The organism is Pseudomonas allokribbensis (assembly GCF_014863605.1).
Taxonomy (GTDB): Bacteria; Pseudomonadota; Gammaproteobacteria; order Pseudomonadales; family Pseudomonadaceae; genus Aquipseudomonas; species Aquipseudomonas allokribbensis.
The window spans coordinates 226713-283656 of record NZ_CP062252.1; the positions used below are offsets into that span (position 1 = coordinate 226713).

Annotated in this window: 51 protein-coding genes (1 of these 51 running past the window's edge); 29 read left to right on the forward strand and 22 right to left on the reverse strand. The window is 60.8% G+C overall.

All coding sequences use genetic code 11. From position 1 onward, the window contains the following. The 6 genes from dibA to IF199_RS00985 all read left to right on the forward strand — a co-directional run. Positions 1-927: the 3' end of a phosphodiesterase DibA gene (dibA, locus tag IF199_RS00960; RefSeq protein ID WP_192559464.1), read on the forward strand. 993 nt of this gene lie to the left of the window's left edge; the window shows 927 of its 1920 coding nt (coding positions 994-1920); its start codon lies off the left edge, out of view; its stop codon occupies positions 925-927. Between the two features lie 190 nt (positions 928-1117). Further along, positions 1118-1300, forward strand: a complete 183-nt coding sequence (gene oscA / locus IF199_RS00965) for a sulfur starvation response protein OscA (protein ID WP_085733386.1) — start codon at positions 1118-1120, stop codon at positions 1298-1300. Between the two features lie 132 nt (positions 1301-1432). Then, positions 1433-2446 carry a sulfate ABC transporter substrate-binding protein gene (locus IF199_RS00970; protein WP_096821860.1) on the forward strand — a complete coding sequence of 338 codons (1014 nt, stop codon included), beginning with the start codon at positions 1433-1435 and terminating at the stop codon, positions 2444-2446. Positions 2447-2778: 332 nt separating this feature from the next. Beyond that, a complete protein-coding gene (gene cysT, locus IF199_RS00975; protein WP_007952818.1) occupies positions 2779-3597 on the forward strand; it encodes a sulfate ABC transporter permease subunit CysT in 819 nt (272 codons plus the stop codon). Positions 3598-3610: 13 nt separating this feature from the next. Next, on the forward strand, positions 3611-4483 hold the full coding sequence (cysW, locus tag IF199_RS00980) for a sulfate ABC transporter permease subunit CysW (RefSeq protein ID WP_064361637.1): 873 nt from the start codon (positions 3611-3613) through the stop codon (positions 4481-4483). 3 nt (positions 4484-4486) lie between these two features. Continuing rightward, positions 4487-5476: a sulfate/molybdate ABC transporter ATP-binding protein gene (locus tag IF199_RS00985; RefSeq protein ID WP_102620559.1), complete on the forward strand. Its 990-nt coding sequence runs from the start codon at positions 4487-4489 to the stop codon at positions 5474-5476. Positions 5477-5560: 84 nt separating this feature from the next. Here the strand turns inward: IF199_RS00985 and IF199_RS00990 are convergent, their stop codons facing one another. Next, a complete protein-coding gene (locus IF199_RS00990; RefSeq protein ID WP_192559465.1) occupies positions 5561-6085 on the reverse strand; it encodes an Mpo1 family 2-hydroxy fatty acid dioxygenase in 525 nt (174 codons plus the stop codon). Positions 6086-6170: 85 nt separating this feature from the next. Between IF199_RS00990 and IF199_RS00995 the strand changes: the two genes are divergently transcribed. Beyond that, entirely contained in the window at positions 6171-6854 is a 684-nt protein-coding gene (locus IF199_RS00995; RefSeq protein ID WP_192559466.1) for a Crp/Fnr family transcriptional regulator, read from the forward strand. 3 nt (positions 6855-6857) lie between these two features. On the opposite strand, the gene IF199_RS01000 is transcribed toward IF199_RS00995, so the two are convergent. Next, on the reverse strand, positions 6858-7862 hold the full coding sequence (locus IF199_RS01000) for an AraC family transcriptional regulator (RefSeq protein ID WP_102620567.1): 1005 nt from the start codon (positions 7860-7862) through the stop codon (positions 6858-6860). Positions 7863-7962: 100 nt separating this feature from the next. On the opposite strand from IF199_RS01000, the gene IF199_RS01005 reads away from it, so the two are divergent. Continuing rightward, a complete protein-coding gene (locus tag IF199_RS01005; RefSeq protein WP_192559467.1) occupies positions 7963-9036 on the forward strand; it encodes a fatty acid desaturase in 1074 nt (357 codons plus the stop codon). 53 nt (positions 9037-9089) lie between these two features. Here IF199_RS01005 and IF199_RS01010 read toward each other — a convergent pair whose 3' ends face one another. Genes IF199_RS01010 through IF199_RS01020 form a run of 3 tightly spaced genes read right to left on the reverse strand, consistent with a single transcriptional unit; the run spans position 9090 to position 13125 of the window. Then, the gene (locus IF199_RS01010; RefSeq protein ID WP_192559468.1) at positions 9090-10700 is read right to left on the reverse strand and encodes an arylsulfatase; all 1611 of its coding nucleotides are present in this window, start codon (positions 10698-10700) and stop codon (positions 9090-9092) included. 14 nt (positions 10701-10714) lie between these two features. After that, on the reverse strand, positions 10715-11530 hold the full coding sequence (locus tag IF199_RS01015) for an ABC transporter ATP-binding protein (RefSeq protein ID WP_192559469.1): 816 nt from the start codon (positions 11528-11530) through the stop codon (positions 10715-10717). Next, on the reverse strand, positions 11527-13125 hold the full coding sequence (locus IF199_RS01020; protein WP_192559470.1) for an ABC transporter permease: 1599 nt from the start codon (positions 13123-13125) through the stop codon (positions 11527-11529). The genes IF199_RS01015 and IF199_RS01020 overlap by 4 nt, the downstream gene beginning before the upstream one ends. Positions 13126-13429: 304 nt before the next feature. Here IF199_RS01020 and IF199_RS01025 point away from each other — a divergent pair, with 304 nt between their 5' ends. Next, positions 13430-14443 carry an ABC transporter substrate-binding protein gene (locus IF199_RS01025; RefSeq protein WP_011331920.1) on the forward strand — a complete coding sequence of 338 codons (1014 nt, stop codon included), beginning with the start codon at positions 13430-13432 and terminating at the stop codon, positions 14441-14443. Positions 14444-14482: 39 nt separating this feature from the next. Here IF199_RS01025 and IF199_RS01030 read toward each other — a convergent pair whose 3' ends face one another. Then, positions 14483-15403 (reverse strand): LysR family transcriptional regulator, encoded by a 921-nt coding sequence (locus tag IF199_RS01030; protein ID WP_039764497.1) that lies wholly within the window; start codon positions 15401-15403, stop codon positions 14483-14485. 181 nt (positions 15404-15584) lie between these two features. Between IF199_RS01030 and IF199_RS01035 the strand changes: the two genes are divergently transcribed. After that, complete coding sequence (locus IF199_RS01035) at positions 15585-16505, forward strand: TauD/TfdA dioxygenase family protein (protein WP_192559471.1); 921 nt, start codon at positions 15585-15587, stop codon at positions 16503-16505. A gap of 49 nt (positions 16506-16554) precedes the next feature. Here the strand turns inward: IF199_RS01035 and IF199_RS01040 are convergent, their stop codons facing one another. Together IF199_RS01040 and IF199_RS01045 are read right to left on the reverse strand one after the other, a co-directional pair. Beyond that, positions 16555-18165, reverse strand: a complete 1611-nt coding sequence (locus IF199_RS01040; RefSeq protein ID WP_192559472.1) for an alkaline phosphatase family protein — start codon at positions 18163-18165, stop codon at positions 16555-16557. Positions 18166-18266: 101 nt separating this feature from the next. Next, on the reverse strand, positions 18267-19211 hold the full coding sequence (locus IF199_RS01045; RefSeq protein WP_192559473.1) for a LysR family transcriptional regulator: 945 nt from the start codon (positions 19209-19211) through the stop codon (positions 18267-18269). A gap of 165 nt (positions 19212-19376) precedes the next feature. Here IF199_RS01045 and IF199_RS01050 point away from each other — a divergent pair, with 165 nt between their 5' ends. The 13 genes from IF199_RS01050 (at position 19377) to IF199_RS01110 (ending at position 32115) form a co-directional block, all read left to right on the forward strand. After that, positions 19377-21737, forward strand: coding sequence for a TonB-dependent receptor (locus tag IF199_RS01050; protein WP_192559474.1), 2361 nt, complete (start codon positions 19377-19379; stop codon positions 21735-21737). Positions 21738-21760: 23 nt separating this feature from the next. Further along, positions 21761-23104, forward strand: a complete 1344-nt coding sequence (locus IF199_RS01055) for an aryl-sulfate sulfotransferase (protein ID WP_192559475.1) — start codon at positions 21761-21763, stop codon at positions 23102-23104. Positions 23105-23293: 189 nt separating this feature from the next. After that, positions 23294-23620, forward strand: coding sequence for a hypothetical protein (locus tag IF199_RS01060; RefSeq protein WP_007952780.1), 327 nt, complete (start codon positions 23294-23296; stop codon positions 23618-23620). 379 nt (positions 23621-23999) lie between these two features. Further along, positions 24000-24812, forward strand: a complete 813-nt coding sequence (locus IF199_RS01065; RefSeq protein ID WP_192559476.1) for an energy transducer TonB — start codon at positions 24000-24002, stop codon at positions 24810-24812. Positions 24813-24857: 45 nt separating this feature from the next. Then, the gene (locus IF199_RS01070; protein WP_011331927.1) at positions 24858-25583 is read left to right on the forward strand and encodes a MotA/TolQ/ExbB proton channel family protein; all 726 of its coding nucleotides are present in this window, start codon (positions 24858-24860) and stop codon (positions 25581-25583) included. A gap of 1 nt (position 25584) precedes the next feature. Then, positions 25585-25986 (forward strand): ExbD/TolR family protein, encoded by a 402-nt coding sequence (locus IF199_RS01075; protein WP_003220570.1) that lies wholly within the window; start codon positions 25585-25587, stop codon positions 25984-25986. 169 nt (positions 25987-26155) lie between these two features. Further along, complete coding sequence (locus IF199_RS01080; protein WP_085712674.1) at positions 26156-26737, forward strand: alpha/beta hydrolase; 582 nt, start codon at positions 26156-26158, stop codon at positions 26735-26737. Positions 26738-26793: 56 nt separating this feature from the next. Then, a complete protein-coding gene (locus IF199_RS01085) occupies positions 26794-27726 on the forward strand; it encodes a sigma 54-interacting transcriptional regulator (protein ID WP_192559477.1) in 933 nt (310 codons plus the stop codon). A 164-nt stretch (positions 27727-27890) separates the two neighbouring features. Next, on the forward strand, positions 27891-28688 hold the full coding sequence (locus IF199_RS01090; protein WP_096821875.1) for a MetQ/NlpA family ABC transporter substrate-binding protein: 798 nt from the start codon (positions 27891-27893) through the stop codon (positions 28686-28688). Positions 28689-29155: 467 nt separating this feature from the next. Then, positions 29156-29821, forward strand: a complete 666-nt coding sequence (locus IF199_RS01095; RefSeq protein ID WP_096821876.1) for an amino acid ABC transporter permease — start codon at positions 29156-29158, stop codon at positions 29819-29821. Then, complete coding sequence (locus tag IF199_RS01100; protein ID WP_096821877.1) at positions 29802-30461, forward strand: amino acid ABC transporter permease; 660 nt, start codon at positions 29802-29804, stop codon at positions 30459-30461. The genes IF199_RS01095 and IF199_RS01100 overlap by 20 nt, the downstream gene beginning before the upstream one ends. Continuing rightward, positions 30458-31240 (forward strand): amino acid ABC transporter ATP-binding protein, encoded by a 783-nt coding sequence (locus IF199_RS01105; RefSeq protein WP_192559478.1) that lies wholly within the window; start codon positions 30458-30460, stop codon positions 31238-31240. Before IF199_RS01100 ends, IF199_RS01105 begins: the two co-directional genes overlap by 4 nt. Next, positions 31237-32115 carry a transporter substrate-binding domain-containing protein gene (locus IF199_RS01110; RefSeq protein ID WP_096821879.1) on the forward strand — a complete coding sequence of 293 codons (879 nt, stop codon included), beginning with the start codon at positions 31237-31239 and terminating at the stop codon, positions 32113-32115. Before IF199_RS01105 ends, IF199_RS01110 begins: the two co-directional genes overlap by 4 nt. A 46-nt stretch (positions 32116-32161) precedes the next feature. Here IF199_RS01110 and IF199_RS01115 read toward each other — a convergent pair whose 3' ends face one another. Further along, positions 32162-33358: an AAA family ATPase gene (locus tag IF199_RS01115; protein WP_096821880.1), complete on the reverse strand. Its 1197-nt coding sequence runs from the start codon at positions 33356-33358 to the stop codon at positions 32162-32164. 144 nt (positions 33359-33502) lie between these two features. Here IF199_RS01115 and IF199_RS01120 point away from each other — a divergent pair, with 144 nt between their 5' ends. The 4 genes from IF199_RS01120 to IF199_RS01135 all read left to right on the forward strand — a co-directional run bounded on the left by IF199_RS01120 (position 33503) and on the right by IF199_RS01135 (position 41072). Then, on the forward strand, positions 33503-34606 hold the full coding sequence (locus IF199_RS01120; protein WP_192559479.1) for an efflux RND transporter periplasmic adaptor subunit: 1104 nt from the start codon (positions 33503-33505) through the stop codon (positions 34604-34606). Beyond that, a complete protein-coding gene (locus IF199_RS01125) occupies positions 34603-35667 on the forward strand; it encodes an efflux RND transporter periplasmic adaptor subunit (RefSeq protein ID WP_096821882.1) in 1065 nt (354 codons plus the stop codon). The genes IF199_RS01120 and IF199_RS01125 overlap by 4 nt, the downstream gene beginning before the upstream one ends. Then, entirely contained in the window at positions 35664-38729 is a 3066-nt protein-coding gene (locus tag IF199_RS01130; RefSeq protein WP_102620582.1) for an efflux RND transporter permease subunit, read from the forward strand. Before IF199_RS01125 ends, IF199_RS01130 begins: the two co-directional genes overlap by 4 nt. A 90-nt stretch (positions 38730-38819) precedes the next feature. After that, positions 38820-41072: a glycoside hydrolase gene (locus IF199_RS01135; protein ID WP_192559480.1), complete on the forward strand. Its 2253-nt coding sequence runs from the start codon at positions 38820-38822 to the stop codon at positions 41070-41072. A 3-nt stretch (positions 41073-41075) separates the two neighbouring features. Here IF199_RS01135 and IF199_RS01140 read toward each other — a convergent pair whose 3' ends face one another. The 12 genes from IF199_RS01140 to IF199_RS01195 form a co-directional block, all read right to left on the reverse strand. Then, positions 41076-41702 (reverse strand): class I SAM-dependent methyltransferase, encoded by a 627-nt coding sequence (locus IF199_RS01140; protein ID WP_192559481.1) that lies wholly within the window; start codon positions 41700-41702, stop codon positions 41076-41078. Positions 41703-41750: 48 nt separating this feature from the next. Then, positions 41751-42395, reverse strand: coding sequence for a methionine ABC transporter permease (locus tag IF199_RS01145; protein WP_096821885.1), 645 nt, complete (start codon positions 42393-42395; stop codon positions 41751-41753). Continuing rightward, complete coding sequence (locus IF199_RS01150) at positions 42385-43509, reverse strand: methionine ABC transporter ATP-binding protein (RefSeq protein ID WP_192559482.1); 1125 nt, start codon at positions 43507-43509, stop codon at positions 42385-42387. The genes IF199_RS01145 and IF199_RS01150 overlap by 11 nt, the downstream gene beginning before the upstream one ends. 2 nt (positions 43510-43511) lie before the next feature. Next, entirely contained in the window at positions 43512-44321 is an 810-nt protein-coding gene (locus IF199_RS01155) for a MetQ/NlpA family ABC transporter substrate-binding protein (protein ID WP_102687484.1), read from the reverse strand. 13 nt (positions 44322-44334) lie between these two features. After that, positions 44335-45699, reverse strand: coding sequence for an LLM class flavin-dependent oxidoreductase (locus tag IF199_RS01160; protein WP_192559483.1), 1365 nt, complete (start codon positions 45697-45699; stop codon positions 44335-44337). After that, the gene (locus tag IF199_RS01165; RefSeq protein WP_192559484.1) at positions 45699-46892 is read right to left on the reverse strand and encodes an SfnB family sulfur acquisition oxidoreductase; all 1194 of its coding nucleotides are present in this window, start codon (positions 46890-46892) and stop codon (positions 45699-45701) included. The genes IF199_RS01160 and IF199_RS01165 overlap by 1 nt, the downstream gene beginning before the upstream one ends. A gap of 38 nt (positions 46893-46930) precedes the next feature. Beyond that, entirely contained in the window at positions 46931-48172 is a 1242-nt protein-coding gene (locus IF199_RS01170) for an SfnB family sulfur acquisition oxidoreductase (RefSeq protein ID WP_192559485.1), read from the reverse strand. A 209-nt stretch (positions 48173-48381) separates the two neighbouring features. After that, positions 48382-49146 (reverse strand): hypothetical protein, encoded by a 765-nt coding sequence (locus tag IF199_RS01175; protein WP_192559486.1) that lies wholly within the window; start codon positions 49144-49146, stop codon positions 48382-48384. A gap of 473 nt (positions 49147-49619) precedes the next feature. Beyond that, the gene (gene tcyN, locus IF199_RS01180) at positions 49620-50369 is read right to left on the reverse strand and encodes an L-cystine ABC transporter ATP-binding protein TcyN (RefSeq protein WP_192559487.1); all 750 of its coding nucleotides are present in this window, start codon (positions 50367-50369) and stop codon (positions 49620-49622) included. Positions 50370-50373: 4 nt separating this feature from the next. Next, a complete protein-coding gene (tcyL, locus tag IF199_RS01185; RefSeq protein WP_085733348.1) occupies positions 50374-51039 on the reverse strand; it encodes a cystine ABC transporter permease in 666 nt (221 codons plus the stop codon). Next, the gene (tcyJ, locus tag IF199_RS01190; RefSeq protein WP_096821892.1) at positions 51039-51839 is read right to left on the reverse strand and encodes a cystine ABC transporter substrate-binding protein; all 801 of its coding nucleotides are present in this window, start codon (positions 51837-51839) and stop codon (positions 51039-51041) included. The genes tcyL and tcyJ overlap by 1 nt, the downstream gene beginning before the upstream one ends. A gap of 246 nt (positions 51840-52085) precedes the next feature. Then, on the reverse strand, positions 52086-53078 hold the full coding sequence (locus IF199_RS01195; protein ID WP_096821893.1) for a D-cysteine desulfhydrase: 993 nt from the start codon (positions 53076-53078) through the stop codon (positions 52086-52088). A gap of 190 nt (positions 53079-53268) precedes the next feature. Between IF199_RS01195 and epsC the strand changes: the two genes are divergently transcribed. Then, the gene (gene epsC, locus IF199_RS01200) at positions 53269-54195 is read left to right on the forward strand and encodes a serine O-acetyltransferase EpsC (RefSeq protein ID WP_096821894.1); all 927 of its coding nucleotides are present in this window, start codon (positions 53269-53271) and stop codon (positions 54193-54195) included. 288 nt (positions 54196-54483) lie between these two features. Beyond that, the gene (betT, locus tag IF199_RS01205) at positions 54484-56445 is read left to right on the forward strand and encodes a choline transporter BetT (RefSeq protein ID WP_173861336.1); all 1962 of its coding nucleotides are present in this window, start codon (positions 54484-54486) and stop codon (positions 56443-56445) included. Between the two features lie 24 nt (positions 56446-56469). On the opposite strand, the gene IF199_RS01210 is transcribed toward betT, so the two are convergent. Beyond that, positions 56470-56730: a hypothetical protein gene (locus IF199_RS01210; RefSeq protein ID WP_096821896.1), complete on the reverse strand. Its 261-nt coding sequence runs from the start codon at positions 56728-56730 to the stop codon at positions 56470-56472. Between the last annotated feature and the right edge of the window lie 214 nt (positions 56731-56944).

Here is a 56944-nt window from a genome sequence, read left to right on the forward strand (position 1 = left end):
ATCAACGCCAGCCTCGGCATCAGCCTGTTCCCCAGCGATGCGTTGAGCGCCGAACAGTTGTTGCGCAACGCCGATGCGGCGCTGTTCAAGGCCAAGAGCAGCGGCCGCAACGGCTACGCGCTGTACACCGAAGAACTCACTGCCCATGCCCAGCAACGGGTGGAAATTGCCTTCGAACTGCGCCGTGCGCTGGAGCAGCAGGAGTTGCGGGTCTACTACCAACCGGTGCACGACCTGAAAACCAGCCGCCTGATCGGCGTCGAGGCGCTGGTGCGCTGGGAGCATCCGCAGCGGGGGCTGGTGTCGCCGGCGGAGTTCATCCCGATTGCCGAGCGCACCGGGATGATCTCGGAAATCGACGCCTGGGTCATGCAGCAAGCCTGCCGGCAGATGTGCCAATGGCAGCAGGCCGGGGTCGTGCTGTCGTTTGTCGCGGTGAACGTGTCTTCACGGCTGTTCGCCCGTCGCGAGTTGTATCAACAGGTGGCGCAGGTGCTGCACGACACCGGGCTGGACCCGGCCTATCTGGAACTGGAAGTCACCGAAAGCGCGGTGATGGACGATCCGGAAGTCGCACTGGAACAGATGCATCGTCTGCGCGAACTGGGCATTCGCCTGGCCATCGATGACTTTGGCACCGGTTATTCGTCGCTGCTGCGGCTCAAGCGCCTGCCGGTGCAGAAGCTCAAGATCGATCAGGGTTTCGTCGCCGGCCTGCCGTGGGACGAGGACGACGCAGCGATCGTCCGGGTGATCATCGCCCTGGCCCGCAGCATGGGCATGCAGGTGCATGCCGAGGGCATCGAGCAGGCCGAGCAGGCGGCGTTCCTGCTGGAGCAGGCGTGCGATCTGGGGCAGGGCTACTGGTTCGGGCGGCCGGTGCCCGAAGCTCAAATCGACTGGACCCGAGCGCCGGCAATCGGCTGACGGATGTGCACAGCGGGTTTGTAATCGGGCAAATCCGCCGCAAACCCTTGCTGCATCACATAATGTTTTCCAGTTATATAAACATTCTTAAATAGTCTTTTTAAGAATATCCGCGCCTCTCTTATATTGCTCCCACGCCGAACGCAGTGCCGCCCACTGCCAGGCATATCCCATACAAAGGAGCAGCACCATGAGCGCATCCCTGCGTAGCGTTGACGGTCAGGACGAAACCACCATCTTGCGCGAAATCCAGAGCGCCTTGCGCGACCTGCGTTTCGGCGCGGTGGAAATCACTGTGCACAACGCCCAAGTGGTCCAGATCGAACGCAAAGAGAAATTCCGTCTGCAGCAACCGGGTAACAAACCGGCCTGATTCGTAGTCTGCGGCAGCTCCTGCGGGGAGCTGTTGGCAGAAGCTGCCACAGGCTGCGGTCGTTGAATGAGCAACCCGATTCCAGCAATACATAAGAAAAAGCCACCACCAAGAATTCCAGGAGCTTTCACCATGTCGTCGATTCGCCGTTACGCTTTGGCCGCCCTGGCCAGCGCTGTGTTTGCCGGTTCCGCGGTTGCCAAGGATTACGAACTGCTCAACGTTTCGTATGACCCGACGCGCGAGCTGTATCAGGATTACAACGCCGAATTCGTGAAGTACTGGCAGGCAGAGCATGCCGGCGACACCGTGAAAATCCAGCAATCCCATGGCGGTTCGGGCAAGCAGGGCCGTGCGGTGATCGACGGTCTGCGCGCCGACGTCGTGACCCTGGCCCTGGCCGGCGACATCGACGAAATCGCCAAGCTCGGCAAGACCCTGCCGGCCGACTGGCAGAAGCGTCTGCCGGACGCCAGCACCCCGTATACCTCGACCATTGTGTTCCTGGTGCGCAAGGGCAACCCGAAAGGCATCAAGGACTGGGGTGACCTGGTCAAGAACGACGTCTCGGTGATCACCCCGAACCCGAAAACCTCCGGCGGTGCACGCTGGAACTTCCTCGCGGCGTGGGCCTACGGCCTGAAAGCCAACGGCGGCAACGAAGCCAAAGCCAAGGAATACGTACAGACCCTGTTCAAGCACGTTCCGGTTCTGGACACCGGCGCCCGTGGCTCGACCATCACCTTCGTCAACAACGGTCAGGGTGACGTGTTGCTGGCCTGGGAAAACGAAGCCTTCCTGGCGCTGAAAGAAGACGGCGGCAAGGACAAGTTCGACATCGTCGTGCCTTCGCTGTCGATCCTCGCCGAACCACCGGTGGCGGTGGTCGACAAGAACGCCGAGAAAAAGGGCAACGAGCAGATCGCCGAAGCCTACCTCAAGCACCTGTACAGCCCGGCCGGCCAGGAAATCGCGGCGAAGAACTTCTACCGTCCGCGTGACAAGGACGTGGCAGCCAAGTACGCCCAGCAGTTCCCGAAACTGGAACTGGTGACCATCGACAAGGACTTCGGCGGCTGGAAAACCGCACAGCCGAAATTCTTCAACGACGGTGGCGTGTTCGACCAGATCTATCAGGCGCAGTAAGTTTCAATAGCCTAAAACGAGCCCCGGATTTATGTTCGGGGCTTTGCGCCAAAGGGCGTGATCACATTAAATGACGGTCGCGCCGTCGCCCCGCAAAGCGCAAGACTAGGCATGAGGAGTGCGGTTTGGCATTTCAAATAAACGACGAATAACGACGGATTGCGCTTTGCGGGGCACGGCCCTGCGGGTTGAAGCTGTGAGCGAGCCAGGCTGCGTTGCGGGATTTGATAAGGAAACGACCCTTATCGGCATCCCGCGCCTTGCCTGGCTCGCTCACAGCTTCAACGCGATCCGTCATTTAATGTGATCACGCCCTTCAACCAAGGACTTTTATGTCGCGTCGTATCTCCCCCGTCATACCCGGCTTCGGGCTGACGCTGGGCTACACCTTGGTGTACCTCAGCCTGATTGTGCTTATCCCGCTGGCGGCGATGTTCGTCCACGCCGCCCAACTCACCTGGGATCAGTTCTGGACGATCATCTCCGCGCCCCGCGTTCTCGCCGCACTGAAGCTGAGCTTCGGCACTGCGCTGTGCGCCGCGATCATCAACGGCATCATCGGCACGTTGCTGGCCTGGGTGCTGGTGCGCTACACGTTCCCGGGGCGCAAGGTGATCGACGCGATGATCGATCTGCCGTTCGCCCTGCCGACCGCAGTGGCCGGTATCGCGCTCACTGCGTTGTACACGCCGACCGGGCTGGTCGGGCAGTTCGCCGCCGACCTCGGTTTCAAGATCGCCTACACCCCGCTCGGGATCACTCTGGCGCTGACCTTCGTGACCCTGCCGTTCGTGGTGCGCACGGTGCAGCCGGTGCTGGCCGACATTCCGCGTGAAGTCGAAGAAGCGGCCGCGTGCCTTGGTGCGAAACCATTGCAGGTGTTCCGCCACATTCTGCTGCCGGCGCTGTTACCAGCCTGGCTGACCGGTTTTGCCCTGGCGTTCGCCCGGGGCGTTGGTGAGTACGGCTCGGTGATTTTCATCGCCGGCAACATGCCGATGAAAACCGAGATCCTGCCGCTGCTGATCATGGTCAAGCTCGACCAGTACGACTACACCGGCGCTACCTCCATCGGCGTGTTGATGCTGGTGGTTTCCTTCGTCCTGTTGCTGCTGATCAACTTGCTGCAGCGGCGCATCGAAACCCCATAAGGAGGCGCGAACCATGTCCCAATCGTCTATTGCGGCCGCTTCCTCGGCCAACGCCGCCCGCCGTGGCAGCGCCACTTCACGCAGAATCCTGATCGGCCTCGGCTGGCTGATTTTCTTCCTGTTTCTGCTGTTGCCGCTGTTCATCGTGGTGTCGCAGGGTTTGAAGAACGGCCTGGGCGCCTTCTTCACTGCGATCTTTGAGCCGGATGCCTTGTCGGCCCTGAAACTCACGGTGATCGCCGTGCTGATTTCGGTGCCGCTGAACCTGGTGTTCGGTGTCAGCGCCGCGTGGTGCGTGAGCAAATACTCGTTCCGTGGCAAGAGTATGCTGGTGACGCTGATCGACCTGCCGTTCTCGGTGTCGCCGGTGATCGCAGGTCTGGTCTATGTGTTGATGTTCGGCGCCCAGGGCCTGTTCGGGCCGTGGCTGCAGGATCACGACATCCAGATCGTCTTCGCCCTGCCGGGCATCGTGCTGGCGACGATCTTCGTCACCGTGCCGTTCGTGGCCCGTGAGCTGATCCCGCTGATGCAGGAACAAGGCACTCAGGAAGAGGAAGCCGCGCGTCTGCTCGGCGCCAATGGCTGGCAGATGTTCTGGCACGTGACCGTCCCCAACATCAAATGGGGCCTGATCTATGGCGTGGTGCTGTGTACCGCGCGGGCCATGGGTGAGTTCGGTGCGGTGTCGGTGGTTTCCGGGCACATTCGCGGGGTGACCAACACCTTGCCGCTGCACGTCGAGATCCTCTACAACGAATACAACCACGTGGCCGCGTTCGCCGTGGCGAGCCTGTTGCTGATCCTGGCGCTCTTCATCCTGCTGCTCAAGCAGTGGAGCGAAAACCGTATCAACCGCCTGCGCGCCAGCGCCGCGGAGGAATAATTCATGTCGATCGAAGTGCGTAACGTCAGCAAGAATTTCAACGCGTTCAAGGCGCTGGACAACATCAGCCTGGATATCCACAGCGGCGAGCTGGTGGCGCTGCTCGGCCCGTCCGGCTGCGGCAAGACCACTTTGCTGCGCATTATTGCCGGTCTGGAAACCCCGGATAACGGCAACATCGTGTTCCACGGCGAAGACGTTTCCGGCCACGACGTGCGAGATCGCAACGTCGGTTTCGTGTTCCAGCACTACGCTTTGTTCCGCCACATGACCGTGTTCGACAACGTCGCATTCGGCCTGCGCATGAAGCCGAAAAACCAGCGCCCGAGCGAAAGCCAGATCGCGACCAAGGTTCACGAGCTGCTGAACATGGTGCAACTGGACTGGTTGTCGGATCGTTATCCGGAGCAACTGTCTGGCGGCCAGCGTCAGCGTATCGCTTTGGCTCGCGCCCTGGCGGTAGAACCGAAAGTGCTGCTGCTCGACGAGCCGTTCGGTGCCCTCGACGCCAAGGTGCGTAAAGAGCTGCGCCGCTGGCTGGCGCGTCTGCACGAAGACATCAACCTGACCTCGGTGTTCGTGACCCATGACCAGGAAGAAGCGATGGAAGTGGCTGACCGCATCGTGGTGATGAACAAGGGCGTGATCGAACAGATCGGCTCACCGGGTGACGTCTACGAAAACCCGGCCAGCGATTTCGTCTATCACTTCCTCGGCGATTCGAACCGTCTGCATCTGGGCGATGACAACCACGTGCTGTTCCGCCCGCACGAAGTGTCGCTGTCGCGGCATGAGCTGGAGGATCACCACGCCGCTGAAGTCCGCGATATCCGTCCGTTGGGCGCGACCACGCGGGTGACGTTGAAGGTTGAGGGTCAGACGGATCTGATCGAGGCGGAAGTGGTGAAAGACCACGACAGCCTGACCGGGTTGGCGAAGGGGGAGACGTTGTTCTTCAAGCCGAAGGTATGGCAGAAAGTCGCCAACGTTTGATCTTGCGCGTTCCCACGCTCTGCGTGGGAACGCCGCGGGATGCATTCCCACGCAGGGCGTGGGAACGAGCGAATCAGCCTGTATTCAGACAGCCGCACGATTCGGATTGACCCGCACCACACCTGCCCGCGCTTCAATCTGCTCTTTCAGCTCATGACGCATCCCGAGCATGAAAGCCAACTCGGCCACCACAAACAGCGGCCCGACAATCAACCCGCTCAAGTCATCGACGAACGCCGGTTTGCGCCCTTCATAGTGGTGCCCGACAAACTGGATCACCCAGCCAATCACAAACATCGCCAGGCCGCTGCTCAGCCAGACCATGGTGCTTTGCTGTGCCAAAGCATGCCCGGCCCAGACGGAAATCCCCATCAGCACCGTCATCAACACACCGAGTTTCACTTCCAGTCGCAGGTAAAACCACGCCGAGGCCAGCGCCAAGATAACGGCAGGCGAAATCCACAATCCGCCCACCGACCATTCCGGCCGCGACAACAGCACGGCCACCGCCACCACAATCAGCGGAATCCCGATAAAGTGGCTGGCGATGTTGCGCGGGTCACGGTGGTAAGCGGCGTATTGACTCAAATGATCGACGAGGCTTTTCATTGTTGTTCCTCCTGTAGGGTGATCGAATCATGCCCCGGGTAAACGGTTCGCTCTGTCAGGCAGGCGACAATCTTTAGGAGAACGCATGGATAAGGTCTGGCGCGAGCGCCTGTTGACCGGGCAATGGTTCAGTCATCTGCCTTCGTCCTTTCAGGATAGTCTGCTGGCGGCGGCCAAGGAGCGGCGGCTGTCTGCGGGGCAGCGGCTGTTCCAGCGCGGCGATGCGCCGTGCGGGCTGTATGCGGTACTCGACGGCGCAGTGCGCATCGGTGCGGTCAGCGAGCAGGGCAAGGAGGCATTGCTGAGCCTGGTGGAGGCGCCGCACTGGTTCGGCGAAATTTGCTTGTTCGACGGTCAGCCACGCACCCACGATGCTTATGCGGTCGGTCCTTGTACCCTGCTGAACATTCCTCAGGCCACGCTACTGAAGCTGCTCGACGAACACCCCGTTTACTGGCGGCATCTGGCCTTGCTGATGAGCCACAAACTGCGTCTGACCTTCATCAACCTTGAACAGCTGAGCCTGCTACCGGCCCCGGCGCGTCTGGCTCATCGCTTGCTGATGATCGCCGAAGGCTACGGCGAACTCGATCCGCCACGCCGGGTGCTGCAACTGCCTCAGGAGCAACTGGCGTCGATGCTGTCGCTGTCGCGGCAGACCACCAACCAGATCCTCAAGGAGCTGCAGGGGCAGGGGATTATCGGCTTGAGTTATGGCGAAATCGAAATCCTCGACGCCGCGCGATTGCGCGCGCTGGCTACCGTTTGAAACTCAGCGCAACTGATCCCGAAACTGCCCCGGCGTCATCCCCGTCCAGCGTTTGAACGCGCGGCTGAAGCTGCTCGTATCAGCAAACCCCAACAGATAACTGACCTCGCTCAACGAACAGTGCGGATCCCGCAGGTGCAGCAGCGCCAGGTTCTCGCGGCTCTCATTCAGCAGCGTATCGAAGCGACAACCCTCGTCCGCCAGATGCCGTTGCAGGCTGCGCAGGCTCAGGTGCAAGGCCTGGGCGATGCGTTCGGCACTGGGTTCGCCTTCGGGCAGTTGTTCTTCGATGGCGTCGCGCACCTTGCGCTCCCAGGTCAGCGGCTTGAGCTGGGCGAGGGTGCGTTTGAGCACTGCTTCGTTGTGCTCGGCCAGTTCCGGGTTGGCGTCGTCGAGGTGGCTGTCGAAGTCGGTGAGGGCAAATTCGATGCGGTCTTCTTCGGCGGCGAAATGCACGGGTGAGCGGAACACTTTGTGCCACTGGTGCTCATCGGCCGGTGCAGGCCGACGCAGATACACCGCCAGTGGCGCGTAGTCTCGGCCCAGGCGATTGCGGCAGGTGCGCACGTAGATTGCGGCGAAGGCGTCGATGGCTTCGAACGCCGGGGCCGGGTTGTCGGCCGGGATCTTGAGGCGAAACCGATAGCGGTCTTCGGTGCGGGTCAGCTCCAGCTCCAGTGCGTCGCTGACCACCTGGTGATAACGCACGATCCGCTCGAACACTTCCCGCAGGCTGCCGCTGGCCACCAACGCGTATCCCAGCGCGTGAAATGTCGTGGGGCTGACGAATCGCGACACGCGCAAACCGATCGCCGGATCACCGCTGACCTGCACCGCGATTTCCCACAGGCGCGTGGTGGCGGACAACGGATAGCGGGCGTTCGGGTCGTCCATCAATTGTGGATCGAGCCCGGCCTGCTGGCACAGGGCAGTGCTGTCCAGCCCCAGCGCGTCGAGTTGCTTGCGCAGGGCACGGGTCCAGCTGGCGAGAGAAGTCGGTTCCTTCATGCTGATTGGCGCTTCCGGTCAACAGGTTGGCGTTCTCGGCTACCGCGTTCGGAATCCGCGCGGGGCAGGATACGAACATCAATAACCAGAGGATGGAAGCATGGACCGTACTTCTGCAAGTCCCCAGCGACACAATGCTGCCCAGCGATCAGCGCATATTCGCGAAGTGGTGCTGGCCAAAGGCGTCGAGCTGCGCGAGCGCTACCCGATTCTCAACCATCAGGACGCCCTCGGCGCGGGGATTCTGGCCTTCGCGCTGGCCGGGATGATCGGTTCGGCGGCGCTCTACATCAGCGGGCACATGGCTTGGTGGGTATGCCTGTTGCTGAACGCGTTTTTTGCCTCGCTGACCCATGAGCTCGAACACGACCTGATTCACAGCATGTATTTCCGCAAACAGCGCGTGCCGCACAACCTGATGATGGGGCTGGTGTGGCTGGCGCGGCCGAGCACGATCAACCCGTGGATACGTCGTCATCTGCACCTCAATCACCACAAGGTGTCCGGCACCGAAACCGACATGGAAGAGCGGGCGATCACCAACGGTGAACCCTGGGGTTTTGCACGGTTGCTGATGGTCGGCGACAACGTGATGTCGGCGTTCATCCGCATGCTGCGGGCCAGGACATGGACACACAAGTTCAGCATCATCAAACGCTCGCTGAAGGTCTACGCGCCGCTGGCGCTGGTGCATTGGGGCGCGTGGTATGTGTTTCTCGGCTTCCATGCGGCCAATGGCATCGCCTACTTGATGGGCTCGCCGATTGAATGGTCAGCGACCACGTTGTCGGTGATGCAAGTGATCGACATCGCCGCTGTGGTCATCATCGGGCCGAACGTGTTGCGCACCTTCTGCCTGCACTTCATCAGTTCGAACATGCATTACTACGGGGATGTGGAGCCGGGCAATGTGCTTCAGCAGTGCCAGGTGTTGAATCCGTGGTGGCTCTGGCCGTTGCAGGCGTTCTGCTTCAACTTCGGCAGCAGTCACGGGATTCATCATTTTGTGGTGAAGGAGCCGTTCTACATTCGCCAGCTGACGGTGCCGGTGGCGCACAAGGTGATGCGGGAGATGGGGGTTCGGTTCAACGATTTCGGGACGTTCGGGCGAGCGAACCGGTTTGTTCGCAAAGAAGAGTTGGTGCAGAAAGAAGTGCAGACGGCTCAGGCTTGAAGGTATTCGAAGCTATCGCCGGCCAACCGGCGATAGCGTTGTATCCGTCACCGTCAATCCGGCTGAAACGGCGACTCACTCAAAATCACCCCGGTCTCCTCCACATACCGCTGCCAATGCTCGATCAGCGCTTCAAGCCTCTGCGGCTGACTCGACGCCAAATCATGAATCTCCCCCGGATCACTGCCCAGATCATAAAGCTGCCAGGTCGCCGGCCCCACTGGCCCGGGGATCCACACCGCCTTCCATTGCCCCTGCCGAATCGCCCGGCGCCCGAACAGTTCCCAGCCGGTAACGGTGTGTTCGTCATGCACCTGCGCCGTCTCGCCGGACAGGAAACCCAGCCACGATTTCCCGCGCAACGACGCCACCGGTTTGCCGTGCCACTGCTTGCCCGGATGGCGCACGCCGGCCAGATCGAGGATGGTCGGCGTGATGTCCATCACCGTGCCGAAACCATGGCTGATCTGCCCCTTCAGCGGCAGCTGCGGATAGTGCAACAGTGCCGGAACGCGAATCCCGCCCTCGGTGGTGAACGCCTTGAACAGGCGTGACGGCGCGGTCGCCACCTGCGCCCAGTTCGGCCCGTACCAGACGTAGGAGTTGGCGCGGCCGATGTTGTCGAGGCTGTTGTCGTAATGCTGGCTCAGGTAAGTCACCAGCTCCGGGCCGAATTTCGGGAAAGCCTCCAGCAGCGCGCCTTCGGCACCGTTGTCGGACATGAACAGGATGAAGGTGTTGTCGAGTTGGCCTTGCTGGCGCAGGTAGTCGACGACGCGGCCGATGTTCCAGTCCATGCGCTCGACCATCGCGGCGTAGACCTCCATCGCCCGCGCGGAAATCTGCTTCTGCTCATCACTCAACGCAGCCCATTGCGCGGTCAGCTGGATCAGCGGATGCGGCTCGACATCCGGCTCGATCAGCCCCAGCGATTTGAGTTTTTCCAGACGCTCGAGGCGCAAGACTTCGGGGCCCGCGTCGTAGTGGCCACGGTATTTTTCGACGATGTCGGCGGGTGCCTGCAACGGCCAGTGCGGCGCGGAAAACGGCAGGTACGCGAAGAACGGCCGGCTCTGATCGCGCTCTTTGAGGTACTGCAACAGCTTGTCGCCGAAAGCGTCGGAGGAATAGAAATCCTTGGGCAACTCGTCGATGAAAGTGTCGTCTTCGATGTACAGCGCAGGGGTGGATTTCAGCAGTCCCGGCGTGTGTTCATCGTAGGTTGGTTCGAATCCGTAGTGGTTCGCGGCGCCGGGCAGCAGCGAGAACGAACGCTCGAAGCCACGGGCGTGGGGCGCCAGTTCGGCGGTCAGGCCCAGGTGCCATTTGCCGCTCATCAAAGTCTGGTAACCCGCTTCGCGCAGCAACTCCGGCAGCGCGACGACACGATCATTGAGGTAACCCTCGTAACCCGGTTTGCCGATCAGTTCCGGTGTCAGCGTTTCGGCCATGGTGCCGATGCCGGCGATGTGGTGATCGGTGCCGGTGAGCAGCATCGAGCGGGTCGGCGAGCAGGTCGGTGCAGTGTGAAAGTCGGTAAGGCGCAGGCCGTTGTTGGCCAGGGCATCGAGGTTCGGCGTGGCGATTTCGCCACCGAAGGCACCGATGTCGGAGAAGCCGAGGTCATCGGCCAGAATCACCAGAAAGTTGGGACGTTGCGGCATCTACAGGCTCCTGTTCAGCAGGCAATGAACGACAGCGGCAGATCACGGATCTGTACCGGCACGCTCGGTTGGTAATGGTCATCACTGGTCAGTTCGTGCAGCAGTTCTTCGCGCAACTGATGGAAGTCAAAACTGCTGCGCTGGCGCGGATGGGGCAGGGCGATGTCCACCACTTGTTTGATCCGGCCGGGGCGCGGTTCCATCACCACCACGCGATCAGCGAGGAAAATCGCTTCCTCGACATCGTGAGTGACCAGAATCGTGGTGATTTTTGCCCGTTCACGAATCGCCAGCAGCTCGTCCTGCATTTGCTGGCGGGTCAGCGCGTCGAGGGCGCCGAAGGGTTCGTCGAGCAGCAGGATCCGTGGGCTCGCCACCAGCCCGCGAGCAATCGCCACGCGCTGCGCCATGCCACCGGAGAGTTGATGCGGGTAGGCGCGGGTGAAGTCGCGCAGGCCCACCAGCTCGATGAAGTCGTTAACGCGTTGCTGCTTTTCGGAGGCAGCCAGCGGCTCGTTGACCAGGCCCAGGCCGATGTTGTCGGCCACCGTCAGCCACGGGAACAAACGGTGTTCCTGAAACACGATGCCGCGCTCGCCGCCGATCCCGCTGACGGCTTTGCCATCGACCGTGATCTGCCCGCGAAACTGTGTGTCGAGGCCCACCAGCAAGCGCAGTAGAGTGGATTTGCCGCAGCCGCTGGAGCCGACGATGGCGACGAATTCGCCCTCGGCAATGTCGAGGTTGAATTCGCGAATCGCCTCCAGTTCGAAGCCGTCGACGTCGAAGGATTTGCCTACGTGGGTGAAGCTGACAATCGGTGCGTTCATGCGTGTCTCCAGCGGGTGGCGCGGATTTCCAGGCGTTGGCCAATGAGGTTGAGCAGGGCGCCGGTGAGGCCGACCAGCAGCATCCCGGCCATGATCAGGTCCATGCGCAGCAGTTGTTGGGCGCCGATCATCTGGCTGCCGATGCCGCCGTTGGACGGCATGAAATATTCGGCGCCGATGGTGCCGAGCCAGGCGTAGATCAGGCTCAATCTGAGCCCGGCGAAAATCCCCGGCGCAGCGCCCGGCAGCACCAGTCGGCGCAGGCGTTGGGCGAGGCTCAGGCGCAGCACCTGCGCGGCTTCGTTGAGTTGTGGCGAAAGGTTGGCGACGCTGCGTTGAGTCGCGATGAACAGCGGGAAAAACGCGGCAAGGGCGACGAACACCCACTTGGCCAACTCACCCAGACCGAACCATGCGGTCAACAGCGGCACCCAGGCGAAAATCGCGATCTGCCGCAGCGCGGCGAGCGTCGGGCCGAGCACGCGTTCGCTGGTGCGCGAAAGACCCAGCAGCAAACCCAGAACGAGGCCGAGGCCGCCGCCAATCAACAGGCCGCCGAGTGTGCGACCCAGGCTCAGGGCCATGCCCGAGATCAACGTGCCATCGAGCAATCCGTTTTTCGTCGCCTCAAGCACCGCCAACGGGCTGACCAGAATGTTGGCGTCGACCCATTGCTGATCGACCGCCAGTTGCCACAGCGCAAACAACCCCAGCGGCAACAGCCACGGCTGCACGCGCTGCCAGCCTTCATAGCGCGGCCCTCGACGAATTTCAGCCGTGGCCGGGTGCGGCCAGTGCACCAGTTTTCTGTCCAGCAGGCCGATGCCGCGATCCATCGCCACGCCGATCAGGCCGATCACCACGATGCACACGAACACGATGTCGAGCATGAACAGCTGCCGCGCCCAGACCATCAGGTAACCGATGCCTTCGCTGGAGGCCAGCAGTTCCACCGCGAGCAATGAAGTCCAGCCAGCGGCCAGCGCCAGACGCACGCCGGCCATGAACGCCGGGAGAGCGGCGGGTAGCACCAGTCGGCGGATCAGCAGGCGTGGCGGCAGGCGCAACACGGCGGCGGCTTCGCGCAGTTTCGGTTGTGCGTCACGCACGCCGACCAGTGTGTGCAGGGTCACCGGCACCACGATGGCCTTGACCAGCACCACCAGTTTCAGTGTTTCGCCGATACCGAAAAACACCATGAACAGCGGAATCCACGCCAGCGTCGGCACCTGGGCCAGACCGGCGAAGGTCGGAAAGATGAGGCGTTCGAGGCGACGGCTGAACCCCAGCGCCGCACCGAGCACGGCGCCGGCCAAGATCCCGGCGAGCAGGCCCCAGAACAGCCGTTGCAAGCTGATCCACAAGTGGCTCCACAACTCGCCTTGGGACAGCTCGATCGCGCTGTTCCAAACCAGTGACGGCGCCGGCAGGATCTGTTCGCTCATCCATTGATTGCGCGCAGCCAGCCACCACAGGGCGAACAGTCCAAGCGGCAGTAGCCAGGGTAAAACGCGGTGGCTCAGGCTTGGCCAAGTGCGCCGGTTTTTCAACGGCGGTGCGGCCAGTGGCAGGCTGAGCAGGGATTCACGGGCCATGGGTGACCTCCGTTGTCGGGTTGGATCGAGTCAGCGGAATTAGCTAAAAACAAATTGTTATAAGTAAATTAAAAAATAATCATTTTGGAGATAAGCAGCGCCATTTAAGGCCTCCAGCCCTGCACGCATCCAATGCATTCGAAGAATATTTTCGATGCTCTCCATGCATACCGGCCTGTATGTCCCGACTTTGCTGGCTTAGCTTTAAAAGCTATAAAAATGTGCTTTTTAAGTATTTAAGCGCTGGTACGGATTGCGCCTACTTTCGGCTCCTCAATGCCCGCCGTGATCAGGAGCCGCACCCATGAACCTTCCCTTCAAACGTGTCATCAGCCTGTTTGCCGCGCCGGCACTGGCGGGTCTGCTGGCGTTCTCTGCCCAGGCCGACGAACTCAAGGAAATCAGGATCGCCGTGCCTGATCTGAGCGCCGGCACCCAGCACAGCGGCGGGGGCATCGTGGACGTGCTGCGCGATCAGCAGATCTTCGAAAAGGCCTTCGCCGATCAGGGCATCAAGATTCAGTGGAGTTTCTTCAAGGGCGCCGGGCCGGTGATCAACGAGGCGTTCGCCAACGGTCAGGTGGACCTGGCGTATCTGGGTGATCTGGCGGCCATCATCGGCAAGTCCAACGGGCTGGATACGCGTCTGCTCAGCGCCAGCGCCCGGGGTGTGAAGCAATACCTGGGCGTGGTGCCGGGTTCGGGGATCAAAACGTTGCAGGATCTCAAGGGCAAGCGCGTGGCGATCTTCCGGGGCACCGCGACCCAGTTGTCGTTCGATGCGGCATTGGCCAGCGTGGGCCTGAGCGAGAAGGACGTGAAGGTGATCAACCTCGATTTCAACGCAGCGGTTGCCGCGCTGGCGGCGAAGCAGATCGATGCGTCGTGGGGCAGCTCCGGGCTCACCGCCTTGCAGGCCAAGGGCCTGGCCGAGTTGCCACTGAACACCAAGGACCTCGGTGGTGCCGGCAGTGTGCAGTCGGTGCTGGTGGGTACCGGCAAGTTTGTCGACGGGCACCCGGAAGCCGTGGCGAAGCTGCTCAAGGCGCAGCAGCAGGCGGTGGAGTGGCTGACGCAGGACAGCAACAAGGACGCCTACGTGCAACTGGTTTCGGGGCTGGCGAGCTATCCGCCGGTCATCCTGACCCAGGATCTGAAGGATCAGAACCTGAGCGAAGTATTCCCGTCGACACTGGATCCGCTGTTCCTCGAAAACCTGCAGGGCAAGGTGGATCTGGCGGCGCAGCAGAAGCTGATCCGCAAGCCGTTCAAGGTGAACGAGTGGGTAGCGCCTGAACTCGCGGCTGCGAAGCTCTGAGTCATGCGGTCATTCCCGCGCAATGCGCGGGAATGACCCTCAAACCGCGACGCTGATCTCCTGTTTATCTACCGCCACCAACGTCTCGATCATCGCCCGCGCTGCCGGTGACAGGCGGAATCCCGTGCGGCTCACAATCCCGCACCGCGCATTCATGCTTTCCAGATTCTGCGGCAGGTTGCGCCAGTGCAGCAGCGCCAGTGAGCCCTGGGCGATGTCCTCGACAAACGCCTCTTCAGTGCCCACGCCAATCGCGTTGGATTGCAGCACCACTTTCACCAGCGCCGGAAAATGCTCGGTCTCGATGGTGGGGGAAAAGTCGATCCGGCCGCTGAGGTTTGCCAGCAGTTTGCGAATGCCCGGCGGGATCAGCGTGGTCGCCAGCGGGTAGTCGAACATGTCGTTGGTCGACAGGCTTTCCTTGGCCAGCAGCGGATGCCCCGGCCGGCAGAAAAACACCCCGCGCTTGGGTGTCAGCGGCTGGGTCTGGAAGTTCGGGTCGGATTCGAAATGGCGGATGTCGGCGATGAAGAACTCGATCTCCTCGCGGCTCAAGGCGCGGCTGAGTTTTTCCCAGTTATCCACCTGAAAACAGGTGCGCACTTTCGGGTGCGCATTGATGAATTGCGCCACCGCATCCGGCACCAGTTTCACCGCCGGCGCCGGTCCGCAACCGAAGTGCAGTTCGCCGGCGTCGAGCTTGGTCATCTGCGTCACCTCGGCGCTGAGCAATGCCGCGCCCTGCACCAGGGTCAGGGCGTGTTGCAGCACCACCTGGCCTTCGGGCGTGGGGCGCAGATCCTTGTTGCCGCGATCCACCAGCACGCAGCCGAACTCCTGCTCCAGCCCTTGAATGCTGCGGCTGAACGCCGGTTGAGTGATGCCCATGGCATCGGCCGCGCGGACAAAACTGCGGTGTTCGTTGAGGGCGATGAAGTAGCGCAACTGGCGAAGATCCATATGCTTTTCCGGCATCCTAAAAATAGCTCGAAGGCATTTGCGACGAGGGTTGCTTGAGGTTTTAAATGCAAGCTCTTATTCCGTCAACGAAGCATGTGAATATCTATTAGATGTAAATGGAATATAGATAGAGCGTTGTTTCGCTGCCGTCCAACCGCAAGCAGTCGATGAGGGTCTACCCATGAGCAATGCCGCACTCGCTGTAAAACCCGCTGTCCACGCGCTGGAGATTCATCCGGTGGCCGGCCGTATCGGCGCCGAAATCCGTGGCGTGCACCTGTCCGGTGAGCTGGATGCCGCGACGGTTGAAGCCATTCAACAGGCGCTGGTGCAATACAAGGTCGTGTTCTTCCGCGAGCAGACTCAGCTCGACGATCAGCGCCAGGAAGCCTTTGCACATCTGCTCGGCGAGCCGGTGGCGCATCCGACTGTGCCGTCCCGCGAGGGCACTCGTTATCTCTTGGAGCTGGATGGCGCCGAAGGGCAGCGAGCCAACTCCTGGCACACCGACGTGACCTTCGTTGATGCCTACCCGAAAGCGTCGATCCTGCGCTCGGTGGTGGCTCCGGCATTCGGCGGTGACACCCTGTGGGCGAACACCGCGACCGCGTACAACGAACTGCCGACCGAACTGCGCGAGCTGGCGGACAAACTGGTGGCCGTGCACAGCAACGAATACGACTACGCCGGGGCGAAGCCGGACGTGTCGGCGGAGAAGCTTGAGCGCTATCGCAAGATCTTCACCTCGACGGTTTACGAGACCGAGCATCCGGTGGTCCGCGTACACCCGATCAGCGGCGAAAAAAGCTTGCTGCTGGGGCATTTCGTCAAGCGCATCAAGGGCTATTCCCAGGCGGATTCGGCGCACCTTTTCGGCTTGCTGCAAAGTCATGTGATTCGCCAGGAGAACGTCGTGCGTTGGCGCTGGAAGGCCGGTGATGTGGCGATCTGGGATAACCGTTCGACGCAGCATTATGCGATTGATGATTACGGCACTCAGGAGCGGGTGGTGCGTCGGGTGACGCTCAAAGGGGAAGTGCCGGTCGGGGCGAACGGGCAGCGTAGCCAGACCATCAAAGGCGCTGAAATCGTCGGCGTCTGATAAGACCTCATCGCGGGCAAGCCGGCTATCCGGCTTGCCCGCAGTCCTTTCACCAGACGCCAATCTGAACGAGCTTCTCGGTCTCCGGCTCCCCATAACGAAACCGCTGCCCACGCAAATCAATCTCCTGATGACTGATCGTCGTGCGCCGCTTCAGCCCGCGCACCCACTCGAACAGATACCCCGCATGCTCCTCGCGCACCGCCGCATACGTAGGATCGGCGCCCAGATCCTGCAGCTCCTGCGGATCATTCAACAGATCGAAAAGCTGCGGCCTGAAGCCGTCGTACGCCAGGTATTTCCAGCGCTCGCTGCGCACCATGGTCATGCGACAACGGTCGATCGGCTGGCCCAGTCGCTCCCGTGCCGGGGCCTGGAAGGCGTAGTCGTATTCGCTGATCGCATAGCGGCGCCAGTCGGGATTCTCGCCGTGCAGCAGCGGAATCAACGAGCGACCTTCCAGTCGATGCTCCGCGCCAGTCACGCCAAGCGCTTCGAGAAAGGTCGGCACGCCGTCGATGGTTTCCGCCAGGCGTTCGTCCACCGTGCCCCGTGTGATGTCCGCCGCCGCACGCGGGTCGCGCACGATCAATGGCACACCCACCGCTTGCTCCAGCAAAAACTCCTTCTCACCCAGCCAGTGATCGCCCAGGAAGTCGCCGTGATCGCTGGTGAACACGATCAGGGTGTCATCCCAGCGACCGTTGCTTTGCAGGAAATCGAACAGCCGCCCCAACTGGTCATCGACCTGTTTGACCAGGCCCATGTACGTCGGGATCACGTTCTGTCGTACCGGATCTTTGGAGAAGTTCAGGCTTTCCTCATGCTGGCGAAAGGCCTGATAGACCGGGTGGTCGCTTGGAGAGGCATTACGTACCGGTTCGAGAATCGATTTCGTACTGTACAAGGTGTGGTACGGAGCCGGTACGATGTAGGGCCAGTGGGGTTTGATATAGGACAGGTGTAAAAACCACGGTTTTTCACCTTGCTCACCGATGAAGTCGATGGCTCGATTTGTAGTGTAGACAGTCTCTGAATGTTGCTCGGGAATTCGCGCCGGCAAATGGGCGTTGCGCATTTTCCAGCCACTGAGGATTTTGCCGCTTTCGCCTTCGGCAGCGTTGGCCCAGTCGTGCCAGGGGTTACGCCCCTCAAACCCCTGCTCGCGCAGGTAATGGGTGTACGGCGCGGATTCGCGTTTGTCATCAAACAGCGGGTCGTCCGGGAAGATGCCGTCGTGGCGAAAGTACGGCTCGAAGCCGACTTCATTCAGCACTTCGGCCTGTGCGCTTTCAGGGTTGATCGCCAGCCGCTGCAAGGCATCCACGTTGGCCGTGGCGTGGGTCTTGCCGACCAGCGCAGTACGAATGCCGTGGGGCCGCAGGTAATCGCCGATGGTCAGTTCTTCCAGCGGCAGCGGCACGGCGTTCCACGCCACCTGATGGCTGCTGACGTAACGCCCGGTGTAGGCCGACATCCGCGACGGCCCGCAGATCGTGCCTTGGGTGTAGGCGCGGCTGAAGCGCACGCCGGCAGCGGCCAGGCGATCGATGTTCGGGGTGTGCAGGTGCGGGTGGCCGTAGCAGGACAGGTAATCGCGGCGCAGTTGATCGCACATGATGTACAGCACATTGCGCACGGGGTTTTGCGGGTTGGACATGGGGTTCACCAGTCAGAAAGACAGGCGAGGTTTTTCGCTTTCGGCGAGGGTGTTCGGCAAGTGCATTCGGGGAATGCTTGCCATGCATGAAACGCATGGGCTCAGACGGCGAGGTTTGCCAGCGAGCACACCTCCTCATCCACCGCATCAATCGCCTTGATCTGCTCGATCATCGCTTCGGCCAACGGCGACAGCCGATACCCGGCGCGGCTGACAATTCCGTAACGGGTGTAGAGCTCCTCGAGATCATCCGCCAACCCTTCGATCTTCAAGCACACCAGTTCACCACGGGCCTGATGCAGTGCATCCGAATAGGCCCCGACAATGCCGATCGCGTCGGAGCGCAGCACTACACCGAGCAGACTGGCGCTGTTCTCGCACTCCACGTTCGGGATGAAGTCCGGGCGGCCACTAAGGTCGACGATGACCTTGCGCAGGTTTGGCGGGCGAATGCTCACGGCCAGTGGATAACTCATCAATTGCTCGGCCGTGACCCGCTCAAAAGCGGCCAACGGATGCCCGCTGCGGCAGCAGAAATGCCATTTGCGTGGCCGCAATCGGTAGGTCAGATAATCCGGATTCGCCTCGAAGTGGCGGGTGTCGGCGACGAAAAATTCAAACTCTTCACTCAGCAGCCGCTTGCTCAGGCTCTGCCAGTCATCGACCTGGTAATGCACCCGCGCTTTCGGGTATCGGCCGATGAAACTGCCGATCGCCCGTGGGATCAATCCTGCCGCCGGCGCCGGGCCGCAACCGAAGCGCAACTCTCCCGCCTCCAGCCCGTTGAACTGGCTGATCTCATTGGCCATTTGCTGGGCGCCGCTGACCAGTCGCCGTGCGTGTTCAAGCAGCACCTGGCCCTGTTTGGTCGGTGGCAATTCCTTGCGCCCGCGATCCACCAACTGGCAACCGACGCTGTGTTCCAGCGCCTGAATGCTGCGGCTGAATGCCGACTGCGACAGGTTCACCGCCTGCGCGCCCGCGACGAAGCTGCGTTGTTCGGCGAGGGCGATGAAGTGGCGGAGCTGGCGCAAGTCGATATGCATTTTTCACATAAAAAATATCCGGGAAATGCATTGGATATGCATTAGGTCGACTCCTTATAAAGGCAATCTCTTATGCAGTAAATCTTTGTAAAAACATAAATAAATAACTTAAAAGAATATGCGGCACAGAAGATGTCAGCGTGTTTTTTGACCAGGAGCAGCCCCATGAGTCCGTTGAACCTCGCTTCACCGCCGCCGCCACGACGGCTCAAACGCTTGCCTCTGGCCCTTTTGCTGGCGGGGAGTGCCAGCTGGAATCAGGGTTACGCCGATGAAGCTCAAAACCCTGTACCGCCCCCGGCAGGCAAAAACGCCACCGCCACTTCGCAACTGGAAACCGTGACGGTCACCACTCGCCGTCGCGAAGAAAGTTCGCAGGATGTACCGACGCCGATGAGCGTGGTCAGCGGCCAGACCCTGGAGACGCAGCGGGTCTATCGGATTCAGGATCTGCAGCAACTGGTGCCCAGCGTCAACGTCGCCTACATGCATGCACGCCAGTCCAGCGTGTCGATCCGGGGCCTGGGCAACAACCCGGCCAGCGACGGTCTGGAAGGCAGCGTCGGCCTGTACATCGACAACGTTTATCTGGGCCGTCCGGGGATGGCGGTGTTCGACCTGATGGACATCGAACAGCTCGAAGTCCTGCGCGGGCCGCAAGGTACTTTATTCGGCAAAAACACCACCGCCGGGGTGATCAACATCAGCACCCGCGCGCCGAGTTTCACCCCGGAGCGCAGCATCGAAACCTCGGTCGGCGAGGACGGTTATTTCCAGACCAAGGGCACGCTTTCCGGACCGCTCAACGATCAATTGGCCGGGCGCATTTCCGCTTATCGCACCCGCAGCGACGGCGACATCAAAAACGAATTCAACGGTCATGACCTGAACGGCGGTTCCCGCGACGGCTTCCGTGCGCAGTTGCTGTTCAAGCCCAACGAAGATTTCAATCTGCGCTGGATCGGTGACTACAACGAAGAGGACTCCAGCGCCGGCACCCGCGTGCTGTACAACACCGGGCCGACCATCAACGGCGTCAACCTCTATCAGTCGCGGGCCAACGCCGCCGGCGCAACGTTGGTCAACGGTTCGCACCGCAAGGTCAATCTGGACAACGACCAGCACGTCACGGTGCATCAGGGCGGCACGTCGGTGGAGGCTAACTGGACGTTGCCGAGCGATTTCACCCTGACGTCGATCAGCTCCTATCGCTTCTGGAATTTCACCCCGGCCAACGACGATGGCCTCAATGTCGCGGCGACCTACAACGCCGGGGTTTCCGTCGAGGACAAACAGTACTCGCAGGAATTTCGCCTCGCATCGCCCAAGGGGGAGTTCTTTGATTACGTGCTAGGCGCGTACTACTTCGGTTCGGATCTGGACAACAAATCCTTCGCCTATTACGGCCCGCAGGCCGACATCTGGAACGGCACGCCACGGGGCGCATTGGCCAATGTCGGCAGCGTCGGCAACGGTCACATCAAGACCGACAGTTTCGCCCTGTTCGCCCAAGGCACCTGGCACCTCACCGAACGCCTGGATTTCACCGCCGGGGTGCGCGGCACCTATGAAGAAAAAAATGCCTGGATCACTCGCGATGCACCGGTCGGCGGCGCCGCTGTCACCGGTGCAGCGGCCACTGCACGACGCGGACGTACCGGCGCTTACGACTCTGGCGATCTGAACCAGTACAGCTCCAGCCCGTCAGGTCTGCTCAACCTCAGCTATCGCATCACCGATGATCTGCTCGGCTACGCCACGCTGTCCCACGGCGAAAAATCCGGCGGGGTCAACCTCGTGGTCGGTTCCGCTCCGACCGCTGGCGCCGACTCGCTGCTGATCGGCACCGAGCGCGCCAACAACGCCGAGCTCGGCTTCAAGAGCACCCTGTGGGACCGCCGCCTGCAGCTCAACGCCAACCTGTTCTGGACTCAGGTCAACGCCTACCAGACCAACGCCTACGACGACGTCAACCGCGTGCAATACCTGACCAATGCCGGCTCTGTGCGCTCGCGTGGTGTGGAATTCGAAAGCACCGTGATCCCGCTGCGTGGCCTGACCCTGAACTTCAACGGCTCGTTCAACGACGTTAGTTACCTCTCGTACAAAGACGCGCCGTGCCCGCCGGAAGTCAGCCTGGCACCGGGGGCTCCGGCCTCTTGCGACCTCAGTGGACATCAGGTCGTCGGTGCCTCGAAATGGATCGGCAATGCCAACGGCAAATACGAATGGAATCTGGCCAACGGGCTGCAACCTTACGTCACCGGCAGCTACGCATTCCGCTCCAAAGCGGTGGGCACCGTCGAGGATTCCGACTACGGCCAGATCCCGAGTTACGCGGTGGTCAATCTCTCCACCGGCCTGCGCGGTGATTTCAATCAGGGCCAGTGGGACGTCTCGCTGTGGCTGAAAAACGCCTTCGACAAAACCTACTACACGACCCTGTGGACCGGCGGCAACGGCGGTTATGAAGGCCTGCTCGGCACGCCGCGCACCCTCGGCGTCACCGGTCGCTACGACTTCTGATCGATCCTTCAAGGAGCTGCATCATGTTGCGCATCAAAACCGCTTTACCGGTGTTGTTGTCCGGCGCAGTGCTCAGTGCCGGAGCGCTCGCCGCGCCCAGCGTCTATCCCACAGGCGTCACCCGATACGACCCGGCCAAGGCCTTCAACCAATATGTGATCTTCAGTGGTGCCGACAAGCAGACGCACCTGATCGACATGAACGGCAACGAAGTGAAGAGCTGGCCTCAGGCCGGTTTCCCGTCAGCAGTCATCGACCCGAAACTGGTCGGTGGTGAGCGCGGTCACGTCCTGCTGCAACTGAGCGACAAGGATCCGGGCAAGCTCGGTTCCGCCGGTAACGGCCTGGGTAATCAGAGTGTCGGCGAGCTGGACTGGAACGGCAAAGTCGTCTGGCAGTGGGGCGACAAGGCACCCGGTGGCGCTGCGCAACAGCATCACGACCAGCGTCGCCTGAGCAACGGCAACACCGTGGTGCTGGCGAACAAGGTGCACAAGGTCAAAGGCTTCAAAGTGCCCGAGGTGATCGACGATGCGATCTATGAAGTCAGCCCCGCAGGCGAGGTGAAATGGCAGTGGCTGGCGTCGGATCACTTGAACGAATTCGGTTTCACTGCCGAGCAATTGAAGCTGGTGCGTGCCAGTGAAAATCCGGATTACCTGCACATCAACAACCTCAGCCTGGTCGGGCCGAACAAATGGTTTGATGCAGGCGACAAGCGCTTCAATCCGGACAATCTGCTGCTCGACTCACGCAACGCCAATTTCATCGCCATCATCGACAAACACAGCGGCAAAGTGGTCTGGCGCCTGGGGCCGAACCTGCCGCTGGCCAACCCGAAAACCGCGCAGAAAATACCGCGCCCGGTGGACCAGTTCGTCGGTCAGCATGATGCGCACATCATCCCGGCCGGGCTGCCTGGCGCCGGCAATCTGCTGGTGTTCGACAACCAGGGTTCGGCGGGTTATCCCAACGTCACGCTGGGGCTGATTTCCGGCTCGCGGGTGCTGGAAATCGACCCGGTGAAAAACGAAATCGTCTGGCAGTACAGCGCCGCCAATTCGAAGCAGCCGGGGTGGGCGTTCTACAGCTCGTTCATCAGCAGCGCGCGGCGTTTGCCCAACGGCAACACGTTGATCGACGAGGGCATGAACGGGCGGTTTTTCCAGGTAACGGCCAGCGGTGAAAACGTCTGGGAATACGTCAGCCCTTATCTGGGCAAGGCGCCAGGCAGCGATGCGATCAGCAACTGGGTGTATCGAGCACTGCCTGTGAGTTATGACTGGGTACCGGCCGGAACGCCGCGTTCGGAGACGGCAGTGATTGCGCCGGTAGTCGGTGTGCAACAGACCAACGCCAGCCGTTAGTTTAAATGCTATTAACACTCTTCAGATTCGAAATAAGTTATGAGCGACATGAATAGTGCATATAGCAATATCGTTGAAAAGTCGCGTGGACAATAAGTAAATGTCCAACCATCCTGAGTGTCGTGAGTTTCCAGGAGGAAACTTGCTCTCATCGGAAGACACTTATCCAACGATAAAGGAAATCTCGTTATGTCGAGCATTAATGGCAACTATGTAAACGCTAACGCTGGCGCCAAACTGACGATTACCGATGGCAACGACTCCAACGGCACCTTCAGCGGCAAATTCAGCCAGAACGGCGTGAACTACGACATCGCGTACGGTCACTACCACTTCCAGAACAGCACCGGGCAGCCTACGATCATTACTTTCGCGGCTCTGAATGACGGCACTGGCTATCAGTCCTGGACCCTGTTCTCGCCGGATCACAACTACTCGAAAGTTCGTGCGGTGGGTTCACGCACCAACTTTGACGGTGATGTAGTCGGTCTGGCCGGGGAGTTTGTGAAACAATAAGAAATTCTGTAAGTCGAAGGCCGATGCATTAAACATGCATCGGCCTTTTTATTTGCCTCTTGAAAAGTTCGTCAACTATCACCTTGGTATTAGTTGTCACTGAATGCCGGGGCGTCGATAACCCGATGCCTTGGATGAATACTTTTTATGCCGGGAAAGCATGTCGATTCTGGCGAATCGCTGGAAGCCTTGCGGGCCGTGGCTTTGGCGGAAATGACCGTTTTTTATATTCCATAAACATCTATCCATAACATGAAAGATTACTTTCGGAGATAAGCCTCTAGCCCAATGATTAACCCATCGATCACGCCGTGGGGGATTCAACAAGCGGCGCATCGGCTACGCGAAAAAACGCAAAGAGACCGCAGGGAGTAAATCAATGGGCAATGTCCAGACCGCCGCCAGTGCACAGGAGGTGCTGTGGCGCCAGGCGCCGAGCGGCGAGTTGGTCGATCTCGGCCGGCCCCATCGTGTGCCGTTGGGGCAACTGCGTTTGCAGCGCGCGCCCAAGGGCATTCTGAGCCGCCGCGAAACGATTCTGCTCGGCGTTCTGGCGCTGGTGGTACATGGCGCGGTGATCTACTGGATCAATCAGCATCCGACACCGGCGCTGCCGATCGTGCCGCCGGAAATTCCACCGATGACCATCGAGTTTTCGCGCCCGGCACCACCGGCACCACCTGTGGTTGTACCGCCGCCACCGGCACCTGTGGTCGAGCCACCGCCACCGGTGGAAGACGAACTGGCAACCAAGCCACCACCAAAACCGAAGCCGATTCCCAAGCCGAAACCGGTCGCCAAACCCGAACCAAAACCGGCTCCCAAAGCCGTCGAGCAACCCCCGGCTCCGCCACAACCGGCGGCCCCGGTCGCCGCACCAGCGCCACCTGCACCACCGGCGCCTGCTCCGGTGACCCCGGCCTCGGCCAACGCCGCGTACCTGAAGAACCCGGCGCCGGAATATCCGTCGCTGGCCCAGCGTCGCGGTTGGGAAGGCACGGTGTTGCTCCGGGTACACGTACTGGCCAGCGGCAAGCCGGGCGAGATCCAGATTCAGAAAAGCAGTGGCCGGCAACAGCTCGACGACGCGGCGCTGGACGCCGTGAAGCGCTGGAGCTTCGTGCCGGCCAAGCAGGGTGATGTCGCCCAGGACGGCTGGGTCAGCGTGCCCATCGATTTCAAGATTCATTAAACCGAAACCAATTTCGCGCTAAACGTTTACACGAGGGAACACATCATGACGTTACTGGCATCTCCACTGGAATCCATCGAAAGCGCGGTGATCTGGCTGCTGGTGGTCTTCTCTGTCGCCACCTGGGGCCTGGCATTGCTCAAGGCTGTGCAGTTCGGCCGGTTGAAGGCGCAGGATCGCAAATTTCACAAGCGCTTCTGGGCGGCGTCGAGTCTGGACTCCGCCGCCGAGTTGAGCGAAACCCAGCCCGGCGCGGCAGCGCGGGTGGCACAGGCCGGTTATGCGGCGATTCAAGTGGGCGAGGCGCCGCAGGCCAATGACCTGAGCCAGGCGATCAACCATCAGGATCGCCTCGAACGTGCCTTGCGTCAGCAGATCGTCCGCGAGCGTCGTTCGCTGGAAACCGGTCTGGCGGTGGTTGCGAGTATTGGCAGTACCTCGCCGTTCATTGGTCTGTTCGGCACGGTGTGGGGAATCATGGAAGCGTTGAAAGGCATCAGCGCGGCAGGCTCGGCGAGTCTGGAAACGGTCGCAGGTCCCATCGGTGCAGCGCTGGTCGCCACCGGGGTGGGGATCGCGGTCGCGGTGCCGGCGGTGCTGGTTTACAACTACTTTTTGCGTCGTCTGAAACTGACGGCGGCGGACCTGGACGACTTTGCCCACGACTTCTACAGCCTGGCGCAAAAGAGTTCGTTCCGCGTGCTGATCCACCCGACCGCGCACAAGGCTGCGGCCCAGGGCAACGCAACAAAAGTGAAGGAGGCGTCCTGATATGGCCTTCTCCACGCAAGACAGCGACGAGGTGCTGAGCGAGATCAACGTGACGCCGCTGGTCGACGTGATGCTGGTGCTGCTGGTGGTGTTCATCGTCACCGCGCCGCTGCTGACCAACGCGATACCGATCAACCTGCCGAAGACCGAAGCGGTGGCGCCGGTCGAGCAGAAAGACCCGTTGGTGGTGAGCATCGACGGTGCGGGAAAACTGTTTATCAACAAGGACGAAATCCAGCCGGACCTGCTGGAGTTCAACCTCAAGTCGGCCAAGGCCAAGGACCCGGAAGTGCGCGTGCAATTGCAGGCTGACGACGGGGTGAATTACGGCGAAGTGGCGCGAGCCATGGCTTCGATTGAGCGGGCGGGCATCACCAAACTGTCGGTGATCACTGCACGATAAGGGTTTCACGTTTTTCCGGGGCCGTCTCCTTGGCAGGGTGCGGCCCCTTTTTTTGCCTGAGGATTTATATTCTTTTCAGGTCTTAATAAATAGCTTCTTATTCCTTAACGAATATAAATCCCGTCCCTATACTCCTTCAGGAACAGACACGACGCAGGAGAGCTCCCCCATGCGCAACGAATCAATCCGCTATCTGATTGTGCCGGGCTGGCAAGGATCGCCAGAAGATCATTGGCAAAGCCACTGGCAGAACAGCCTGCCGAACAGCGCGCGGGTGGAGCAGGCCGACTGGCTGACGCCGCGTCGTGAAGACTGGGTCGCGGCGCTGGCCGAGGCGATTGCCGCCGACAGCACGCCGGTGATCCTGATCGCTCACAGCCTGGGTTGCATCACCGTGGCGCACTGGGCGGCCACCGCGCCGTTGCAGCATTTGCGTCAGGTGCGCGGTGCGCTGCTGGTCGCGCCTGCGGATGTGGAGCGTCCGGCCTGCGTGCCGGCACTGCGCAATTTCGCACCGATCCCGACCGATCTGCTGCCGTTCCCGAGCCAGGTCGTCAGCTCCGACAACGACGCCGCCGTCAGTGCGCCGCGTGCCTTGGAGCTGGCACGCAACTGGGGCGCCGAGGCGGGAATTCTCGCGGGTGCCGGCCATATCAACGTGAAGTCCGGGCATCAACGCTGGGAGCAGGGATTCGCTTATCTGTATCGCCTGCAAAACCGCATGGAACACCACGCCCGGCGTCGTGCCTGACCATTTTTATTTTTTCAGCGCCCCCGTCTCCCGGCGATTTGGGGCGGGAGTCTGCCATGAGTTTCGAAACCTTCGGTCAGCCGTTGCTGACCTTTCCCGATGCGGAAAAAAGTCCCCTGAGCATTCGCGCGAAGGCGCTGGTGTTCGTCGATCCACGCTCGCGCCAGCTGCGCGAGGAAATGGCCCAACTCGCACCGCGCTCGATTTCGGTGTTGATTCGCGGCGAGACCGGCACCGGCAAGGAATTGCTCGCCCGCCATATCCACCGCGCCAGTGATCGCAGCGGCTTGTTTGTCTCGGTCAATTGCGGGGCGATCAGTCCGACGTATGCCGATGCCGAGTTGTTCGGCTACGCCGCCGGCAGTTACAGCAGTTCGGCCAGCAGTCGCGCCGGCTGGTTCGGTTCGGCCAACGGCGGCACCTTGTACCTGGACGAAATCGGCGACCTGCCGTTGCCGATCCAGATCAAGTTGCTCGCCGCGCTGGAAAACCACGAAGTCACCCGCGTCGGTGCCCATCAACCGAGCCCGGTGGATGTGCGCCTGGTGGCGGCGACCAGCATCGATTTGGCGCAAGCGGTGGCGGCGGGGAAATTCCACGAGCGGCTCTATCACTATCTCAGCGAGGGGCATCTGGAACTGCCGGCGTTGCGCGCGCGGGTCGGCGACATTCTGTCGTTGGCCGAGTACTTCCTCGGCATCTACAGCCAGCGCCTGGATCTGCCGGTGCCGCTGATCAGCGAAGCGGCGCAGGAGGTGCTGGAGCAACACAGTTGGCCGGGCAACACCCGAGAGCTGGAAAACGTCATTCATTTTGCGTTGCTGGTGAGCACTGGCGAGGAAATTCTGCCAGAGCACCTGAACCTGCCCGAGGTGTCTGGGACGCTGGTTCAGATCGAACGTCAGGTGGCGAGCATCACTGCCAAAGGGACAGCCGAGGAACGTAAGGCATTGAAAAAATTACTGTTGAGCCTGGGCGAGGCGTTGTAACCATTTTGTTCAACATGAACAAAATGGAATATGAAGCTGAATAAACGTTATTGTCCGGGAATAAAAAATCCCGGTATTGTCCGCTTCACGCCAGCAGTAGCACATCGCTGGCACACGTATTAATGCCGTCGTCGATGACGACCGATTTTCGATAAGGACACTGCATGAAAAAGGTTCTGTTGTTTACCGCATTGGCGGCTGCTCTGACGGCTTCCCTGGCGCAGGCCGGCGAGAAACTGGTTGTCGCGGCGACCCCGGTTCCGCACGCCGAGATCCTCGAACTGATCAAACCGACCCTCGCCAAAGAAGGCGTGGATCTGGAAATCAAAGTCTTCACCGACTACGTACAGCCGAACGTACAGGTTGGCGAGAAGCGTCTGGACGCCAACTACTTCCAGACCCTGCCGTACCTGAACAGCTTCAACCAGGGCAAATACAAGGACGACAAAGCCAAGTACCTGGTGACCGTGCAAGGTGTGCACGTTGAACCGTTTGGCGGCTACTCGAGCAAGTACAAGACCCTGGCCGAGCTGCCGGACGGCGCCACCATCGCCATTCCGAACGAAGGCAGCAACAGCGGTCGTGCACTGATCCTGCTGCAGAAGGCTGGCCTGATCGAACTGAAAGATCCGAAGAACGCCCTGGCCACGCCAAAAGACATCGCCAAGAACCCGCACAACTTCAAGTTCAAGGAACTGGAGTCGGCCCTGCTGCCGCGTGTTCTGAAAGAAGTCGACCTGGACATGATCAACACCAACTACGCGCTGGAAGCCAAGTTGAACCCGACCAAGGATGCTCTGGTGATCGAAGGTGCCGATTCGCCTTACGTGAACTTCCTGGTGGCCCGTGAGGACAACAAGAACAGCGACGCGATCCAGAAGCTGGCCAAGGCCCTGACCAGCCCGGAAGTCAAAGCGTTCATCGAGAAGAAGTACAACGGCGCGGTACTGCCGGCGTTCTGATCTCAGCAACACAACCCCTTCAGGTATGAAAACGCCGATGGCCAGTGATGGTCATCGGCGTTTTTGTGTGTGCGGGTGAGGGGTTTTTAAGCTCACGCTATCCCGGTCTTCAACGCCCGGCGCAACGCCACCAACAATTTCACAATCTCATGCGGATCCAGTCGCTGCGGCACTTTTACGTCCATGTTCTCTTCCTTGTTATGGGGTTCGGCCGAGGGAGTCTGGCCAAAAGCTGTTCGTCCTTGGAGGGCCTTGATGAAAAAAAGATCCGTCCTACAGCGCTGGGGACAATAGCCTTCCTCCTCCTTCCCGGCAAACCCGTCGATTAGTTTTTTGTGTGATATCAATATGCTTTATCGGTATTTAAATTCTTCTTTTTATACCTTTAAAGTCGGTGCCTGCCGGACAGCTATCCGCTGCCCATGGACTGCACCACCGTCGCTTACCGAGCGGCGTCAGGATGTTTCATGAACTTCGATTACGCATTTATCCTCAGCACCCTGCCGGCGTTTCTCAAAGCCGTGGGTGTGACGCTGCAGGTCGGTTTGATCGCCATCGGCACCTCGCTGCTGGTGGCGTTGCTCAATGCGACGATTCTGGTGTTCCGCACGCCTTACCTGCAAAAGCTGGTCGGGCTGTATGTGGAGCTGGCGCGCAACACGCCACTGCTGATCCAGTTGTTCTTCGTCTACTTCGCCTTACCGGCACTGGGGATCAAGGTTTCCGGTTTCACGGCGGCGATCATCACCATGACTTTTCTCGGCGGCGCCTACCTCACCGAAGTGCTGCGCGCCGGCGTCGATGCGGTGCCTCAGGCGCAACTGGAGTCCGGCCGTTCCATCGGCTTGTCCCACGGTCAGTTGCTGCGCTACGTGATCCTGCCGCAAGCGGGGATCCTCAGCCTGCCGTCGCTGTTCGCCAATTTCATTTTCCTGCTCAAGGAGACCACCGTGGTCTCGGCCGTGGCGGTGCCGGAGATTCTCTACACCACCAAGAGCTACATCGCGCTCTACTACAAAACCTACGAAATGCTCGCCGTGCTGACGCTGATCTGCGTGCTGTTGTTCCTGCCGCTGTCGCTGCTGTTGAGCCGTCTGGAAAGGAGGCTCCAGCATGGCCAGTTCGGGTCTTGAACTGCTCTGGGTGTCGTTGCCGCAACTGGCAAAAGGCGCCGGGCAAACCCTGTCGATCTCGTTCCTCAGCATCGCCATCAGTACCGTCGGCGGCGTGCTCTACGGTGTGCTGCGCACGCTCAACGTGACGTGGCTGAACGCGGTGCTGCGAATTTATCTGGAGCTGTTCCGGGCGATTCCGGTGCTGGTCTGGTTGTACCTGCTGTTTTTCGGCCTGCCGATTTTCTTTGGCCTGAGCCTGCCGAGTTTCTGGTGTGCGGTGCTGGTGCTGTCGCTGTGGGGCGCCAGCGAGGTCGGCGAAGTGGCGCGCGGTGCGCTGCATTCGTTGCCGCGCGGGCAGCGTGAAGCGGGGCTGTCGATCGGTCTGAACGCGGCGCAGCTCTATGGCTACGTGCTGTTGCCCCAGGCGCTGAAACGCATGACGCCACCGACCATCAACGTCTACACGCGGATCATCAAGACCAGTTCGCTGGCGGTGCTGATCGGCGTGGTGGATGTGATCAAGGTTGGCCAGCAGATCATCGAGCGCACCTACGAATCGGTGCTGATCTACGGCGCGCTGTTCCTGTTTTTCTTTTTCATCTGCTACCCGCTGTCGGCCGCCTCGCGTGTGCTGGAGCGGCGCTGGACGCAAGCATGAGCGCATTGATCGAGTTTCAGGGATTCAACAAATTCTTCGGCGAACAGCAGGTGCTCAAGGGCATCGACCTGCAAGTGAAATCCGGCGAAGTCATCGTCATCCTCGGCCCCAGCGGTTGCGGCAAAAGCACACTGCTGCGTTGCCTGAACGGTCTGGAAACCGCCCACAGCGGTCACTTGAAATTCGCCGGCCGCGAACTGCTGGACAAGGCTACCGACTGGCGTGAAGTGCGCCAGCAGATCGGCATGGTGTTCCAGAGTTATCACTTGTTTCCGCACATGAGCGTGCTCGATAACTTGCTGCTCGGCCCGCTCAAGGTGCAGAAACGCGAACGCCGCGAAGCACGGCAGCAAGCCGAAGCATTGCTCGAACGCGTTGGTCTGCTGGACAAACGTGATGCCTTTCCGCGCCAGCTCTCCGGCGGCCAGCAGCAACGCATCGCCATCGTCCGCTCGTTGTGCATGAACCCGCGAGTGATGCTCTTCGATGAAGTCACCGCTGCCCTCGACCCGGAGATGGTCAAGGAAGTGCTGGAAGTGATTCAGGGCCTGGCCCGCGAGGGCATGACCCTGTTGATCGTCACCCACGAAATGGCCTTTGCCCGCGCGGTGGCCGATCGCATCGTGTTCATGGATGCCGGGCACATCCTTGAACAGAACCCGCCCGAGCTTTTCTTTACGAACCCGCAAACCGCACGCGCGCAGCAGTTCCTGGAGAAGTTCTCCTACGTTGAAGCACTGCCCACAACGACTCAAACCAAGGAACTGGAACTGCCATGAAAACTGCCAAAGCTCTATTTGCATTACCGCTGATCAGCCTCGCGTTGCTGGCCGGCTGCAACAAGACCGAAGAACCGGCCAAGCCGAAAGTCGCCAGCGAAAGCACCGCGCCGGCCGGTTATCTGGACAAGATCAAGGCCCGCGACAAACTGATCGTCGGCGTATTCACCGACAAACCGCCGTTCGGTTTCGTCAATGAAGCCGGTCGCTATGTTGGCTTCGATACCGACATCGGCCGTCAATTCGCCAAGGATCTGCTGGGCGATGAAAACAAGGTCGAGTTCGTGGCCGTGGAGCCGGCGAGCCGCATTCCGTTCCTGCAGAGCGACAAGGTCGACCTGATCCTCGCCAACATGACCGTGACCCCGGAGCGCAAGGAAGCGGTGGAATTCACCAACCCGAACCTGAAAGTCGCGGTGCAGGCGTTGGTGGCTCAGGGCAGCGAAGTGAAGAAACTGGATGACCTGGCGACCCGCACCACCATCGTTACCACCGGCACCACTGCCGATATCTGGCTGACCAAGAATCACCCGGACTGGAAACTGCTGAAGTTCGAGAAAAACTCCGAGTCCCTGCAAGCCCTGGCCAACGGCCGTGGCGATGCTTACGCGCAGGACAATCTGGTGCTGTTCAGCTGGGCCAAGCAGAACCCGGGCTACCGCGTGCTGGATGAAAAACTCGGCGCTGAAGCCCCGATTGCACCTGCGGTGAAGAAGGGCAACATCGAATTGCGCGATTGGGTGAACACCGAGCTGGCCAAGTTGGGTGAAGAGAAATACCTGCTCAAGCTGTATGACCAATATGTGCGTAAAGAGCTAAGCGATGACACCAAGCCTGAGAGCGTGATTGTTGAAGGCGGGAAGTGGCAGGGCTAAGCCGATGATCGTTCCCACGCATGCGTGGGAACGATCGATCAACAAGCTAATCCGGCCAGTTCCACGCCGGCTCATCCAGAACCCTCTGCCCGACGATCCCGGTCTGGCCGAGGGTTTTTTCCAGCACGATGCAATTGCATTCCTCATCTTCCTGCAACGCCGAAATCAATCGCCGTGCGTGTGAAACCACCCACACCTGACACTCCTGCGATGCACGAATGATCAATCGCGCCAGCGCCGGCAACAGATCCGGATGCAGACTGGTTTCCGGTTCGTTCAGCACCATCAGCGACGGCGGGCGTGGCGTCAGCAGTGCGGCGACCAGCAGCAGATAACGCAGCGTGCCGTCCGACAACTCTGCCGCCGACAGCGGTCGCAACAACCCTTCCTGAAAAAACTCGATGGCAAAGCGTCCGCCCGCCAGCGGCGCGATGTTCAACCGTGCGCCGGGAAACGCATCGCTGATCGCGGCCTGCAACGCCTCGGGGTCGCCGATTTCGCGGATGGTCTGCAAGGCTGCCGCCAGATCCCGGCCGTCGTGATGCAGCACCGGCGTGCGCGTGCCCAGTTGTGGCTGGCGCACCGGGGCGTCGGCGTCGCTGCGAAAGTGATCGTAGAAGCGCCAGCGGCGGATGAACTCGCGCATCTGGAACACTTCCGGCGAGGTGCGCAGGCTGCCGACCTGATCGAACAGGCTGTCGAATGTCGGCGTGTGCTGGGCCATGACATCCCAGGTGCGACCATCACGGGTACGAATCATTGGCCCGTCGCGGTCCACCAGCAAGCTGGCAGGTCGATAGAGCGGCCCGGCCCAGATGCATTCCCGCTTGATTTGCGGATCAAGGCTGAAGCGCGAAGGGGTCGGTACGCGGTCTCCAGGCAGCATGAAATGCCCGTTGGAGTCGGGGAGCCCGAGGCTGATCGAATAACTGAAATCTTCCCCGGCAAACCCCAGCCGCAGACGTTTCACGCCCTGGCGGACCGTCGATTGAATCGGCACTTCGCCATTGCGCATGCGCCGGCTGATGGTTTCCGGCCCGGCCCAGAACGTCGAGTCCAGCCCGCCCTCACGGGCCAGCGCATTGACCACGCCGCCCTGAGCGGTTTCCGCCAGCAGTCGCAGCGCCCGGTAAAGATTGGACTTGCCGCTGCCGTTGGGGCCGGTGATCAGGTTCAGCCGACCCAGCGGGATTACCAATTTATTGATCGAGCGGTAATTGGCTACCGCGAGGGTCTTGAGCATGAAAATCCTTCTTGGGTGCCCCGAATTCCGGGTCAGGATACCTGCTGCACATAAATGCATATATCGCCCGGACGAAGGTTGAACCCTGTTCTAAGCTCACAGTCGTACCGTCACTTGCACGTTCGTACACAGGAAGGAGTCTGCATGGCGAGTCCCGGATTGAAAACAGCGGTGATGCTGAGCCTGCTCGCTTTGCTCGCGGCCTGCAGCGAAAAGAAGCCACCTCAGGAATACCTGCCACGGGTCTTTGTACAAGAGGTCAAACCCGCGGACTTCGCGGCGTCCGTGACCCTCACCGGTGACGTTCAGGCGCGGGTACAGACCGAATTGTCGTTCCGGGTCGGCGGCAAGATCATCCAGCGCATGGTCGATGTCGGTGACCGCGTCTCGGCCAAACAAGTGCTGGCCAAACTCGATCCCAAGGACTTGCAGACCAACGTCGACTCCGCCCAGGCCCAGGTGCTGGCCGAGCAGGCGCGGGTCAAGCAGAGCGCCGCCGCATTCGTCCGTCAGCAGAAACTGTTGCCCAAGGGTTACACCAGCCAGAGCGAATACGATTCCGCACAAGCCGCATTGCGCAGCAGCCAGAGTGCCTTGAGCGCGGCCCAGGCGCAGTTGGCCAATGCCAAGGATCAACTGAGTTACACCGCGCTGATCGCCGATGCACCCGGCATCATCACCGAGCGTCAGGCCGAAGTCGGCCAGGTGGTTCAGGCCACCGCGCCGATTTTCAGCCTGGCCCGGGACGGCGACCGCGACGCGGTGTTCAACGTTTACGAATCGCTGCTGGCCGAGCGCCCGGCGGAGCGTTCGATCGTCGTCAGCCTGCTCGACAATCCGCAAATCAAGACCACCGGCACCGTGCGCGAAATCACCCCGGCGGTGTCGGCGCAGTCCGGCACGGTGCAGGTCAAAGTTACCCTCGACAGTCTGCCGCAGGGCATGCAGCTCGGTTCGGTGGTCAGCGCCACCGCCAAGGGCAGCGGTAAATCGGCGGTGGAATTGCCGTGGTCGGCCCTGACCAAAAACATCAGCGAACCTGCGGTGTGGATGGTGGACGACAAGGGTGAGGCGCAACTGCACAACGTCACCGTCGGCCGCTACCTGACCGGGCACGTGATTATCAGCGCCGGCCTCACGGGCGGCGAGAAAGTGATCATTGCCGGCGGGCAACTGCTGCATCCGGGGATGAAAGTCGAGATCGCCGAGAACACCTACAAGGATCTGCAATCGGGAGCGCAGCCATGAAGCCTTTGTGGGTGATGTCGATCGGGCTGCTGCTGGGTGCCTGTTCCAAGAACGAGCCACCGCCGGAGCCGGTGCGCCCGGTGCTGTCGATCAAGGTCGAAGCGCTGAGCGAGGAAAACCTCGGCCGTTTCGCCGGCAGCATTCAGGCGCGCTACGAGAGCAACACCGGTTTTCGCGTCGGCGGGCGCATCGCCAGTCGCAACGTCGATGTCGGCGCCGAGGTGCAGAAGGGCACCTTGCTCGCCACCCTCGATCCGTCCGACCAGCAGAACCAGTTGCGTTCGGCCCAGGGCGATCTGGCGAAAGTCGAAGCACAACTGATCAACGCCCAGGCCAACGCTCGGCGGCAGCAGGCGCTGTTTGATCGCGGCGTCGGCGCCCAGGCGCAACTGGACATCGCCACCACTGATCTGAAGACCACCCAGGCGTCCCTCGATCAGGCGCGGGCGGCGGTCAACCAGAGCAAGGATCAGCTTGGCTACACCGAGCTGCGCTCCGACCATAAAGCCGTGGTCACCGCCTGGAACGCCGAGGCCGGGCAAGTGGTGACGGCCGGCCAGCAAGTGGTGACGCTGGCGCAACCGGACATCAAGGAAGCGGTGATCGATCTGCCGGACACGCTGGTCGACCAGATTCCCAGCGACGTGGTGTTTCTGGTGGCCGGGCAACTCGATCCGAGCATCAACACCACGGCCGTCATCCGTGAAATCGAGCCTCAGGCACAAAGCGCCACCCGTACCCGCCGCGCGCGTTTGACGCTGGCCTCAACGCCGCCCGGATTCCGCCTCGGCACCGCAATCAGCGTGACCCTCAGTTCAGCGATCAAGCCGCGAATCGAATTGCCCGCGACAGCCTTGCAGGAGGCCGACGGTAAAACCCGGATCTGGGTGATCGACCCGCAAAACAAAACCGTTGCCCCGCGTGACGTCAGCGTGACCAGCCGCACCGACAGCACCGTGGTGCTGGCCGGTGGGGTCAAGTCCGGCGAGCGTGTGGTCAGCGCCGGCGTCAACAGCCTCAAACCCGGACAAGCCGTGAAACTCGACGAGGACAGTCAATGAAAGGGTCTTTCAATCTCTCCGAATGGGCCCTCAAGCATCAGTCGTTCGTCTGGTACCTGATGTTCGTCGGGCTGCTGATGGGGGTGTTCTCGTACATCAATCTGGGGCGCGAGGAAGACCCGTCGTTCACCATCAAGACCATGGTGATCCAGACCAAGTGGCCAGGTGCGACCCAGGAAGAAACGCTCAAGCAGGTCACGGACCGCATCGAGAAAAAACTCGAGGAACTCGATTCCCTCGACTACGTGAAAAGCTACACGCGCCCCGGCGAGTCAACGGTCTACGTCTACCTGCGCGACACCACCAGCGCCAAGGACATTCCGGAAATCTGGTACCAGGTGCGCAAGAAGATCAACGACATTCGCGGCCAGTTTCCCCAGGGCATTCAGGGGCCGGGATTCAACGACGAGTTCGGTGACGTCTTCGGTTCGGTCTATGCGTTCACGGCCGACGGCCTGACGATGCGCCAGTTGCGCGATTACGTGGAACAGGCCCGCGCCGAGATCCGCGGTGTGCCGGGGCTGGGCAAGATCGAAATGATCGGCCAGCAGGACGAAGTGCTGTACCTGAACTTCTCGACCCGCAAACTGGCGGCGCTGGGCATCGACCAGCGTCAGGTGGTGCAGAGCCTGCAATCGCAGAACGCCGTGACCCCGGCAGGTGTGATCGAGGCCGGACCGGAACGCATTTCGGTGCGCACCTCCGGGCAGTTCGCCTCGGAAAAGGATCTGGCCGAGGTCAATCTCAAGCTCAATGACCGCTTCTATCGTCTGGCCGACATCGCCGAGATCAGTCGCGGTTATGTCGACCCGGCAACGCCGGAGTTCCGCTTCGACGGCAAGCCGGCCATTGGCCTGGCCATTGCGATGCAGAAGGGTGGCAACGTTCAGGCATTCGGTAAGGCCCTGCACGCGCGCATCGATGAACTCACCGCCGACCTGCCGGTGGGGGTTGGCGTGCACACGGTTTCCGATCAGGCCGTGGTGGTGGAAGAGGCGGTCGGTGGCTTCACCAGTGCGCTGTTCGAAGCGGTGGTCATCGTGCTGGTGGTGAGTTTCATCAGCCTCGGCGTGCGTGCCGGGCTGGTGGTGGCGTGCTCGATCCCGTTGGTGCTGGCGATGGTGTTTGTGTACATGGAGTACAGCGGCATCACCATGCAGCGGATTTCTCTGGGTGCATTGATCATCGCCCTCGGGTTGCTGGTGGACGATGCGATGATCACCGTGGAGATGATGGTGACGCGTCTGGAGATGGGCGAGAGCAAGGAGCAGGCGGCGACGTTCGCCTACACCTCCACAGCGTTTCCGATGCTCACCGGTACGCTGGTGACAGTGGCCGGTTTCGTGCCGATTGGTCTCAACGCCAGCTCCGCCGGTGAGTACACCTACACGCTGTTCGCGGTGATCGCGGTGGCAATGATCGTGTCATGGGTGGTGGCGGTGTTCTTCGCACCGGTGATCGGCGTGCACATCCTCAGCACCAACGTAAAACCCCATGAAGCCGAACCCGGACGCATCGGGCGGGCGTTCAATGGCGGTCTGCTGTGGTGCATGCGCAATCGCTGGTGGGCGATCGGTATCACGGTGCTGTGTTTTGTCCTTGCCGTGTTCTGCATGCGCTTTGTGCAGAACCAGTTCTTCCCGTCGTCCGATCGCCCGGAAATCCTGGTTGACCTGAACCTGCCGCAAAACGCCTCGATCGATGAAACCCGCAAGGCCGTCGACAAGCTCGAAGCCTCGCTCAAGGGCGACCCGGACATCGTGCGCTGGAGCACTTACATCGGCCAGGGCGCAATCCGTTTCTACCTGCCGCTGGATCAGCAATTGCAGAACCCGTACTACGCGCAACTGGTGATCGTCAGCAAAGACTTCAAGGCCCGCGAAGCCTTGAGCCAGCGCCTGCGTGATCGTCTGCGCAAGGATTTCGTCGGCATCGGCAGTTACGTGCAAGCCCTGGAAATGGGCCCACCGGTGGGCCGTCCGATCCAGTACCGGGTCAGCGGCAAGGACGTCGATCAGGTGCGCAAGCACGCCATCGACCTGGCCACCGAACTGGACAAGAGCCCGCACATCGGCGAGATCATTTACGACTGGAACGAGCCTGGCAAAGTCCTGCGCATCGACATCGCTCAGGACAAGGCGCGTCAGCTCGGCCTGTCATCGGAAGATGTGGCCAACCTGATGAACAGCATTGTCAGTGGCTCGCCGCTGACCCAGGTCGACGACGATATCTACCTGATCAACGTGGTCGGTCGCGCGGTGGATTCCGAACGCGGTACACCGGAAACCCTGCAAAACCTGCAGATCGTCACGCCCAACGGCACGTCGATTCCGCTGCTTGCCTTCGCCACGGTGCGATATGAACTGGAGCAGCCGCTGGTGTGGCGTCGCGACCGTTTGCCGACCATCACCATCAAGGCCTCGGTGCGCGATGAAATCCAGCCGACCGATCTGGTGAAAGTCCTCAAGCCCACCATCGATGCCTTCGCCGCCAAACTGCCAGTGGGCTACAAGGTCGCCACTGGCGGTACGGTCGAGGAGAGCGGCAAGGCGCAGGGGCCGATTGCCAAGGTCTTGCCGCTGATGCTGTTCCTGATGGCGACCTTCCTGATGATCCAGTTGCACAGCGTGCAGAAGCTGTTCCTGGTGGCCAGTGTCGCGCCGCTCGGGCTGATCGGCGTGGTGCTGGCGCTGGTGCCGACCGGTACGCCGATGGGCTTCGTGGCGATTCTGGGGATTCTGGCGCTGATCGGCATCATCATCCGTAACTCGGTGATCCTCGTGACGCAGATCGAAGAATACGAGCAAAAAGGCTACGCGCCCTGGGATGCGGTGGTGGAAGCGACCGAGCACCGGCGTCGGCCGATCCTGCTCACCGCGGCGGCGGCGAGCATGGGCATGATTCCGATCGCCCGGGAAGTGTTCTGGGGGCCGATGGCCTACGCGATGATCGGCGGGATCGTCATTGCGACGTTGCTGACGCTGCTGTTTCTGCCGGCGCTGTATGTGGCCTGGTACAAGATTCGCGAGCCGAAGAAGGACGCCTCGTCATCGGCACAGTGAGTGCGCTTGTTACATATTTGCGAAGGGCCTGACTTACAGCGTCGGCGTATTCGGTTAACGTCCCTCCTCCTTTAGGAGAAGGGACGTCTGATGCTTACCGTTACTTGCTGGCTGCGCGCGTTATTGCTGATTGTCGGTTTATGTCTGTCGTCCCTGTCCTGGGCCGACACGTTATTGGAAAACTCGTTGTGGCGCGTGCAACTCGATCCGGCAACGCTGGCTGTCCGTATCACCCCTGCGGGCCGCGAGACGGTGCAGGCGTCGACGGGGATTGCCCCGCACAAGGTCAGTCAATTGATCAGGCGCGACAACCGCATCGACTGGCAATGGGATGACGGAGCCTGGACCCTCAGCGCCACGCTCGATCAACGTGATTTGTCCTTCTCGATCACGGCGCGTGAGCCCGCAGAACTGGAGTTTCTCCGTCAGCCCGCCAGCGCGATGGGCAAGGGGCTGATCTGGCCTCTGGCCGAGGGGCACTACGTGCCGCGCGGCGATCCGGTGTGGCATTCGTTTCTTTTGAATCAGGGCGAATTCAATACCACTCAGGATCTGAGTTTGCCGCTTTGGGGTGTTGAACATGATGGATTCAGCCTGCATTGGCTGATGTCCAATCCCTATAACAATCGACTGCTGTTCAGCGCCGAAGGCAAGACTCTGGCGCTGTCCGCCCGGCATCGCTTCACCTCACTCGAACCGTCGACGCCGTTGACGTTCACGCTGTTTCTCGGGGCAACCGACCCGTTGGCCGGCGCCAGGCGCTACCGGCAATGGCTGATCGATAACGGTCGTTATGAAACCTTGAGCAGCAAATTCACGAAAACACCTGACGCGAGGCGACTGCCGGGCGCCAGTCATCTGTACCTGTGGGGCAACGACTTGCTGGGGGGCAAAGATGTGCGCAGTTGGTCCGTGCTGCTCGACACCTTGCGCGGTGGGGGCTCACTGGCCAGTGGGCTGAAAGCAGGAATGGATCGTGAGGCGTTGCAGATCCTTGCCACTGGCGGGGAGTTGAACGGCTATCAGAAAAAAATGCTTTTGCGCGGTCTCAACCACGCCCTGAATACCCTGGCACGCAAGACCTGGCAGGCCCGGGGCGTGCCGGACATGCAGGCTCTGGTCAACGGTTACGCTGATGTGCGCGCACAAGTGGCAGCCCACCTCGGTGAGGCGCTGACGCCCGAACCCGAGCGCTGGGGCAGCACCTTGTCGCTGGATACGATCAAGCAATTACAGAGCGCCGGGCTGTCCCGTTTGTGGTTGGGACTCGGTGAAGGCTGGGAGGGTGGCCTCTGGCACCCCGAGACGATCAAGGCCGGCGTGGCAGCGGGTTATCTGATCGCGCCGTACGATTCTTATGAAACGGCGCTGAGCCGTAGCGAGAACCCTGATTGGACCACCGCACACCTGGGGGACAGGGCAAATCTTGAGTGCGCAATCGTGAAGGGCGACGGAACGCTGAAAAGCGGCTTCCAGCAATCGGGGCATTACACCGACCCCCGTTGCGTGCGACCGCTGCTTGAGCAGCGGGTCGCGGCCATTCGCGACGCCGCCGGTTTCAACAGCTGGTTTCTCGATGCCTATGCCACCGGCATGCTGTTCGACAGCTACCGTCCCGGGGCAACGATGACCCAGGCACAAAATGCCGAAGGCAACATCGGGGCATCACGCTGGATCAATGAAGTCCTGAAACTGCCCGCAGGTTCCGAGGATGGCAACGCAACGACCGCGCAAGGCGTGTTGTTCGCCCATGGCATGCAGACGCCGGTGATCGGTTGGGGCGATGCCGAAATGAGCAAGAACCCCAAGTCCAGGTACTTTGCAGGCAAGTGGTATCCGCCGGAGCAGCCAGAGGTTTTCTTCAAACCTGTGCCGATCAAGGAGTCGTTGCGGCGTATTCACTTTGATCCGGCCAGCCGTTTGCCGATGTACCAAGCGGTGTTCCATGGCTCGGTGATCACGTCCCACCACTGGCTGTTCGATAGCCTGAAGCTGACCAATGTACGGGCGGACAACGAACTCGCGCAGTTGCTCTACAACGTTGCGCCGCTGTATCACCTCAGTGTCGACACGCTTGCGCAGCGATTGCCGCAGATTGCCCGTCAGGATGCATTCTTCCGGCCTTTGCATGAACGTCTGGCAACCCAGGCGCTCACCGGTTTCGAATGGTTGAGCGCGGACCGGCTGGTTCAGCAGACATCCTTTGAAGACGGCACGCGCTTATTGGCCAATTTTGATGTGCAGACGCATGAGGTGCAGGGGCAGACTGTGCCCGGGCGAAGCATCATGGTGCGCTCGCCGGGGAGTGCGCCAACCTGGTTTCAGGTTGAAGCGAGGCCCTGAGTTTCAGGCCTTGCGCCAGACACTGGCCAACCAAGGCTGCTGCTCACGCGGCAGCCCCGCCGGTCGGTAGTAATGCTCAAGTTCCACGAACCCGGCAGCGGTCAGCAATCCGCGCCAGGCTTCAAGATCGTGGTACGAGCCATAACGCGGCCCGTTCCAGCCTTCACGGTTATCCCCACGCGGGTTGGAACTGAACAACACCCCACCCGGCTTCAATGTCCCGTGTAACTGCTGCAGAACCCGTGGCAATTCCTGCAACGGCACATGAAACAGCACCGCGTTGGCGAAGATGCCGTCGAAGCGTTCTGCCGGCAGATCCAGCTTCAGAAAATCCTGGCACCACACCTCGCAGCCGCTGTCTTCCCGGGCCATCTGCGCGAATTTTTCCGCGCCGTCGAGGCCGACGGCGACGTGACCCATGCGCGTGAAGGTCTGCAAATCCCGCCCCGGTCCACAGCCGAAATCGAGGATGGAAAACGGCGCCTCAGCGTGAATGTGCCGCAGCAGTGCATCGATGTTCTGGCTGACATCGTGGTCGCGGGTGCCTTCACGAAAATCCTCGGCCACCGCGTTGTAGTGGCCGAGGGTAGTGGAGGTGATCTGTTCCAGATCGGTGGGGGTCTGCTTCATGGTCGGACTGCGCTGGCAATGGATGTTGCCGACTATACGCCATGCAGTTCAGCGCTTGTTCAACCCTCGTGCCAGACGATCGCCACCCAGCTGAATCACCGCCACCAGCGCCACCAGCAGCACGATTACGGTCAGCATGATCTGGCTGTCAAAGCGTTGATAGCCGTAGCGATAAGCGATGTCGCCCAGACCGCCAGCGCCAATCGCCCCGGCCATGGCCGATGAGTTGATCATCGTCACCAGGGTGATGGTGAAACCGCCAACGATCCCCGGTAGCGCTTCAGGCAACAACACGTGCCAGATGATGTGCCAGCGTCGGCAACCCATGGCTTGCGCGGCTTCGATCAAACCGTGGTCGACTTCGCGCAGGCTCACTTCGGCGATTCGCGCAAAAAACGGCGTGGCCGCAATGGTCAGCGGCACAACGGCCGCCCACACACCGTACGTGGTGCCGACGATCAGCCGGGTGAACGGAATCAGTGCCACCATCAGGATCAGGAACGGAATCGAGCGAAACAGATTCACGAACGCGCCCAGCGCGCGATTCAGCACCGGCGCTTCGTAGATCCCGCCCTTGTCGCTGGTGACCAGAATCACTGCCATCGGAATACCCGCCAGCAGCGCGATCAGCGACGAAACGCCGACCATCAGAAACGTATCGATGAAACCCTGCAACAAGCGATCAAACCACATAGCCCAGCACCTCCGTGCGTTGTGCCCATTGGCTGGCACGCTGACGCAATTCCTCGGCGTTCAGCTTCGAGCCTGCCACCGCCAGCAACAGTTGCCCGAGCGCGTGCCCCTGAATCCGTTCCACGCCGCCCTGCAGCAATTTCACCCGACCGCCGAGCGCGGCGAACAGCGCGGCCAGATCCGGTTCGTCCTGCTGGCTGCCGGTGAACTGCAAGCGCAACACCACAGAGGCATAGGACGACGATGGTTGCGCCTGCAAACGGCTTTGCAATTCTTCGGGCAAGGCGTGTTGCAGCGGTGCGAGCAAGGTCTGGCTGACTTCGTGCTGCGGGTTGCCGAACACTTCCCAGACGGGGCCTTGCTCGACAATGCGGCCATGTTCCAGCACGACGACGCGGTCGCAGATTTCGCGGATCACGGCCATCTCGTGAGTGATCAGTACGATGGTCAGGCCCAGGCGTTTGTTGATCTCGCGCAGCAGGCCGAGGATCGACTGAGTGGTTTCCGGATCCAGCGCTGAAGTGGCTTCGTCACACAGCAGAATGTCCGGGTCGTGCACCAGTGCGCGGGCGATGCCGACGCGCTGTTTCTGCCCGCCGGACAGCTGCGCCGGATACGCCTTGTGCTTGGCTTGCAGGCCCACCAGCTCCAGCAGTTCGCGAACCTTTTTCTCCCGTTGCTCCTTCGGGACACCGGCGACTTTCAGTGGCAGTTCGACGTTCTGCCACACTGTTTTTGCCGACATCAGATTGAAGTGCTGGAAGATCATGCCGATCCGCCGACGCAGGGCGACGAGGCGATCCTCGTCGTACTCGCCGATGTCCACCTGATCGATCAGCACCCGGCCCGAGGTCGGTTGTTCGAGGCGGTTGATGGTGCGGATCAGCGACGACTTGCCGGCGCCGCTGCGACCGATGATGCCGAACACTTCACCGCGCTGGATCGCCAGGTCGATGCCTTGCAGGGCTGCGACCGGGCCTTGCTTGCCTTCGTAGGTTTTGCCGAGCCCGACGAAACGGACATGGGCGCGGTTCAGCTCGGGATGCAGCTCGGTGCGCTGTGCCAGCGCGGGTGGCTCTGGAAGATCCAGTCGCCGTTGAATGGCTGCGGTCATCCTCAGCTTTCCCAACCGGCCTGGTACAGCTTGCCGTGGGCCTTATCCAGCGCGGCGCGTACGGCCGGCGAATGCTGGTAGATGTCGACGAACTTGATCAGACGCGGGTCGGTCTTGCTCTTCGGCTGGATCACGAACTGGATCACGTATTCCTTGTGGTCGAGGCCGTCGAACAGCAGCGCAGAGCCGGCATCGAAGGTCTTCGCCAGACGGATGTAGGCCGGGTAGCCCTGGACCAGATCGGCGTCATCGTAGGCGCGTACCAGTTGCACGGCTTCGACTTGCAGGATCTTGATCTTCTTCGGGTTGGCGACGATGTCGTCTTCGGTGGCCTTGTAGCCGACACCCGGTTTCAACGTGATCAGACCGGCCTTGGCCAGCAGTTGCAGGCCGCGACCGCTGTTGATCGGGTCGTTGGCGATGGCGACGCTGGCGCCCTCCGGCAGCTCATCGAAGCTTTTGTATTTCTTCGAGTACAGGCCTACGTTGTTGATGATCCCCGGGGCGAACGGCACCAGGTCGAAACCGGAGGCCGCCTTGGCGTTTTCCAGGAACGGGATGTGCTGGAAGTAGTTCACGTCGATGTCGCCGGCGGCGAGGCTGACGTTCGGAGCGATCCAGTCGGTGAACTCCACGAGCTCGACTTTCAGGCCTTGTTTGGAGGCTTCTTCGACAGCGGCTTCCAGCGGAATCGCGAACGCGGCGGTGGTGCCGATTTTCAATGGGGCATCGGCGGCGAAAACCGCCGAGCTGAACAGGCCGAAGGCCAGGGCCAGTGCTTTGACTGGGTGGGACAGGATCTTCTTGGTCATGATGTTTTTCCAGTCAGTGCGAGGAGGTGTGTCGGTAGTGGGCGCCGGTGTGTTGCTCCGGTAGGTGCGCTTCGCCGTGAAACAGTTTTTCCCGAAGGCTGCCGTTGTCGTAGGCGGTTTTGTACGAGCCGCGCCGTTGCAGTTCCGGAATCACCAGATCGATGAAATCCACATAGCTTTCCGGGGTGACGATGCGGGTCAGGTTGAAGCCGTCGAGGCCGGTTTCGGCGATCCACGATTCCAGTTCATCCGCCACTTGCTGCGGCGAACCGACCACGGTGATGTAGCGGCCGCCGAGGGCGTGCTGGTCGAGCAACTTGCGGCGGGTCCAGTCGTTGTTCTGCAGGTTTTTGGTGGCGGACTGGATCGCGTTGCTCTTCACGTACTGGATCGGCTCGTCGATTTCGTACTGGGAAAAATCGATCCCGGTGGACGCCGAGAAATGCGCCACGCCCGCTTCGGCGCTGGCGTAGCTCAGGTATTCGGCATGCTTGGCCCAGGCCGCTTCTTCGGTCTCGCCGACGATCACGTTCAGGCCCATGAACACCTTGATGTCCTCGGGATTGCGACCCGCTTCGACGGCACTGGCGCGGACCTTGTCCACCTGCACTTTGGTCGACGGTTTGTTCTGACCGCTGATGAACACGCACTCGGCATGACGCCCGGCGAACAGCAGACCGCGATCCGAACTGCCGGCCTGGAACAGCACCGGCGTACGCTGCGGTGACGGCTCGCAGAGGTGATAACCCTCGACCTGATAGAACTCGCCCTTGTGCTCGACCTTGTGCACCTTGTCTGGCTGCGCGTAGATCCGCTGCTGCGGATCGTTGAGCACCGCATCGTTTTCCCAGCTGCCTTCCCAGAGTTTGTAGAGGACTTCGAGGTACTCGTCGGCCTGGTCGTAACGCCGGTCATGCTCGACCTGTTCACTGAGGCCCATGGCCTTGGCGGCGCTGTCCAGATAACCGGTGACGATGTTCCAGCCCACCCGTCCACGGCTCAGGTGATCGAGGGTCGACATGCGCCGGGCGAACAGATACGGCGGCTCGTAGGTGAGGTTGGCGGTCAGGCCGAAACCCAGATTTTTGGTCACCGCGGACATCGCCGACACCAGCAGCAGCGGATCGTTGACCGGCAGCTGGATTGACTCTTTCAGGGTGACGTCCACCGAGTTCTGGTAGACGTCGTACACGCCGACGATGTCGGCGATGAACAACCCGTCGAACAGCCCACGCTCCAGCAATTGCGCAAGTTCGGTCCAGTATTCAATGGTCTTGTATTGGGTCGAGGTGTCCCGTGGATGGGTCCACAACCCGTGGTTGATGTGGCCGATGCAGTTCATGTTGAACGCATTGAGCAGGATCTTTTTCTTGCTCATCAGATGGTCCCTCGCAGCGGAGGGTTTTCATCGTTGAGGTAGTAATTGCCCACCGCGTGATACTTCCAGCGCACCGGGTCGTGCAGGGTGTGCACCCGGGCGTTGCGCCAGTGACGATCAAGGCCGTGCTCGATCAGGGTGGCCTGGCTGCCGGCCAGTTCGAACAGAGTGCTGCCGGCTGCCAGAGAGATTTCGGTGCTGATCGCCCGTGCTTCGGCAACGGCAATCGAGGCTGCTGCAACCGTCTCGGCGTTGGTATCGGCCTGGGCCGCATCGAGGAATTCGCCGGCGCGTTCGAGCAGGGCTTCGGTGGCGTGCAGGCGGATGCTCAAGTGGCCAAAGCTCTTGAGGGTCAGTGGGTCTTCGGTGGCCTTGTCATTGCCCGAGTCGATCCATGGCCGGGTCTTGCTGCGCACGAAGTGCAGCGCATCTTCGTAGGCGGCGCGGGCGATGCCGGTGTCGATGGCGGCGTGAAGAATCTGCGCCAGCGGGCCGACGGTGGTCGGGCGTTCGAAAGCGCTCTGGAACGGGATGACGTCTTCGGCTGCGACAAATACGTCTTCGAACACCACCGAACCACTGCCGGTGGTGCGCTGGCCGAAGCCGCTCCAGTCGTCGATCACGGTCAGGCCTTTGCTGTCACGCGGGACAAACGCCAGTTGCTGCACTCCGTCTTCATCGACCACTGAGGTCGGGATGCGCTGGGCGTAAATCGCACCGGTCGCATAGAACTTGCGACCGTTGATGCGATAACCGCTGCCATCGCGTTTCAGGCTGGTGACACGGTCGTGGGCAGTCTTGGTGCCCAGTTCTGCCAGGGCATTGCCGAAGCGCTGGCCGGCGAGGACTTCGGCGTACAGACGTTGTTTCTGCTCGTGGCTGCCATTCACCCGGAGTACTTCGAGGGCATAGAAATGGTTCTGCGGAATCTGCCCGAGCGAGCCATCGGCCCGGGCGATCAGGGCGATGACGTTGGCCAGGGTCACGTTGGATACGCCGGCGCCGCCGTATTCCTTGGGCACGCTGATGCCCCACAGGCCGGAGCGGGAAAACACGTCGAGTTCCGGCAGCGGCAGGCGGCGTTCGCGGTCGCGCAGGTTGCTGTCGCGCTGGAAGTCTTCGGCCAGGTCGCTGGCGACGATCAGGGCTTGCTCGTCGCTGGTGATGACCGCGACGGGATGGGAAAGAGTCATGTGTTTCTCCAGAGATCTGGTCAAAAGTGTTCTGGTCGTCAGATCCAGGAATGGCGTGCAGGCAACTTGCCGTTGAGGCGATAGGCGCCGACCGCGTGGTACTTCCAGCGCACCGGGTCGTGCAGGGTGTGCACCCGGGCGTTGCGCCAGTGACGGTCGAGGTTGAATTCGGCGAGGGTGGCGCGGCTGCCGGCCAGCTCGAAGAGCTTTTCGCTGGCCAGCAGCGAGATCTCGGTGGTCAGCACCTTGGCTTCGGCCACGGCAATCGAGGCGCGGGCGGCGGACTCGGCGGTGAGCGGCGCGGCGTGAACCTGATCCAGCACCTGACCGGCCTTGCGCAGCAGCGCTTCGGCGGCGTGCAGTTCGATTTTCAGTTTGCCGATGTCGGCGATCACGTAGAGGTCATCGCTGGCGCGTTCGACCTTGGCATCGATCCACGGCCGGGCGCGGGTCTTGACGAATTCGATGGCGTCATCGATGGCGCCACGGGCGATGCCGGCGTCGATGGCTGCCTGAATCAGTTGCGACACGGCGCCCTGGGTGTTGGGCTTTTCGTTGATCTTCCAGTTGTCCACCACAAGACCCGCGTCGACCCGCACGTTGTTCAGCAGGATCGTGCCGCTGGCGGTGGTGCGCTGACCGAAACCCGACCAGTCATCGACGATGCGCAATCCCGGCGTGCCACGACGGACGAAGGCCAGCACTTGCCTGCCTTCATCATTGAGTGCCTTGACCGCGACCCAGTGGGCGAAGAGGGCGCCAGTGGAATAGAACTTCTGGCCGTTGATCACGTAGTCATCGCCGTCGGCGGTGATGCGCGCTTTCAGCTCCAGGGTGTCTTTGGTGCCGCGTTCTGGCCCGGCGTTACCGATGCGCCAGCCTTCGAGCACGCTCTGTAACAACTGTTTTTTCTGCTCTTCGGTGGCGCTGCCGAGGATCAAGTTGATGATGCCGAACTGGTTCTGCGGGATCTGTCCCAGTGCCGGGTCGGCCGCGGAAATGATCGCGAACACCTCGGCCAGGGTGACGAAGGAAACCTGCGGGCCGCCGTACTCGCGCGGAATGGCGATGCTGCCCAGGCCGCTGCGGGTGAACTGTTCGACTTCCGACCACGGCAGCTTGCGCTGGCGGTCGCGTTTGGCGGCCTGCACGCGGGCGACTTGCGCCAGCTCATGGGCGGCCTTGATGGCTTGTGCGTCGTTGCGCAGCACTTGCGCGGGCAACAACAACGGGGCGATGTCCAGGTCACTCTGGACGTTTGCGTCTGCCAGACTGGACATCAGTGCCGCTCCTTGGCTGCACGCAATGCCCTGGCGATCTGCACTGGGGTGATTGTGTTCCGGACCATGTTACCTACCTCACATCTCATGAAAAACGCCGCAAAAGTGCGGCGAACGGAAGAATGTCCGGTGGTCCGGTTTATATACCCTAAGCGCGTATAAATATTAAATAAACTAACTTTTAGGAATATGCATAGAAGATCAAAAGCTCACTCGGCTTTGCGCTCCGCGGCCATGGGAATCTGCCTCAAGGGCACTTTCAGACAAGGATTCACGCAACCGATTTTCAGCGTCTGTGATGGTGCCCAGCGCGAGTTGTTGCCGACCCGGTCGATGATGCAATAGGTCACATCCAGCCGCAGGTCTTCGCCGGCTTCGACGATGATTGCCGGGGGCACCCAGACCTGAATGCCGTGACCGATATCGGATTGGGTAATAGGCGGCAGATCCATGCGTACATCGCCCCAGCGCAGGGTGATTTCGTCACCCTCGGCCATGTTCAGGTAAGGCTCGATAGTCAGGGGAACGCCGCGCTTGATCTGGTTCGGGTTGATCCCGCGTCGGCGAATGACCTCGGGAAGACTGACCGGCAGCAGGTACTGGTTTTCCTCCGCGCAGCCTGCCGCGAATTGCCCGCCCGGGCAGTCGAGCTTGACCTGGAACTGCGCGCTGGCCGACAGCGCCGGGTTTCTTCCGACCTGCATGACCCGGTAATGCACGCGCGGCGAACCGCTGATGATGAAGCTTTCCGGCACCCGCAGGCTGACCGTGTTTCCGACATCCCCGGCATTCAGCACGCGGGAAGCGACGTAGCAGCCATCCCAGAACAGCTCGATCAGGTCGCCACTGTCCATGTCGTGCCAGGGCCTGATGTCGACCGTCAGGTTGGCGGCTGCCATGAGGTTGATACCGGCCCCGTGGGATTTTTCCAGGGTCGGTGGTGCCAGCAGCGGGGTGTTTGAAATGCAGGTCATCGGTTTCTCTCCTTGAAGCCTTGCAGCGAAGTCCGTTTTCGAAAGAACGAATGGCGTGAATTACCCGGCAATAAAACTTCGGAGTTCCGTACAAGTTTGAAAGTGTCTTGTTGAACTAGCGTGTGCCGGTTGGAGACTAGATAAGAGTTCACCGGAAGAGGTGTCAAGCGAGTGGATTAGTTAATCCGTGAATTACGGATTAATCAGAAGGTTCCTACATTGTCGCGGCTGTCAGCCTAGGCTCTGTAAGGAAGAGAGCTACAGATTGCTGCGGTTTTCAGCCTGTTTTGCTGTGAGTTCTACCGAAGCGGAAAGTCAAGACGCGGCGAATTTTACGCACAGGGAGCGTGTTGCAGGAGATATATATGTACTGCGCTTTGAAGGGTTTTATTGTTTATTTTTGGAGGGGGATTGTATTGCGGGGAAAACACTACTTCCATCCGTGGAAGTGAGTGATAGCACTTGCGAAGTTATCAGCCGTTGTTGCGGAACTTGCTGAGAAACTGTCGTGTGCGTTCTTCTTTCGGATTGGCAAACAGCGCCTTGGCTTCGCCTTGCTCGACGATCACACCCTTGTCGAAAAACACCACGCGGTTGGCCACGTCACGGGCGAACGCCATTTCGTGAGTCACGATAACCATGGTGCGTTTTTCTTCGGCCAGGCCGCGAATGGTCGCCAGCACTTCGCCGACCAGTTCCGGGTCGAGGGCCGATGTAGGCTCGTCGAACAGGATCACTTCCGGTTCCATCGCCAGCGCCCGGGCAATCGCCACGCGCTGTTGCTGGCCACCGGACAGGCGCCGTGGATAAGCGTCTTCCTTGCCCGCCAGGCCGACCTTGGCCAGCAGCTTCTTGCCCAGGGCAATGGCTGTATCACGGGGCATCTTCTTGACCACGATCGGGCCTTCGATGACGTTTTCCAGGGCGGTGCGGTGGGGGAACAGGTTGAAGTTCTGGAACACGAAGCCCACATGCTGGCGCAGGTTGCGCACCAGGCTTTGCTGCTGGTTCAGCGGACGGCTGGTATCGATCTCGATATCGCCGACCTTGATCCGGCCGCTGGTGGGTTGTTCGAGGAAGTTCAGGCAGCGCAGGAACGTGGTCTTGCCCGAACCGCTGGGGCCGATGATTGCCACGACCTCGCCTTCCTTCACTTCAAGATCGATGCCGTTGAGCACGACTTGACCCTTGAACTGCTTTGTCAGTTTTTCCACGACAATCATGGGGTCAGGACTCCTGGTCGTGCCGATTGACCCGCTCTTCCAACTTGTTCTGGAAGTGCGACAGCACTGTGGCCAGAATCCAGTAGATCAGCGCGGCGGCAAGATACATGGTGAAGACTTCGAAAGTCCGGGCGGTAATCAGTTGTGCCTGACGGAACAGCTCCGGCACCTGGATGGTGGCAGCCAGCGCGGTGTCCTTGACCAGTGAAATGAAGCTGTTGCCCAACGGCGGCAACGCCGTGCGCATCGCTTGCGGCAGGATGGCCCGGCGCAGGGTCTGCGCGCGGGTCATGCCGATGCTCGCAGCCGCTTCCCACTGGCCTCGTTCGATCGAACCGATCGCGGACCGCAGGATTTCACAGGCGTAAGCGGCCATGTTCAGCGAGAAGCCGATCAGGGCCGCCGGCAGCGGATCGAGTTCCAGACCCATTTGCGGCAAGCCGTAATAGATCACGAACAGTTGGACCAGCAATGGCGTGCCGCGAAAGAACGACACGTAGATGCGGGCCAGCCAGCTGACCGATTTGAAACGCGACAGGCGCATCAGCGCCAGGCCAAAGCCCAGCAGCAGGCCGAAGAACATGCCGCCGAGGCTGAGGACTACCGTGTAGTACGCGCCCTTGAGCAGAAAGGGCGCGGAGTCCAGTGCGAGTTGGAAAGCTGCTTCCATTATTTAGTGACGTCAGCTTGGAAGTACTTTTCCGAGATCTTGGCCAGGGTCCCGTCGGCACGCAGCTCGTCGAGGGCCTTGTTCACGGCCGCCAGCAGCTCAGGCTCGCCTTTGCGCAGGGCAATACCGGATTCCTGACGGGAGAACGCCTGACCGGCCGCTACGGTTTTCGGTGCTTTCTTGGCGTATTCGAGCGCGGCCAGACGGTCGATCAGAATCGCGTCGGTACGGCCGTTGTTCAGGTCGGCGAACTTGGTCGGATCATCGTCATAGGTGCGCACGTCGGCACCCGGCACGTTGGCGCGAACCCATTGCTCGTAGTTGGTGCCCAGGCCTACGCCGACTTTCTTGCCGGACAGGTCAGCGGCGGACTTGATGTTCAGCGCAGCTTCCTTGTCCTTCAGCACCAGCGCCTGAATCCCGGAGATGGTGTACGGCTCGGAGAAGTCATACTTCTTCTTGCGCTCGTCGGAGATGGTCACTTGGTTGACTACAACGTCCAGACGCTTGGATTCCAGCGCGGCGAGGATGCCGTCCCACTTGGTTGGCTGAATCTTGGCCTTGACGCCCAGCTTCTTGGCCAGGGCTTCGGACAGTTCGACTTCGAAGCCCGACAGCTTGCCGTCGGCATCAACGAAGCTGAACGGTGGATAAGTGCCTTCCAGGCCGACGTTGATAACGCCTTTGTCCTTGATCTGTTGCAGTTGCTCACCGGCAACGGCGCTGCTGATCAGACCGGCGCTCAGTGCCAGGCCCAGCGAACCTACCAGCAGATTTCGACGTAGTGCGGAAAGAATCATGACAAGCCCCTGTGTTTTCTTATGGAAGACGCTTAAGGAAAGTTGGCGAATCCGGGAGTTGAACGACAGCGCTATCCTGCCTTAAAGCAGCTTATGCGTCTCTCGCGAAATTCGCCTGCGGCGAGACTATAAGATGGTTCTTTTAGAATGGAAAATAATGAATTTTCTATTTGTTATGCATTTAATGAATATGCATTCGAGCTGATACTGAGCGTTCCCGCGCAGGGCGCGGGAACGCGCTCAGGCCTACAGAAAATCCTTGTAGGCAAACAGCGCCGGGGCTCCGCCGGTGTGCAGGAAAATGATCGGGCCGTCGTCGAAGCGCCCGCGACCGATACCGTCGAGCAACCCGGCCATCGCCTTGCCGGTGTAGACCGGATCCAGCAACACGGCGTCCTGACTCGCCAGCAGTTTCACGGCCGCCAGTGTCCCGGCGTTTGGCTCGCCATAGCGCGGGCCGAAGTATTCGTCCCACAACTCGACCTTGAAACTCTCCGGCAGCGCCACGCCCAGCAGGTCGGCGGTGCGTTCGGCCAGGCCCTGCACTTTCGGGCGCTGATCTTCTTCGCTGCGCGAGACGGTCACGCCGATCACCGGCAGTTGCGGCAGCGCTTCGCTCAAGGCCAGTGCCAGGCCGCTGTGCGTGCCGGCGCTGCCCGAGGCGAGCACCACGGCGGAAAATTGCAGGCCGGTGTCCTTGATCTGTTCCGCCAGCTCCAGGCCGGCGCGTACGTAACCCAGTGCGCCGAGGGCGTTGGAACCACCGATCGGCACCAGATAAGGCTTCTTGCCGTTGCTGCGCAGACGCACGGCGAGGGCGGCCAGTTGTTCGTCGGCGTTGTCGAGGTTGTCGACCAGTTCGACCTTGGTGTCGAACAGATCCAGCAGCAGGCGGTTGCCGTTGCCGGTGTAGTTGCTGTCATCGGTGCCCAGCGGATTTTCCAGCAGCGCCACGCAGCCCAGGCCGAGTTTCGCGGCCAGCGCGGCGGTCTGGCGAACGTGGTTCGATTGCAGTGCGCCGGCGGTGATCAGCGTGTCCGCGCCTTGGGCGAGGGCATCGGCGGCGAGGTATTCGAGCTTGCGCAGCTTGTTGCCGCCCATGGCCAGCGGCGTCAGGTCATCGCGCTTGATGTAGACATCGCGGCCGAGCCAGGTGGACAGGCGCTCGAGCTTTTCCAGTGGGGTCGGTTGGCCGAGCAGGTCGAGGCGGTTAAAGCGGTCCAGCTGTTGTTTGATCATGAGTCCGTACTGATGCAAGGAGATGTCAGGACTATAGGCACGCCGATTTACCGGGGCAACCGCCAATCGCTTATAGCCAAATGTGCTTAGGCCAGCACTATCGGTTCTTAATTCGCCTCCTAGGCGTTGCCGTAAAGTAGTGGCCGTTGACGCGGCCAGACAGTCCGGCCGCCCGTGAGGAGTCTTTACCGTGAGCGAGCGTTCCAGCCATTGGCAATTGCAGACCATCGTCAGCCAACTGCGTACCGCCCGGGATCAGTGGCGCACACAAAATGGCCGCGCCAGCGGCGAACAGGGCGGGCGCGAATTGCCGTCCCGTGATGCGATGGCGCAGATTCTCGAAGCCTTGTGCGGCGCGTTGTTCCCGATGCGTCTGGGGCCGGTTGATCTACGAGAAGAAAGTGAAGATTTTTACGTCGGTCACACCCTCGACGTTGCGTTGAATGCATTGCTGGCGCAGGCGCGACTCGAACTGCGTTACGTCGCCCGTCACAGTGCCCGGGCCGACACCGAAGTCGAGGCGCAGGCGATCAGGATCATCCAGGACTTCGCCCTCGCATTGCCGGGCCTGCGCAGCCTGCTCGACACCGACGTGCTGGCCGCCTATCACGGTGATCCGGCGGCGCGCAGCGTCGATGAAGTGCTGCTGTGCTATCCGGGGATTCTGGCGGTGATCCACCATCGTCTGGCGCACCATTTGTATCGTGCGGGTCTGCCGTTGCTGGCGCGGATCAGTTCGGAAATCGCCCACTCGGCGACCGGTATCGATATCCATCCGGGCGCGCAGATCGGCCGCAGTTTCTTCATCGACCACGGGACCGGCGTGGTGATCGGCGAGACCGCGATCATCGGCGAGCGCGTCAGGATCTATCAGGCAGTGACCCTCGGCGCCAAACGCTTCCCGGCGGACGAGGACGGCCAGTTGCAGAAGGGCCATCCTAGGCATCCGATTGTCGAGGACGACGTGGTGATTTACGCCGGCGCGACGATTCTCGGGCGCATCACCATCGGCCAGGGTTCGACCATCGGCGGCAACGTATGGCTGACCCGCAGCGTGCCGGCCGGGTGCAACCTGACCCAGGCCAACCTGCAGCATGATGACGGGACGCAGAAGTAATTTTCCTGTCCGTTCGTTCCCACGCGAGGTGGGAACGAACGCCCTCGCCACAGCGTCATACCCCTCCTTGAGCTAGCGTACGAAAGCGACCGCTGAGCCCTGCGATTAGTCCTTAGCGTGCTATCCATGTTTAACTTGAACGTTCATTCAAGTTAAACCGGTAGCTCGCTGCCCGCTCACAACAGGAGGCTTGCCTTTGCTGAGTCCGATCATTTCAGCCATTTTCCAACCCCTTGAGGTGCACCGTTCATGAGTGCATCGTCCACCCCCGCCAGCGGCCTGGTACGCATGAATCCGCCGGTGTTCTGGTTCGCCGCGACAGTGATTCTGCTGTTTGGCCTGGTTGTCATCGCCATGCCGGAACAGGCCGGTGCCTGGCTCCTTGAAGCGCAAAACTGGGCGGCCAATACGGTCGGCTGGTACTACATGCTCGCGATGACCCTGTATCTGGTCTTCGTGGTGGTCACCGCGTTATCGGGCTACGGCAAGATCAAACTCGGTGCCGACCACGACGAACCCGAATTCAGTTACCTGTCCTGGGCCGGCATGCTGTTCGCCGCCGGGATCAGCATCACGCTGTTTTTCTTCTGTGTGTCCGAGCCGCTGACGCACATGCTCCAGCCGCCCCAAGGCGAGGCCGGCACGGCGGATGCGGCGCGTCAGGCGATGCAGATTCTGTTTCTGCACTGGGGCCTGCACGGATGGGGCGTGTTCGCTTTCGTCGGCATGGCGCTGGCGTATTTCGCCTATCGGCACAACCTGCCGCTGGCCCTGCGCTCGGCGCTGTATCCGCTGATCGGCAAACGCATCAACGGGCCCATCGGCTATGCGGTCGATGGCTTCGGCATCATCGCCACGGTGTTCGGCCTCGGTGCGGACATGGGCTTCGGCGTGCTCCATCTCAATTCGGGTCTGGACTACCTGTTCGGCATCGCCCACACCCAGTGGATTCAGGTCGGCCTGATCACGCTGATGATGGGCGCGGCGATCATCGTCGCCGTTTCCGGAGTGGATAAAGGCGTGCGGGTCATGTCCGACATCAACATGCTGCTGGCCTGTGCGCTGCTGCTGTTTGTGTTGTTCGCCGGTCCTACCCAGCATTTGCTCAACACCCTGATCCAGAACCTCGGCGACTACCTCGGCGCGTTGCCGATGAAGAGTTTCGACCTCTACGCCTACGACAAACCGAGCGACTGGCTCGGTGGCTGGACGGTGTTCTACTGGGCCTGGTGGATTGCGTGGTCACCATTCGTGGGCCTGTTCATCGCGCGGATTTCCCGTGGCCGGACCATCCGCGAATTCGTCTTCGGCGTGCTGTTGATTCCGCTCGGTTTCACCCTGGCGTGGATGTCGATCTTCGGCAACAGCGCCATCGATCAGGTGCTCAATCACGGCATGTCGGCACTGGGCATGTCGGCCCTCGACAACCCGTCGATGACCTTGTACCTGCTGCTGGAAACCTACCCGTGGAGCAAAACCGTTATTGCGGTGACGGTGTTCATCAGCTTCGTGTTCTTCGTCACCTCCGCCGACTCCGGCACGGTAGTGCTCTCGACCCTGTCGGCCAAGGGCGGCAACCCGGATGAAGACGGGCCGAAATGGCTGCGGGTGTTCTGGGGCGCGATGACCGCACTGATCACCAGTGCGCTGCTGTTTTCCGGCAGCATCGATGCGCTGAAGTCAGCGGTGGTGCTGACCTCGCTGCCGTTCTCGCTGATTCTGCTGCTGATGATGTGGGGGCTGCACAAGGCGTTCTATCTGGAATCGCAGAAGCAGATCGCGCAACTGCATTCGCTGGCGCCTGTGTCCGGTTCACGACGTGGCAAGGGTGGCTGGCGCCAGCGCCTGAGTCAGGCCGTGCACTTCCCGTCGCGGGACGAGGTGTACCGCTTCATGGACACCACGGTAAAACCGGCCATCGAAGAAGTGACGGCGGTGTTCGTCGAAAAAGGTCTGAACGTGGTCACCCAACCGGACCCGGCCCATGACAGCGTCAGCCTGGAAATCGGCCATGGTGAGTTGCACCCGTTCATCTACCAGGTGCAGATGCGTGGCTACTTCACGCCATCGTTCGCTCGTGGTGGCATGGGTTCCAAGCAGCTCAATAACCGCCGCTACTACCGCGCCGAAGTGCATCTGAGCGAGGGCAGTCAGGACTACGATCTGGTCGGTTACACGAAAGAACAGATCATCAACGACATCCTCGACCAGTACGAACGGCACATGCAGTTCCTGCATCTGGTGCGTTGATCGGGGCAGGGCGCCGGGACGGTTTCAGGTCTCGGCGCTCAGCACCATGAACAAAACCATCGCGGCAATCGGCACGCCGAACACGGCGCTGCCAATCGCGATCTCCGACCCCAGCGGCTGCCCGGCGTGCACCACGCCGACCGCGCCATTGATCACCGTCAACGCCAGCCACAACGCCGCGAAGCCGTAGGCCAGCGTCTGCCGGCTGAAGCCGATGCGCTCGCCGATATAGAACATCAGCGCCAGCAGGATCAGGCCGAAGAAGATGATGATTGCGGTGTGCATGGTCGGGATCTGCCTGTGAAAGGGAGTCGTCCTGTCTTTGCTGAGCATAGGTCAGCTGTCAGCCTCATGTCGTTCGACACATTTCGGCACGTATCCATCTGTTTATGCGGGCCGATTGTTAGGCGCGCTCACCGCCGATCTGGCTATTAAACACGTGTCTGCCTGGTAGGCTAATATTTGTCCAAGTGTGTATGGTGTGTATTGGGTGAGGCGT

Coding starts and splice junctions, on each gene's coding strand:
- oscA (WP_085733386.1), top strand. CDS start 1,118: ATGAGCGCATCCCTGCGTAGCGTTGACGGTCAGGACGAAACCACCATC.
- IF199_RS00970 (WP_096821860.1), top strand. CDS start 1,433: ATGTCGTCGATTCGCCGTTACGCTTTGGCCGCCCTGGCCAGCGCTGTG.
- cysT (WP_007952818.1), top strand. CDS start 2,779: ATGTCGCGTCGTATCTCCCCCGTCATACCCGGCTTCGGGCTGACGCTG.
- cysW (WP_064361637.1), top strand. CDS start 3,611: ATGTCCCAATCGTCTATTGCGGCCGCTTCCTCGGCCAACGCCGCCCGC.
- IF199_RS00985 (WP_102620559.1), top strand. CDS start 4,487: ATGTCGATCGAAGTGCGTAACGTCAGCAAGAATTTCAACGCGTTCAAG.
- IF199_RS00990 (WP_192559465.1), bottom strand. CDS start 6,085: ATGAAAAGCCTCGTCGATCATTTGAGTCAATACGCCGCTTACCACCGT.
- IF199_RS00995 (WP_192559466.1), top strand. CDS start 6,171: ATGGATAAGGTCTGGCGCGAGCGCCTGTTGACCGGGCAATGGTTCAGT.
- IF199_RS01000 (WP_102620567.1), bottom strand. CDS start 7,862: ATGAAGGAACCGACTTCTCTCGCCAGCTGGACCCGTGCCCTGCGCAAG.
- IF199_RS01005 (WP_192559467.1), top strand. CDS start 7,963: ATGGACCGTACTTCTGCAAGTCCCCAGCGACACAATGCTGCCCAGCGA.
- IF199_RS01010 (WP_192559468.1), bottom strand. CDS start 10,700: ATGCCGCAACGTCCCAACTTTCTGGTGATTCTGGCCGATGACCTCGGC.
- IF199_RS01015 (WP_192559469.1), bottom strand. CDS start 11,530: ATGAACGCACCGATTGTCAGCTTCACCCACGTAGGCAAATCCTTCGAC.
- IF199_RS01020 (WP_192559470.1), bottom strand. CDS start 13,125: ATGGCCCGTGAATCCCTGCTCAGCCTGCCACTGGCCGCACCGCCGTTG.
- IF199_RS01025 (WP_011331920.1), top strand. CDS start 13,430: ATGAACCTTCCCTTCAAACGTGTCATCAGCCTGTTTGCCGCGCCGGCA.
- IF199_RS01030 (WP_039764497.1), bottom strand. CDS start 15,403: ATGGATCTTCGCCAGTTGCGCTACTTCATCGCCCTCAACGAACACCGC.
- IF199_RS01035 (WP_192559471.1), top strand. CDS start 15,585: ATGAGCAATGCCGCACTCGCTGTAAAACCCGCTGTCCACGCGCTGGAG.
- IF199_RS01040 (WP_192559472.1), bottom strand. CDS start 18,165: ATGTCCAACCCGCAAAACCCCGTGCGCAATGTGCTGTACATCATGTGC.
- IF199_RS01045 (WP_192559473.1), bottom strand. CDS start 19,211: ATGCATATCGACTTGCGCCAGCTCCGCCACTTCATCGCCCTCGCCGAA.
- IF199_RS01050 (WP_192559474.1), top strand. CDS start 19,377: ATGAGTCCGTTGAACCTCGCTTCACCGCCGCCGCCACGACGGCTCAAA.
- IF199_RS01055 (WP_192559475.1), top strand. CDS start 21,761: ATGTTGCGCATCAAAACCGCTTTACCGGTGTTGTTGTCCGGCGCAGTG.
- IF199_RS01060 (WP_007952780.1), top strand. CDS start 23,294: ATGTCGAGCATTAATGGCAACTATGTAAACGCTAACGCTGGCGCCAAA.
- IF199_RS01065 (WP_192559476.1), top strand. CDS start 24,000: ATGGGCAATGTCCAGACCGCCGCCAGTGCACAGGAGGTGCTGTGGCGC.
- IF199_RS01070 (WP_011331927.1), top strand. CDS start 24,858: ATGACGTTACTGGCATCTCCACTGGAATCCATCGAAAGCGCGGTGATC.
- IF199_RS01075 (WP_003220570.1), top strand. CDS start 25,585: ATGGCCTTCTCCACGCAAGACAGCGACGAGGTGCTGAGCGAGATCAAC.
- IF199_RS01080 (WP_085712674.1), top strand. CDS start 26,156: ATGCGCAACGAATCAATCCGCTATCTGATTGTGCCGGGCTGGCAAGGA.
- IF199_RS01085 (WP_192559477.1), top strand. CDS start 26,794: ATGAGTTTCGAAACCTTCGGTCAGCCGTTGCTGACCTTTCCCGATGCG.
- IF199_RS01090 (WP_096821875.1), top strand. CDS start 27,891: ATGAAAAAGGTTCTGTTGTTTACCGCATTGGCGGCTGCTCTGACGGCT.
- IF199_RS01095 (WP_096821876.1), top strand. CDS start 29,156: ATGAACTTCGATTACGCATTTATCCTCAGCACCCTGCCGGCGTTTCTC.
- IF199_RS01100 (WP_096821877.1), top strand. CDS start 29,802: ATGGCCAGTTCGGGTCTTGAACTGCTCTGGGTGTCGTTGCCGCAACTG.
- IF199_RS01105 (WP_192559478.1), top strand. CDS start 30,458: ATGAGCGCATTGATCGAGTTTCAGGGATTCAACAAATTCTTCGGCGAA.
- IF199_RS01110 (WP_096821879.1), top strand. CDS start 31,237: ATGAAAACTGCCAAAGCTCTATTTGCATTACCGCTGATCAGCCTCGCG.
- IF199_RS01115 (WP_096821880.1), bottom strand. CDS start 33,358: ATGCTCAAGACCCTCGCGGTAGCCAATTACCGCTCGATCAATAAATTG.
- IF199_RS01120 (WP_192559479.1), top strand. CDS start 33,503: ATGGCGAGTCCCGGATTGAAAACAGCGGTGATGCTGAGCCTGCTCGCT.
- IF199_RS01125 (WP_096821882.1), top strand. CDS start 34,603: ATGAAGCCTTTGTGGGTGATGTCGATCGGGCTGCTGCTGGGTGCCTGT.
- IF199_RS01130 (WP_102620582.1), top strand. CDS start 35,664: ATGAAAGGGTCTTTCAATCTCTCCGAATGGGCCCTCAAGCATCAGTCG.
- IF199_RS01135 (WP_192559480.1), top strand. CDS start 38,820: ATGCTTACCGTTACTTGCTGGCTGCGCGCGTTATTGCTGATTGTCGGT.
- IF199_RS01140 (WP_192559481.1), bottom strand. CDS start 41,702: ATGAAGCAGACCCCCACCGATCTGGAACAGATCACCTCCACTACCCTC.
- IF199_RS01145 (WP_096821885.1), bottom strand. CDS start 42,395: ATGTGGTTTGATCGCTTGTTGCAGGGTTTCATCGATACGTTTCTGATG.
- IF199_RS01150 (WP_192559482.1), bottom strand. CDS start 43,509: ATGACCGCAGCCATTCAACGGCGACTGGATCTTCCAGAGCCACCCGCG.
- IF199_RS01155 (WP_102687484.1), bottom strand. CDS start 44,321: ATGACCAAGAAGATCCTGTCCCACCCAGTCAAAGCACTGGCCCTGGCC.
- IF199_RS01160 (WP_192559483.1), bottom strand. CDS start 45,699: ATGAGCAAGAAAAAGATCCTGCTCAATGCGTTCAACATGAACTGCATC.
- IF199_RS01165 (WP_192559484.1), bottom strand. CDS start 46,892: ATGACTCTTTCCCATCCCGTCGCGGTCATCACCAGCGACGAGCAAGCC.
- IF199_RS01170 (WP_192559485.1), bottom strand. CDS start 48,172: ATGTCCAGTCTGGCAGACGCAAACGTCCAGAGTGACCTGGACATCGCC.
- IF199_RS01175 (WP_192559486.1), bottom strand. CDS start 49,146: ATGACCTGCATTTCAAACACCCCGCTGCTGGCACCACCGACCCTGGAA.
- tcyN (WP_192559487.1), bottom strand. CDS start 50,369: ATGATTGTCGTGGAAAAACTGACAAAGCAGTTCAAGGGTCAAGTCGTG.
- tcyL (WP_085733348.1), bottom strand. CDS start 51,039: ATGGAAGCAGCTTTCCAACTCGCACTGGACTCCGCGCCCTTTCTGCTC.
- tcyJ (WP_096821892.1), bottom strand. CDS start 51,839: ATGATTCTTTCCGCACTACGTCGAAATCTGCTGGTAGGTTCGCTGGGC.
- IF199_RS01195 (WP_096821893.1), bottom strand. CDS start 53,078: ATGATCAAACAACAGCTGGACCGCTTTAACCGCCTCGACCTGCTCGGC.
- betT (WP_173861336.1), top strand. CDS start 54,484: ATGAATCCGCCGGTGTTCTGGTTCGCCGCGACAGTGATTCTGCTGTTT.
- IF199_RS01210 (WP_096821896.1), bottom strand. CDS start 56,730: ATGCACACCGCAATCATCATCTTCTTCGGCCTGATCCTGCTGGCGCTG.